Source organism: Corynebacterium sp. ACRPQ, assembly GCF_022347225.1.
Taxonomy (GTDB): domain Bacteria; phylum Actinomycetota; class Actinomycetes; order Mycobacteriales; family Mycobacteriaceae; genus Corynebacterium; species Corynebacterium tuberculostearicum_D.
In genome coordinates this window covers 1-57,671 of sequence record NZ_JAKRNF010000014.1, presented here as the reverse complement: position 1 = coordinate 57,671, position 57,671 = coordinate 1, and the positions used below count along the sequence as shown (strand labels likewise).

Here is a 57,671-nt window from a genome sequence, read left to right as displayed (position 1 = left end):
CCATGACCTCATCGATGGAGCGCAGCAGCACCTGCGCCAGCGGTGCGGCCACGAAGATGGCCAGGGTAATTACCGGCAGGATGAGGCTTTGGGCATCGCTTGCGCCGATGACCGGCACCCAGCCCAAGCCAAAGGAGAAAATCTGGATCAAAATGATGCCGATCCAGAAGGTGGGCAGGGAAACCATCACGGAAGGCAGGCTGCGGAAAAAGCTGCGCAGCCAAGAAAATGGGCCAAAGGTGGAGACAATAGCCACCAGGAAGGCCAGGACCACGCCTACAAGGAAGGCGAAGACCGCCAGCGCCAGCGTGGAGGGAAGGGCATCTGCCAGCATCTCCGATACGGCGGTACCGGTGGCGACGGAAAAGCCAAAATCACCGGTGAGGAATCCGCCGAGCGCGCTGAAGTAGCGGCTTAAGATCGGCTCATCGGCACCATAAACCTCGCGGATGGCGGCCAGCTGCTCGGCGTTGAGCCCCAAGTTGGGGTTGTCATAGCGGGTCGCGACGGCGTCACCAGGCAGTGCCGCCAAGAGGATGAAAGAAAGGGTAAAAGTTGCCCAGATAACGAGCACGGCTTGGCCGATGCGCAGGGCAATAGTTTTCAGGCTCATGGTTTAGTCCTCCCCTTCTGCGGGGTTGATGTCTACCGCATAGAACGATGGGCGGCCGATGGCCTCGGTGCTAAAGCCCTCGATATAGGGCTGGAAGCCATAGACCTGCGGCTCTTCAAACATGGGCAGGATATAGGCCTGTTCGGACAGATAGTCCTGCATGCGGCCGGTCATGGCTAGGCGATCCTTTTCACTGCTGAGGTCGAAGTAATCCTCCACCAGTTTCTGCAGTTTCTCATCACCAAAGCTATCGGTCTTCTCGTCGTAGTTGAGGAAAGAATTGCGCCCGGTGCCATCCAGCCACGTGGCCAAGGTGTCCACATTGGCACGGCCGGTCATGGTGTGGCGTACCTGCACGGTGTCTTGGTCCTTCATGGCCTTTTGCTGCGCAGAGCGGTCACCCGGGTTGAGGTTGGCCTCGATACCGACGTTCTTGAGCATCTCTTGAGCCTTGGTGAACATCTCTTTAGAGCGCGGCTGTGGGACGGCTTCATTGAAGGTCACGGACAGGCGCTTGCCGTCCTTTTCGCGAATGCCATCTTCACCTGGGCGCCAGCCGGCCTCATCGAGCAGGCGCTTGGATTCTTCCGGATCGAAGGCATAGTTCGCGGACTGATCCTTATAGCCAATAGCCGTCTTGGCCAGGATCGATGTTCCCTTGGGGTAGGAATCAGAAAAGAGGGTGTCCAGGATGTTATCGCGGTCAATGGCATGGATGATGGCCTGGCGCACGCGCTTGTCTTCCAAGAGTGGATGGCGGAAGTGGAAGTGGAAGCTATTGTTCACGCCACGAGTGGGGGCGGCAAAAATCTGCAGGTTTTGATCCTTCAGGTGCTTCTCATCGGGGGCTTCGATCTGGCGCGCGACATCGGACTGGCCGGCTACAAGAGAGCCCACACGCACGGAGTCTTCGGCCGCAAGCACGATATTGATGCCCTCGATATCGGCCGGGCCTTGGTGATCCTTTCGGGCCGGGGGCGCCCAGTCATAGTCCTCGCGCTTCTTGAGCACCAGCTTGGTGCCCAGCTCTTCTTCCTCAATGACGAAGGGACCAGAACCGGAAATCGCGGTGGCATTGCCCGGCGCGAAGCCGGTGTCATCCAAATCCAGGGTGGCATTAGAAAGCAGGCCCTGGTTCATCACGGAGGTGGACTGCGGGAAGCCCGGGGAAGGCTCGCTGAAGTAGAACTTCACCGTGTAGTCGTCGATGACCTCGGATTTTTCATAATTGGGCAGCTGCTCCGATGGAGTGAGCATGCGATCTTCGTCGCCCAGGGCATAAAGGTCATAGTTCTTCTTCACGTTCGCGGCATCCAGGCGGGAACCATCGGAGTAGGTCACGCCCTTGCGAATCTTGAAGGTGAACTCAGTATTGTCCTTGTTTGCCTTGGGCATCTCCTCCGCAATCCACGGGTGCAGCTCGAGGGTATCCGGGTCCTGCCAGAGCAGGCGGTCCGTGATGTTATTGAGCACACCACCGTTGGGGTAATAGCCGCCGGAGGGCGGATAGAGGTTGTTGAACATATTGGGCTCGACATAGGTGACCATGCCATCTTCCGCGGCGTGGGAAGTAGAGGCGCACGAGGTAAGCGAGAGAGCTAGCGCGCCGCTGGCCAGGACCGCGGCCACGGGCCGCAGGAGCCGAGAAAGTTGCTTCATAAAAGCTCGAGTTCCTTTAAGTCTTAAGTAGTACTCGCCCATTAGACCACACTCATACCCCCAATTACAAGACTGGACGGTCTACCGCATTACCTGCCAAAACGGCGCCATGACAAGAATACCGTAGACCGACTAGTCTATTTTATTCTAACTGCCAGGTCCGATGATCCTGAAAGGGCCTGAATGTGGCACGATAGGAGGTATGTCTACTCCAGCAATCGCGATCGTCGGCATGGGCCCACGCGGCATTTCCATCTTGGAACGCCTCTCCGCCCGCATGGACGATTCCAGCGACCCCATTACCGTCCACCTCATCGATGATGCCCAACACGGCGCCGGCCGCATCTGGGAAACGGATCAAACCAAGACTCTGTGCATGAATACTCGCGCCGGCGCAGTCACCCTCTTTACCGAGCCCGGCTCCACCGTTGATGCCCCGGTGCTCGAGGGACCCATCCAGTACGAATGGATTCAGCTCCTGCGCGGCGATGGTGAGAATATCTCCGCCGCCAAGCGCGAGCTTTTTGAGCAGCACCCTCCGGCCGCACATATTGCCCAGGACTACCGCGAAGAGCTCGCGGCAACCCGCCCCGAGTCCAACCCTTCGCGCGCACTGTATGGCGAGTACCTGCGCTGGGTCTATGACGTGGTCATTGCGCGCCTGCCCAAGAGCATTTCCACCGTGAATCACTTCAGCCGGTTGGAGACCATCGCCGAGGACGGTCACCAAGACGTCCTCCACCTGGCTGATGGCTCCGAGGTGCGCGCCGATGCCACGGTACTGGCCTATGGCTGGATGATTCCGGAATACACCGAACAAGAAAAGCAGTTGGCCGCTTCCGGTTTGAACTGGATCGCCCCTAATAACCCGGTAGAGCAGGACTACGCCGCCATTCCGGGCGGCGAGGACGTGCTGGTGCGCGGTCTGGGCATGGGCTTTTATGACATCATGGCGCTGACCACCATCGAGCGCGGCGGCACATTCGTAGAGGATCCTTCCGCGCGTTCCGGCCTGCGCTATGAGCCTTGCGGCCAGGAGCCCAACTTCATCATTTCCTCCGGCCGCGGCTACCCCTACCACCCCAAGTCCGAGTACGGTGAGCTGCCGCCTACCATGCCGCGCCGCCGCCTGAAGAATGTCATTGCGGAGCTCAGTGGCACCCAGGACATCGACTTTGACGCCCAGGTTTGGCCCGCCATCGCGCGCGATAGCTACGAGGCCTATATCACCACCTTGGAACGCGTGCGCCCGGATTCCCTCCTGCGCCCGCGCGCGGAAATCCTCGAGGTCATCGATGCCACCGCCCCCGATGAGCTGGGCGCAGCCATTGCGCCCATGGTCACCGAGCCATGGGACATGAACGATCTCATGTACCAGATTGCCGGGTTTACCGGGGACATCGCTGAGCTCACCGAGCACATTGCCCAATCCATGGAAGGCGATATTCGGGAGGCCGCCGCCGGCCACGACTCCCCCATCAAAGCCGCGCTGTGGTCGCTTTCGCAATCGCGCAAGCCGGCCTCCATCCTCGGCGCAGAGGGCCGCTACACCCGCGAGTCTCGCACCGGCCGCTACGGCCAGGTCATGTCCTTTGGCCAGATGATCGGCTCCGGCCCGCCGCTCTTCCGCGTGCGCCAGTTGCTCGCGCTTGTCGATGCCGGCCTGGCCCACTTCCTAGGCGATCACCCCACCGTGTCCATCGAGGCTGATCACTTCACCTTGACCTCCGGCCCGCGCTCGGCTTCGGCGCCCACGCTTGTCGACGCCTTTATGCACCGCCCCGACATCCGCACCGCCGGCGATGCCATGACGCGCTGCTTGGTGGATTCCGGCCGCGTGCGCCCCTTCCCCGATCACGGCCAGCCCACCGGTTCGCCGGAAACGGATGGGGCCACCCGCCGCACCGTCCACCCAGACGGCGAGTTGGATGCACGCCTGCATATCGTGGGCATCCCCACCTATTCCCAGTGGCCGGACACCACCATTTCCCCCATGCCGGGCACGGACCCGCTCATGCTGCAGGAAACCGACAAGGCCGCCGGTTCCCTCCTTGCCGTGGTGCGCTCCTAGCCACCGCACCTGCGCTATGGGCCCAGTGCCGCGGCCTATAGAGCGTCGAGGGCCTGCTCCAAGTCCGCGAGCAGGTCATCGATGTCTTCGATACCGATGGAGATACGCACCAGATCCTCCGGCGGCACCAGCTCGGACCCTTCCGCGGATACGTGCGTCATATTCTTTGGGTGCTCGATGAGCGATTCCACCCCGCCCAGCGATTCTGCCAGGCAGATAAGCCGCGTATTGAGGCAGATCTGCTTGGCATGCTCCGCGCTGTGGAAGCGCACGGACATCATGCCGCCGAAGCCACGCATCTGTTGTGCCGCCAATTCATGCCCCGGGTGCCCCTTGAGCCCCGGGTAGAGCACCTGCTTGACCTCGGGTCGCGCCTGCAAGAATTCCGCTACTCGCTGCGCATTCGCGCAGTGGCGGTCCATGCGCACGGACAGCGTCTTAATACCGCGGGCGGTTAAGTAGGCGTCGAAAGGCGAGCTCACCGCGCCCACATTGCCCTGGAAGTAGAGCAGGCGCTCGTCCACGTGGGCGTCATTAGTAACTACCGCGCCACCGAGCACATCGGAATGGCCGCCTAAGTACTTGGTGGTCGAGTGCAGCACGTGGTCGGCGCCGAGTTCCAGCGGGTTCTGCAGGTAGGGCGTAGCAAAAGTATTGTCCACCAGTACCTGCGCGTTGCCCTTAATCTTGGCCACCGCGGCAATATCGGTGATATTTAGCGCCGGATTAGTGGGCGTTTCTAGCCAGATGAGCTTGGTATTTTCTTGAACCGCGGCCGCAACCGCTGCGGTATCGCTGGTGTTCACGATGGACATCTCCACGCCCCACTCGGTGAAATCATTGAGCAGGCGGTAGGAACCACCGTAGGCGTCATTGCCCAAAATGACGTGATCTCCTGGGCGCACTAGGATGCGGATCAGCGTATCGGCGGCGGCCATGCCGGAAGAAAACACGCGTGCATACTCCGCGCCTTCCAGTGCCGCTAGAGTGCGCTCCAGCGAGCGCACGGTCGGATTGGCCACTCGGCCGTATTCGAATCCGCCGCGCAGCTGCGCCAAACCGTCTTGCGCAAACGTGGTCGAGGCATAGATGGGCACGTTGATAGAGCCCATGTGCGGATCCGGGTGATAGCCGCCGTGGATGGAACGGGACGTAAAGCCTTGAGCGAGGTTCTGCGTGCTGCCTTCTATCATAGCCACACAGTCTAGACCAAGCTGTTCATTTCCTACGGGCAGATGAGTATTTATTTTCACAAACCTTAGCCTGGGGCCCGTCGAACTTTCAGGAGCAACCCCTACAATGGGCGTGGTTCCCATTGTCCACGACTAAGAAAGAATGATGAATACGCAATTCTTAGCCTCAGCCGCTTCCACCACGGACTCGGCCGTCGAGTCCGTGTCCAATTTTTGGAATGACGAGAAGGTGCAAAGCTGGCTTATCGAGCGCCCGGTTCGCATCGCCATCATCCTTATCCTGGCCATTATCACCCACTGGCTCCTCCGCCGAGTTATCAACAAAGTGGCCGAAAATAGCATTAAATCCTCCGGACTAGATAAGCAGCGCCTGCGCGGGAAATTCAAGGACCGCGCCAATCGCCCCGAGCTCAGCCAACAAGAAGAGGCCATGCGCCAAACCCGCGAGACCCGGCGCGCCTCCCGCATCAAGACACTTGCCGGCGTAGCCCGTTCTGCCGCCGCCATCTTCGTCTGGGTGTGGGCGATTATCGCCATCCTGGATGAGTTAGAGGTCAACGTAGCACCGCTTATCGCCTCCGCCGGTGTCATTGGCGTTGCCCTCGGCTTTGGCGCACAGGCGCTGGTGAAGGACTTCCTTTCCGGCATCTTCATGCTCATTGAGGACCAGTACGGCATTGGTGACGTGGTTGATTTGGGCAATGGCGTCTTTGGCGATGTCGAGTCCATCTCCCTGCGCATCACCACGGTCCGCGATATCGATGGCGCCCTGTGGTACGTGCGGAATGGTGAAATTCTCCAGGTGGCCAACCACTCTGATGAGTACTCCGTTGCCCGCATCCAGATTCCGGTAGGTCTTTCTAATGACCCAGAGGTTGCTGGCGAAGTCATTGAGAAGGCAGTGAAAGAAGCCGCACAGGACGATAAGGTGCGCAAGCTCATCCTCAGCACGCCACGTGTGGACGGCATGTCTGGCTTTGAGCCGGATTATGTATCCTTCCGCGTCTCGACCAAGACCTTGCCAGGCAAGCAGTGGGACGTTCAGCGTTTCCTGCAGTCCCGCGTGCTCAATGTCATGCACACTAAAGGTATTACTACCCCCTACCCTCACGGCATCGGCATTCCCGATCCCCGCAAGGAAGAAGAAGAGTAAATGGATTCTGTTTATGAGGCCATTGGCGGCATGAAAACCTTTGAGCGCCTCGTCCACGGCTTTTATTCCCAAGTCAAAGAGGACGATGTCATCGGCCCAATGTACCCCGATAATGACTGGGAAGGCGCCGAGCAGCGCCTTACCTGGTTCTTGGCACAGTATTGGGGTGGCCCGCAGCTCTTCTCTGAAAACCGCGGCCACCCGCGCCTGCGCATGCGCCACGCCCCTTACCCCATCGATATAACCGCGCATGACCGGTGGTTAGAGCTTATGGGTAACTCCCTCGCCAAGATCGACGAGGAAACCATCCCACCGGCCTACCGCGAGATGATCTGGGATCATATGCAGCGCGTAGCAGCCATGATGATCAACAAAGCGCCCTAGCCGCCCGTTGTCGCCCGCGCACAACATGAGCCCGGCCCCCTTTGACGGAGAGCCGGGCTCATGGTTTATCTAGCGCGCGGGATGCAACGCGGTGCTTAGTCGTCCCAGTCAAAAGCCTTACGCACAGGCTCGGACACCAGACGACCGCCTCGGGTCATCACACCGCCTTCTAGGCCTGGGAAGCGCTTGATGGCGGCATCCAAGTTGTCCTTGGCTACCGCGCGGATATACGGCAACGTCGCAGACGATAGCGCGCGGGTCGAGGTATTAGCCACCGCGCCTGGCATATTAGCCACGCAGTAGAACAAGGTGTCGTGCACCTTAAAGGTGGGATCATCGTGGGAGGTCTTCTTCGAGTTTTCGAAGCAACCGCCCTGGTCGATGGCCACGTCCACGAGAACAGCGCCCTTCTTCATCTTCTTCACGGTCTCCTCGCGCACCAGTTTCGGCGCAGCGGAACCTGGAATGAGCACGGCACCGATGACAAGGTCAGCTTCCTGTAGCTCCTTTTCGATGGTGGCCGGATCCGAGATCAGAGTGCGCACGCCACCGGCGTACTGGTCATCGAAGCGCTGCAAGACGTGTGGATCAAGGTCCAGCACGGTGACTTCGGCGCGCAGGCCGTGGGCCATCGCAACGGCGGAGGCGCCAACTTGGCCGCCGCCGATCACGACGACACGTGCCGGCTGGGTGCCCGGAACGCCAGAGACCAGCAAACCGCGACCGCCCTGGGTGGACAGCAGGTGGTGGGTGCCTTCGATAACGGCAAGGCGACCAGCCACCTGGGACATTGGAGTCAGCAGAGGCAAAGTACCGTGGCGATCGGTGACCGTTTCATAGGCAATCGAGGTGGTATCGGCCTCCACCAGTGCCTCCGCCAGCGGGCGGTCCGCAGCGAGGTGAAGGTAGGTAAAGACGGTAAGGTCCGAGCGCAGGTACTTGTACTCGGACTCGAGTGGCTCCTTGACTTTGAGCAGCAGTTCCGCTTGCGACCACGTCTCTTCCGCTGAGTCCACAATTGTGGTACCGGCATCCTTGTAGGCAGAATCGGGGAAGGATGCGCCTTCACCGGCACCGGTTTCAACGTACACTTCATGGCCATCAGCAACGAGGGTTTGCGCTCCCATAGGAGTGAGAGCCACGCGGTTCTCGTTATTCATGATTTCTTTTGGTACCGCAATACGCATTACACCGTCTCCTTGTAGGTGCAGGAAATTACTTTTACAGTTCCAGAGTAACGCAGCACACGTTTAGCTGGATGTCTAATCTAAAACTCACATAGCCGAAAAAGCACGAACCTATATGACTACCGTTATTGTCCTGCTAGACGAGGGTTTTGCGAGATAAGCACCACTCCTCACCCTCCCAAAGGTGGACCGCTTTTGGGGGTCCATGTTCTCCGAGGAGGAGGCCCTCGCCGAGTCTTGCGGTAGATGGATGGGCTTAAAACAGCGAGAGTCGGGTGGACCGATAAATGCTGCCGAAGGGGGCGTCGAGACGCACCCAGCGGCCCAGCTGAGCCACGCGCAAGTGGCGCGGCACGTCCATCGGGGCGGAAAATCCAGGGATAAGGCCCAGATTGGTACACGCAAAGATCATGCGCATAGGGATTTCCACCGTGGCGCCATCGTCTTCTACAGTAACGACGGTTTGATTCAAGAGGCTGGACGGCGGGCCCATGGGCCCAGAAAATTGTCGCGTCAGTTGTTGGCCTTTATCGGAGAGCTCGCGCACCACAGTGACCGGCAATGTATCGACCACGCTATAACCAGTGGCCGGCGGCAAGGCTCCCGGCCAGGATGGATCGCGGGCGGGACCCAAATCTAACATGCCGCTAGATTCATGCTCTTTGAGCTGCTCGGCGAGCGTGGCCGCGGAAACCACAGCTCCATCGCGGGACGCAACGCCTTGCACGCGGCGGGAGGCAACCACCTCGAAGGGGGTGGTGACAAAGACATCGACGACGTCGTCAGTTAGCTGGCGCAGCCGCACCGAAGCGCCCGCGTCCAAGCCAACCGCGCGCGTGACAAGGGCCCGAAGGCCAGGTCCACCGCTTCCAATTTCTAGAGTCTCGGTGACCATGCCTACGGGCCCTGCCTTTCTAATCTGTGCTCTGCTCCGCTGCTAGTTAGCGGCGGTATTGCGCAGAATATCCTTTTCCTGATCCGTCAATGCACGCGGGGTCTGCTGCTGACGGTCAATGACTACCTGCACGCAATCCACGGTTGCCGCGACCTCGCCCTGGGCGTTCTTCACCTGCTGAGTGGTGGTAAACGAGGTGGTACCAATCTGCGAAATGGTAGTTTCCACCTCCACCGTAGTGGTGTCCTTAAACTCCATCGGACGCTGGAAGTCCACATCGAGGTGGCGCACGAACGCAATGAAGTCGAGGCCCTTGGAATAGATATGTTCCTTCGCAAAGGCCAGGCGCGCTTCCTGGGCAAGCTCGATGTAGTTTGCGTTCATCATGTGGCCGTACATATCAAAGTCCGACCAGCGGGTCTGAATACGGTGCGTGTGCACGCTTGGGGTTGCCATCATTCTCCTCAGTTAAGGCGTTAGCTACTTAGCGGGTCAGCTTGCGGTGGGTCACGCGGGAAGGACGGGCTGCCTCTTCACCGAGGCGATCGACCTTATTCTTCTCGTAATCGCCGAAGTTACCCTCAAACCAGAACCACTGGCCTTCTTCCACATTGCCCTCCCAGGCCAAGATGTGGGTACAGGTGCGGTCCAAGAACCAGCGGTCGTGGGAAATGACTACGGCGCAGCCCGGGAACTTCTCCAACGCGTTTTCCAGCGAGCCGAGGGTTTCCACGTCCAAGTCGTTGGTCGGCTCGTCAAGGAGGATCAGGTTGCCGCCCTCCTTCAGGGTCAGCGCCAGGTTCAGGCGGTTGCGCTCACCACCGGAAAGCACCTTGGATGGCTTCTGCTGATCCGGGCCCTTGAAGCCGAAGGCGGACAGGTAAGCACGCGAAGGCATCTCGTTTTGGCCAACGTGAATGTAGTCCAGGCCGCCGGAGACAACCTCCCAAACGGTTGCCTCGGGGTCGATGTTTTCACGGTTCTGGTCCACGTAGGACAGCTTGACGGTATCGCCCACCTCGACGGAACCGGCATCCGGCTGCTCCAGGCCAACGATGGTCTTAAACAGGGTGGTCTTACCCACACCGTTCGGGCCGATAACGCCCACGATGCCGTTGCGCGGCAGGGTAAAGGAGAGGTCCTTAATCAGGACGCGGTCATCGAAGCCCTTCTGCAGGTCCTTGACTTCCACGACCTTATTGCCCAAGCGCGGCGGGGTAGGAATCTGGATCTCTTCGAAGTCGAGCTTCTTGTATTTCTCGGCCTCGGCTGCCATCTCCTCGTAGCGCTCCAGACGAGCCTTGTTCTTGGCCTGGCGGGCCTTTGCACCGGAGCGTACCCACTCCAGCTCGTCCTTCAGGCGCTTGCGCAGCTTCGCGTCCTTCTTGCCAGCAACCTCGAGGCGCTCCTGCTTCTTATCCAGGTAGGTGGAGTAGTTGCCCTCGTACGGGTAGAGCTTGCCGCGGTCAACCTCACAGATCCAGCCCGCGACGTGGTCAAGGAAGTAGCGATCGTGGGTCACGGCCAAGACAGCACCCGGGTAATCGGCCAAGTGCTTCTCCAGCCACTGCACGGACTCGGCGTCCAGGTGGTTCGTAGGCTCGTCGAGCAGCAGCAGGTCCGGCTCGGTGAGCAGGAGCTTAGCCAGCGCTACACGACGGCGCTCGCCACCAGAAAGGTTGGTCACCGGGGCGTCGGAAGGCGGGCAGCGCAAAGCTTCCATGGCCTGCTCGATCTTGGAATCAACCTCCCAAGCATCGGCGGCGTCCAGCTCTTCTTGCAGCTTGCCCATCTCTTCCATGAGCTCATCGCTGTAGTTGGTGGCCATTTCCTCGGCGATCTGCTCGAAGCGCTGCTTCTTTTCAAAGATATCGCCCAAGCCCTCTTCGACGTTGCCGCGCACGGTCTTCTCGTCATTGAGCGGCGGCTCCTGCTGCAGGATGCCCACGGTGGCACCTGGATCCAGGAAAGCCTCGCCGTTGGAAGGCTGGTCCAGGCCGGCCATAATCTTCAGAATGGAGGACTTACCGGCACCGTTAGGGCCGACCACACCAATCTTGGCACCTGGGTAGAACGCCATTGTTACATCGTCAAGGATGACTTTATCGCCAATTGCCTTGCGCACGTTTTTCATCGTGTAGATGAATTCGCCCACTTTTACCCCTTTGCAAAAATTTGGGAGACGTATTTATCTACACAAACACTACATCAGAACCACCGCCCAAGTGCCTCGGGTCAGGTACACCCGAGGCGATCAAGCCGGTGGGGAAACGCTTAAGCGTTCACTGGGGTGGATTCTGCCTCGGCAGCCTCCTCTTCCACCTCGGCGTCGTCGAAGGAATCCTCTTCCCCACCACGTGCGGCTGCGGCGCGCTCGGCTAGATAGCGGTCCGCCGCGGTATCGGCCGCGGTATCTCCCTGCGCTGCCTGCTGCGGCGGCAGGCTGTGGTCCACGTCCGGTTCGATGGCGTTGTCCCCCAGTTCTGGGACCGCAATATTTTCCTGGTTGTACTGCGGAGCGAGACGCTTGGTACCGATAACGTGGCGGTTCAGGTCCAGGCCCACATACTGTGCCTTAATGAACGTGCGGAAGTGATCGGTGCCCTGGTCATCGCGCCATTGTTCGGTAACTAAGGAGCCCACGATGACCAAAGGCATGCCCTTGGCTAGGGATTTGCGCACATTGATGGCGAATTGATTCCACATTTCGACGTCGATGTAGAGGTGGTCCACATCGCGCCACTGCGGGGCCTTGGGGTTGTTTCCTTCCGGGTCATTAGCGCCGGCATCGACCTGACGGTCCGGAATTCGGCGGGAGGAGGCGACGCGCAGCTTAGCCTTATAGGCCCCAGTTGAGGTCTTGGTCAGGATGGGATCGCGAGTAAGGCGACCGGTCAAAGTAATTGGGTATTGGGACATGGTGCTAGAAAATCCTTTGCTGGATAGTTGGATAGGCGAGTTCGGTTTTCCTCGCTCGCTTCCATATCCTGATGCCGGCGCGCAACCTGCACCATGCCGGCAACCCCTACCCTGTGAATAACTTGTTGTACCCGTCAACAAAACTCGGGTTTGGGGGTGATTTTTAACCGGTTATCCACAGGCTAGCGCCCGCGGAAGCTCGATTCATCGCCGTGACCCATATCCTGGAGCATCGCGTTATAGCGTTCCAATTCGGCATCATCGTCCGCATCCGCCTGCATATCGTGGCGGCGAGCCGTAGCGCGATCATCACTGAGCCAATCCAGGAAGAGTTTGCCAAAGACGATAACCAGCGGGAACTGGCCAAAGCCCCACGCGATGCCGCCACCTACGCGTTGGTCTTGGAGCAGATCCTGATCCCAAGGCAGCTCCAAATACTGGTAGAAGTCTGCACCCAACACACTTTGCAGCTGCATCAGGTACACGCCGGCAAAGAGGTGAAATGGCATGGAAAGGAACAGCACGGCCAATCGGAACGGGGTGGAGTGGCGCTTGGGAAGTGGATCCGGCCCGATGATTTCCCAGAAATAGAAGCAGCCGGAGATGATGAACGTGAAGTTCATAATGAGGTGGCCCGCGTGCTCGGAGATGGCGAATTGATATAGGCCCGGGAACAAATACAGCACGTAGAGGAAGAATAAGTACTGCAGGAGGTTGACGAACGGATTCGTAATAAAAGCGACGATCTTGGACTGGGTGGCCGCCAGTGCATAGTCGTGCAGGCTGGGCTTCCCCTTCGGTCCTGCCTCAAAGGCCTCCATAAGCAGGGTCAGTGGCGCACCCAGTACGAGCAGGAGCGGGACCGCCATCGACAAAATCATGTGCACCAACATGTGCATGGAGTACATCGCCGGCATGTACAGGCCTAGACCGGTAGACATCACGAGGGTCAGGCCCAGCGCACCGCACATAAACCATGCGGTGCGCCCCTTGCTCCAGGTCAGGCCGCGCTTGTGTACGCGGTAAACGCAGTAGCCATAGGCCGCAGCCAAAAGCAGGCCAATGGTGCCAAACATGATGTCAAAGCGGAACATGGTCCACACGTTGAGCACCGTGGGCTTTTCAAACAGCTCATAGCCCATCAGAATCTGCATCGAGTTGAGGTTGGGATCCCGCGGTGCGGGCGGCACGGTGCGGCCCAGCGTGATGGCTACGCCAATGGTGGCGGCCATGACCGCTACTTCCACGATGGCGATGCGAATAAAAAGGCGCGGGTTCTTGCCCAGCTGCGGGATGGTGAGTTCGCGGTGAGCGAGGCCGAAAATGCCCAGCAAAATCGTCAGCACGAACTTGGTAATCAGAATGATTCCGTACGCAGAATCCACCAGATCGGAAATATTCATGCGGATGAGCGTGTTAATCAAGCCCGAAACAGCAAGCACCACAATGGCCATAAAGGCGATGCCGGAGTAGCGCTTCACCGCAAAGGCGAGATTGGGGCCGAGGCGCCGACCATGGGCGATAAGCGCCATAAGCCCGCCTACCCAAAGCATGACAAAGACCAAGTGCCACAGGAGCGAATTGGTGCCGTAATCATGGTCGCCGCCTGCCGCGGAATGGCCTTCCATGCCAATGGGTACGACCTGCATTATGGACAAGAAAAGCAGGACCGGCTGCATGGACCAGCCACGGCCCACGAGCCCGAGAATGCCCACTACCAGGGCAATGAGCACGGAGATTGCCCACACAATGGTGGTGGAAATTTCCGTCAGCGCCATTTTCATGATGGAAGGCTCGAATACCTGGGAAAAGGGCGCGCCGGTGAGGTCGGACATAATGAGCGGGATTTCCACGAGCCCCACGGCCGCCATGCCAAAGGAAGCCCACGTACCGGTGCGCGCGGCGATGTGGCCGTCGACGGACAAGGGGGCATCGATAAGCGTGGCATTGTCACCGCGCGGAGCGATGAGGAAGGACGAGGCCAAGAATGAGCCCACGGACAAAGCCATGAGAATCCACGCCACACCTCGAAAGAGCGGCAGGCCAAAGGTGGTTATGCGGCCGGGGTCCGGGATGCCCAGGGCCGCCAGGGAATCGGCCAGGAGGAACAGGGAAATAAAACCGGCGATCAGGCCGGCAATTAGCATCGCTGCGATATAAATTCCCCAGGAAGGGCGGGGCTTCTTACCCGCCGCGTTCACACTGTTAACCTGCTCATTTGCCATAGTGCGCATTGTATAGCGCGACCTAGTTTCTCACCTAACACACATTTTGTCTTTACATGTGCCATTATGGAGCTTATGGACACCCGTCAACTTCTTTATTTTCGCGCCGTTGTAGACAATGGCTCCTTCACGCACGCTGCCGAATCTCTCGATATGACCCAGCCATCTCTGAGCCTTTCCATCCGGAAGCTAGAAAAGGAGCTAAACGCCCAGCTGCTTTCGCGCGGTCGCTCCGGTGTCTCCACCACTGACGCTGGCGATTATGTCTACGAAACGGCCGTCAAGGTTGATGCGCTGCTCAGCGAAACCCAGCGCCATATCAGCGAAATCACCGGCGACAAGGCCAGCACCGTATCCCTCGCCTCCGGCGCCATCTTGAACTGGGAATTTACCCCTGCCGCCCTGGCTGAGCTCAAGCGGATTTACCCCACCGCCAATATCTCGCTGGACGACGCCGAGCCGGCTTCCGCTATCAAACACCTACTGGATGGCCAGGTGGACCTAGCGCTCTTGCCGACGTCCGATCCGAAGGCCTTCATTCGCCGCTACTCCCCCGAACTCACCGTCCACCAGGTGGCCACGTTCGATTACTCCGTCGCCCTTCCCCAGCGCCTCGCCGAGTTGGAATCCCCCGTCTCCCTCGCCGAACTGAAGAAGGAAACATGGCTTGTCCCACCGCGCAGCCGCGAACTTCCAGAACTGGCCGAGTTCTATCACGACCTCTGGAATAGCCGGCCGGGCCTCAAGCCGGAAAAGACCCAGGAGGTCGCCAGCCTTAATGGCGCGATTCCTATGGTCTCCAGTGGCCTCGGCGTCAGCATCGTGCCCAATTGCGCACCTACTGTGCAGCCACACGGCATCATCACCCGCCCCATTGCTGATGACCTGCCGCGCTACTACGCCATCGTGGCCTACCGCACGGATCGCGAGCTGACCGCAGCTGCCCAAGACTTGGTGGACATCCTGCGCTCGCCGCAGCGCACCCTGGCTTAGGTTTCTCCGCCCTAGTGGGCTACTATGAGTGCGTTGTAAGCCCCCATAGCTCAGTGGATTAGAGCAGTGGGTTTCTACCCCATGTGTCGCGGGTTCGAATCCTGCTGGGGGCACCGTTGTCATGAGTCGCGACATGTTTGACAGATGAGTCGCGACATCGTTAACAAACCGGCATTCCAGTTGCTTTTTGTTCTGGGGTGCCGGTTTCTTCGATCAGGCGAGCAGTGCCAGGGCGCATCGTTCCAAGCAGCAGTACCAAGACGCCGTAAGAACACCTACGTCTGACGGGCGGAGCCCTTTCCCTCTTGGGCTCTAGAAGGTGCCTTAGGCCCTGAATGGCCGCACTCTATTTCGACGCCACCGGATTGGCGTACAGCTTTAACGATGGCCATATTGCGGTTAGGACTGTTCATAGTGTCAAACATGTCCCGACTCACCAGTCAAGCATCACCCGACACGGTAAGGTAGCCCTAAGCGTCAAATATGTCGCGGCTGATCTGTCAAGCATCACGACGGTTCCCTCAGGCACAGACTGTCAAATATGTCATGAACTCAGACACTGCTGGGGGCACCGCGCGAAAGCCTTGAGGCGCCGAGTTTCTCGCCGCTTCAAGGCTTTTTGTTTACGCTAGGACTCACCATGCCCCCACTCCGGAAAGGCTTAACCATGTCACTTCCCGCCCCTTCCCGAACGTCCTACGCCCTCGTTACAGGCGCCAGCCAAGGCATTGGCAAGGCCATGGCGCAGGATTTCGCAGCCCTGGGCTATAACGTCATCCTTGTGGCCCGCCGCCGCGAGGTCTTGGAGTCCATCGCCGCCGAGCTCGAGCAGCGCCATAATATCGAGGCCATTGCTCTACCGGCGGATCTAGCGGTAGCTGACGACGTCGCTCGTGTGGCCGAGACCATCGCCACCCGCGAGGTATCGATTTTGGTCAACTCCGCCGGCATCGCCAGCTTCGGCCCCTTCATGGACCAGGACTGGTCATACGAGACGACTCAGTTCGAGCTCAACGGAACTGCCGTCCACCACCTCACGCGAGCCGCCTTGGAACAGATGCTGCCTCGCCGCAGCGGCGCTATCTGTAATGTCGGCTCTGCCGCGGGCAATATCCCCATCCCTAATAACGCCACCTACGTTTTCACCAAGGCGGGCGTCAATGCGTTTACGGAGGCCCTACACTACGAGCTGAAGGGCTCCGGCGTCTCGTGCACCCTGCTCGCCCCCGGCCCCGTGCGCGAGGCCACCATCGCAGAGGAAGACCAGTCGATCGTGGACAAGGTGGTGCCGGACTTTTTGTGGACCACCTACGAGTCATGCTCCCAAGAAACCATCGAGGCCATGCGCCGCAATCAGCGCCGCGTGGTGCCCGGCCCGCTATCTAAGGCGATGAATACCCTCAGCCAGGTGCTGCCCACCCCGGTGATTGCACCGCTGGTAGGCAGCTTCTACGCCAAGATGGGCTAGGCCCCGGCGCCTTCTAAGTCCTTGTCTTTGTCTTTGAGCACGCTGCCCTCGCCGCGTGCTCGTTTGCGCTCTACCCAGAAGTCCGCATTCTTAATGCCCAAAGCTTCTGGGTCGAACTGCGGATCCTTGCCGGCCTTCTTCTGCTTTTCGTAGTCCTTGAGTGCCTTAAGCGCAGGGACCTGCAGGAAGAGGATGGCGATGATATTAAGCCATGCCGTCGTGCCGACACCGATATCGCCCAGCGCCCACGCCGCACCCGGAGTGGTGGTGGCGCCAACCACGACGGAAACAATAATCAGCGCGCGCAGCACCCAAATCAGGCCACGGCGGGCCGTGCGGGAGCGGACCCAACGGTTGAAGTAGGTCAGGTTGACTTCGGACATGTAGTAGTACGCCAGGACCGTGGTAAAGGCGAAGAAGGCAATGGAGACGGCGATGAAGGTTGGGCCCCAACCGGCAAAGACGCTATCGAGGCCGGACTGCACGTAGCCAGGGCCAACCTCGACGCCATCAGGAAGCGAGCCGTTGTAGACCACCTCACCGTCCTCGGAGCTGCCGCGGAAAACGGTGTACATGTCCGTAGAAATAATCATGAACGCGGTGGCCGAGCAGACAAAGAGCGTATCGACGTACACCGCGAAGGACTGCACAAAGCCCTGCTTAGCGGGGTGGGAGACCTCGGCGGCTGCAGCGGACTGCGGGCCGGTACCCTGGCCGGCCTCATTGGAGTAGATGCCGCGCTTAACACCCCACATGATGGCCGCGCCCAGCATGCCGGAGAATCCGGCTTCCATATTGAATGCGGACCTGAAGATGAGCCCGAAGACCTCCGGAATCTGCGAGAAGTTCATACACATGACCACCACGGAAATCACGATATAAATGACCGCCATGAATGGCACGACAATGGTGGCGAAGGTCGCAATGCGCTTCACGCCGCCAATAATGATGATGGCCAGAATGCCCGCCAAGACGACGGCTGCCCAGGTGGAGTTGATGCCCCAGGCGGTATCGGCCGCGGCGGCCACCGCATTGGCCTGGATGGCAGGCAAGAAGTAGCTGGTAGCCAAGATCATGGCGACGGCAAACACGATGCCGTAGACCACCATGAACGGCGCCGCCTTAGTGTGCTTGTAGGCCTTTTCGATGTAATAGGCGGGCCCGCCGCGGTACTCACCGGTGTCCTGGTCCTTCTCCTTGTAAATCTGCGCCAACGTACTTTCGATGAACGAGGTGGACGAGCCCAACAGCGCCACTGCCCACATCCAGAACACGGCGCCAGGCCCACCGAAGGCGATGGCTGTGGCCACGCCGGCGATATTGCCCACGCCCACGCGGCCGGAGAGCGAAACCATCAAGGATTGGAAGGAAGACACGCCATCGGCGGACCTTTCTCCGTTAACGATCTGCTTGAGCATGTCCGGTATGCAGCGCACCTGCAGGCCGCGTGTCACCACGGTGAAATAAATACCCGCGCCGAGGCATAAAAACACCAAGACGGGGGACCAAATTACGGTATTGAGGGCATCGAGGAAGTTTGCCATCTGGTCTCTCCTAAGTCTGTCGCACCTCCCGAATGAAGAGCGATTAACCAGAGTATGCCCTAACTCACATCTGCGAGTGAGGCAAATCACCGATTAATTTCATGCAGTACGGTGCCACACTTTCTAAAAGGTTGCGCTGCCCAGTAGTAATCGCCCCTCCTGAGCACCCCAGCTCGTACCCCATACAGGGGTAAAAGCACGCGGGCGTAGAATGGACTGCATGCCACATTCCGAGATAGCCGCAAAACACGACCGCCTCGTCTGGATCGATTTGGAGATGACCGGCCTCGACCCCGAGCGCCACGTCATCGTTGAGGTCGCCGCCGTCATCACCGATGGCAACCTCAACATCCTGGGCGAAGGCATCGACCTCGTCGTCCACGCCACCGAGGATGAGCTGGCACAGATGGATTCCTTTGTCACGCAGATGCACGCTAAGTCCGGGCTGGATAAGGAAATCCGCGAGTCCACCACCTCCATCGGAGAAGCCGAGGATGCCGTACTCGCGCTCATCAATGAACATTGCGATCCCGAGCACCCCGCTCCCCTGGCCGGCAATTCCATCGCCACGGATCGCACCTTCATCCGCACTTATATGCCGCGGCTCGATAGCGCCCTGCACTACCGCATGATCGACGTCTCCACCATCAAGGAGCTTGCCCGCCGGTGGCACCCGCGTGCTTACTTCAACCAGCCCGATAAGGGCATGGCCCACCGCGCACTGCAGGACATCATCGAATCCATCCGCGAGTTGGACTTCTACCGCCGCAGCGTCTTCCGCACCGACGAGGGCCCCACCTCCCCCGAGGCGGAGGAGATCAAGGCCGAAACCACCGCAGATTACCAGGCGTTTTTGTAATTTAGGCGGCGTGAGTTAACCTATATCTCGTTGCTTTCACGCAGCGATGGTGGCTGTAGTTCAGCTGGTAGAGCACCAGGTTGTGATCCTGGGTGTCGCGGGTTCGAGTCCCGTCAGCCACCCCAAGTGCCCGAGCCTTGCGCTCGGGCTTTTTCAGTTTTCCGCCTGCAGGCTCGCCAGCAGCTCCTCCGAGCGCGCCCGACCGGCCACATCTGGCATATCTCCGGTCACCACAAACTCACTCACGCCCAGCCGCTTGCCGACGCCCCTTAGTTCCTCCCCCACCTCCTCTACCGTTCCCCACACGTCATGGGCCAGGGCCTCCTCAATGCGCCGGCGCTGCTGCCCCGTCAGCGCATCCATATCCAGCTCTCCTGCAGGCCGCAGGGCCGCGAACTCGCCGTTGGATTGCGCGAGTACCTTGGCATAGGCCTCCGGTAACAACAGATCACGGGCGGCCGCGGACGTATCGGCAACGGCGATATTGAGCGAGGAGATGATAGGTGGGGCGTCGGCAAGCGCATGCTCCCGATACACCCGCGCGGCCGCCTCCTGCGTGGCCACCGGACCACCCAAGATGACGCCGAGCCCCATCTTGGCCGCAACCATGGCCGATCGAAAGCCCGCCAACACGTAAATAGGCGTGCCCGCATACTCCGGCCGCACCGTCACCGCTTCCTCGCCGCGCAGGTAGCGCAGCAGCGTCGCCAGCTCCGTTTCAAAGCGCTGCTTCACCTCGGCCGGGTCGCCCTGGCGCAGTGCGCGCCGCACCGGGCCGGTAAAGCCGACAGAGGAACCAATCCCAATATCGATGCGCCCGGGATACAACGTCTCAAGGAGGTTTATCTGCTCGGCCACCAGAAACGGCGGGTGATTTAACAGCATGATGCCGGCCGTGCCCACCCGAATGCGCTGCGTGCGCGCCGCCACGTGGGCTGCCAACATCCCCGGCTGCCCCGCCGGAATGCCCGGCACGCCATGATGCTCGGCCACCAGAAATCGCTGGAAACCAAGCCGCTCCACATGCCGGGCGTGCTCAGCCACCTGGTCCAACGGCCCTGCCGCCCCGCGGTCTAAAACAGAAAAGCGCATGGCCACCACTGTAGCCATGCGCTCATCGCCTGCGCCGCGATTAGGCGCTACTGATTGGCATCCGCGTTGCCCTTGGACCACTCGTCCCAGGACATATTCCAGTCACCCAGGCCGTCCATCGCATTAAGCGTTTCACCGTAGGTATTGAATACGCGCACCACGTCGCCGCGCTTCATCGTCTCCTGGAACCACTGGGCAGCCTCCGGTGTCACGTTGATGCAGCCATGGGAAGTATTGGTATTGCCCTGCGCCCATACGGACCACGGAGCGGAGTGGACATAGATGCCGGAATAGGACATCTGGGTAGCCCAGTCCACGGTCGTGCGGTAGCCGCCTGCCTCATGGGCTAGGCCAAAGGTCTCGGAGTCCATCAGCAGCTGCGGGTGCTCATCGCCAATGATGTAGCGCCCGTTTGGCGTATCGTACTGATAATCGCGGCCGAGCGAGACCGGGATGGCGCGCAAGAACTTCTTATTCTTGAAGACCTTCATGGTCTTGGTGGCGTTATCGATAATCGCCACGGTGCGGTCACCGATGGTGAAATTGGTCTTGGCGTTCTCGCCGCCATAGATTCCGCCGCCTAGGGCCTTGCCGTACTGGTCCACCTTCACCTCAACCTTGGTGCCCGGCTCCCAGTATTCCTTTGGACGCCAGCGCACCTCTTGGTTGTTGACCCAGTAGAAAGCGCCCTTAACCTCAGGGTTGGTGGTCACAGTAATGGTCTTCTCGGCCGCCTTGCGGTCCGTAATCGGCACGCCGAAGTTCACGCCAATGACCTGGCCTACGCCGACCTCAGAGTCCGGGATCGGGGTAAGCGAGACCTCGGCAACGCCCGCTGCTTGCGGAGTGGAAAAACTGAGTTTCTTCTTGTTGCCATCCACATCGGAGGCCACGATGGAATAGGTGTGGTTATAGCCCAAGTCCTCCGCAGTAGACCACGTCTTGGCGTCCTTGGAGAGCTTTTCTTTGACTTCCACGCCCATTTCATTGGTCATGGTGACGCTCTTGAGCTTGCCGGTGGTCTTCACGGTGACGGGCTGGGACGGATCCACGTTCTTCGCCCCGTCTTTCACGGAAACCTTCAGGCCATCCTTTTTCTTTTCGGACTCTTTGCCCTCTTTGCCGCTGCCCTTCTCCCCGTCCGCGCTTGCGGCGGTGGATTCTTGGTCAGCGGCCTGATTCTCGGCAGAGGAATCGGAGGAGCAGGAGGCGGCGGCTAGGGAAATGCACGCAACGCCCGCGGCCGCGATGAGGCGGCGCGCAATAGGGAGGGAATGTTTCACTGAGTTGCCCTTAGACACGTATTTGCTGCTTTCAAAGACCAATTTAGATTAGCGTCTCGATCCAGCAATTACCAGAAGCCACTTCAGGCATTAACCAATTCGTTATACACTCCTAAAAATATGCGATGACCAGGCGATTTTACACTTTTCAAGAATGGCTGCTAGAGTATCTACTCGTTGCACAGAGAGCCACACGGCAGGAAGTCAACAATGCGCCATTAGCTCAATTGGCAGAGCAACTGACTCTTAATCAGTGGGTTCGGGGTTCGATTCCCTGATGGCGCACCACTTAAAAATTTAAACAAAAAATTAGGCCGGGCAATCGCCCGGCCTTTTTGTTATCTTACCCGCAGCGGGGCAATGAGCGGAGCGCCGCCATGCTGGACGACGTCCGCCTCTACCCCATACACGCCTTCCACGAGCTCCCCCGTGAGAACGTCCGACGGCGCGCCCTGAGCGCGAATATGGCCCTTCTTAAGCACCACCAGCTGGTCGCACATGCGCGCAGCCAGGTTGATGTCGTGGATGGCCACTAGGCCTAGGCTGCCGTCGCGCTTCGCCTTCGCACGCACCTCATCCAATACAAAGATCTGGTGGTGCAGGTCGAGGGCGGACGTAGGTTCGTCGAGAAGCATCAGGCCTGGGTTGCCCACCAACATCTGCGCCACCGCCACCAGCTGGCGCTGGCCGCCGGAAAGCTCATTGAGGTAGCGCGAGGCAATCGCGTCTAGGCCCAGCGAGTGCAGCACCTCACCGGTGCGCGTAATCGGGTCCTCGCAGGCCTCACGGCGCGCAGAGATCAGCACGGCCTCAAATGCCCGCAGCGCGGCTGTGCTCGTGAGATCCTGCGGCACGTAGCCGATGAGCTGCCGGCGACGCTTGCCGCGCGGGGCCGTGCCATCGACGCGGAAATCCACCTCACCATCGCAGCCGCGGTGCACGCCGGCCAGGGACTTGATAAGCGTGGTCTTGCCGGAGGCATTCGGACCCAACAGGCCCACCAACTGCCCGCCGTGGAGTTTTTCCACATCCACGGACTCCAGCACGCGGTGCTTGCCATAGGCCGCACTCAGCCCGGAAATAGTCAGTTCTACGTCCACAATGCCCTCCTTCGGGTCATAACGATGGCAATGAAGAATGGCACGCCCAGAAGCGAGGTAACAATGCCAATGGGAATAGCCAGGCCCGGCTTAATCATCAGGCTCACCGCATGCGCGGCACACATCACGGCCGCGCCCGCCGCCATGGAGGCCGGCAGGAAGTAACGCTGATCCTCACCCACCAACATGCGGGCGATGTGCGGGCCCACCAAGCCAATGAAGCCGATGATGCCCGCGAAGGCCACGGTAGTCGCCGCAACGAGCGAGACCACGATGAGCACCACAACGCGCAGGCGGGAGGTATTGATGCCCATGGCGGTAGCGCGGGCGTCACCAAGCCGCAAGGCAGTAAGGCGCCAGCCCAGCGCCCACAAAATGGGCAGGGCGATAATCAGCACGGCCGCCAGCACGCCGTTGGCCGCCCAATTGGCGCGGGTAAGAGAACCCATGGACCAAAAGACGATCTGCTGCAGCGCCTCGGCCGAGGACTGGTATTGAATAAGCGCCAGCATGGCTTGGAAGAAGAACACCAAGCCAATGCCCAGCAGCACCATGGTCTCCGCCTTCGCGCCGCGGATAACGGCCGCGATAACAATAATGGCCGTAGCCACCGCGGCCGCAAGCCACGCCACCAGCGCCAAGTTAAACTGCGGCTGCGCAATCAGCTGCCACTTGAGCACGATGGAGCTGGCGCCGCCAAACGCGGCGGCCGCAGAAATGCCGAGGGTAAACGGCTCGGCTAGCGGGTTATTGAGGATGGTCTGCATCTCCGCGCCGGCCAAGGACAAGGCCATACCGATAAGCACGGCCATCACGGCCATAGGCAGGCGCAGTTGCCACAGCACCGTGCGCGTCTGGTCCTCCAGACCCGCGGGATTCACGATGCCCTTCATGACCTCGCCCGGGCTGATATCAATCGCGCCCACAAAGTTGCTGATGATAAAAGCCACGGCCGCAATCAGCGTCAGGCCCGCCACAATACCGATGCGTTGCCACGTTAACTTCTTATGCTGCCGCGCTAGCGCGGCTACCTCTGCGCCCTCCATTAGTTGGTGCTAAAGAAGGTTCCCTCGCCAGAGACCGGCGAGTACTTTTCTTGCGCGTCCATCCACTGCTTGGCGACGTCCATATCGGCATACGCCTCCGGATCAATCCACTCGGCGACCTGCAGCAGCGCCAGGTAATTAAACGGCGAATCATAGAACTGGTGCCACATGCTGTGGAAGTGGCGCTCCTTGACCGCACGCAGCTTATCGAAGCCGGCCTGCTTGCCCGGCAGCTTAGCCACACTGCCCTTGGCTTCCTTTTCATCGATGCCATAACCGACGGCCGCATAGCCGACTGGGTGACCCTCATCGTCCTTCATATCGGACCAATCGCCACCGGTAGCAATGATCATGTCCGGGTCGGCTTCTAGGACCTTTTCCGGGGTGATTGTGCCGGACTCGCCCGGGATGATTTCATCGGCAATATTCTCGCCGCCGGCCGCGTTGACCAGCTGGGAGATATTGGAATCGTTCCACGAACCGCAGCAATCGGAAACGCCGGCCGCACGCCAGACGAAGGTCCGCGGCTTATCCTTAACCTTCTCCGCGCGTTCCTCCACCAAGTCCACGGTCTTTTGCCAATCCGCGTTGAATTCCTCCGCGCGGTCCTCTTGGCCGAAGATTTCGCCGAAGATGTCCATGGTCTTAGGGGTATTCTCCAGCGGGTCGCGACGGAAGTCGGTCACCGCGTACTTCAGGCCGGCCTGCTCCATCTTGTCGGTCAGGCCCGCTTCGCGGGAGGCATCGTATTGATCCAGCGACAGCACGATGAGATCCGGATCCAAGCTCACAAGCTTCTCCACGGTGACATCGCCTTTGGTGAAGCCGCCAATCTCCGGAACCTCGTTAACGGAGGGCAGCTCCTTTTCCAGCGCGTTGTAGTAATCCGGCACGTTTTGCTTCAAGTCCGTGCCAATGCCGACGACCTTATCCAGCGGATTATCGGTATTGAGCACGCCGGTGGCAAAAATCGATCGACCCTCCCCCAAAATCACGCGATCGGGAGCCTTATCCAGTTCCACATCACGGCCGGTGATATCGGTGAAGGAGAACTCAGCATCGCCGCTGGAGCCGCCAGCTACTTCCTCAGCCGCGCCGCAGCCGACGAGCGCGGTTGCCGACGCCGCCACAACCGCCATCACCTTGAAGGGGGTATGAGCCATTTTTAGTCCTTGGTTGTTGGATGCCCTCGCGGCAGCCGCGAGGAGCCTTACATAGGACATCCTAACCTGACTAAGTAAGGTAACCCAAACCTAAACGGGTTCACCGTTGATCGTGTAGTCTTCCGGCTCTCCCTTGGGCACCTCGGTGCCGTCCGACATGGTGCGATCTTCCAGCTCCCCATCCGGATCCACGATGGCAATATCGAAGCCAGACTCGCGAATTCGGCGCAGCCCCTCCTTCAGCATGCGTCGGCCCATGCGGTTCGTGCCCGTAATATGCGATAGCTCGAGCACCACCGTGCCCTCGCCAAAATCCGACTCCATCAACTCGTACAAGATAGTCTCGGCCGCGTTGAAGTTGATCAGGCCCTGCAGGTAGATCACGGTCAGCTCCGCGTCCTGCTCCACCTTGCGCACCGGGTTCACGCCATAGCGCTCGTCCGTAGACATCAGGTGCAGGCCCATGTCCTTCGACAACAGCTTGAACGCATCCACCCCGCGCACCGAGTTGCCTTCCTTGTTCAGTCGCGGCGAGAATGTCGCCACGCCCAGCTGGCCCGGCAGCGTGCCCAGCAGGCCGCCCGAAACACCCGACTTCGCCGGGATACCCACCTCGGCCATCCACCGGCCGGCGCCGTCGTACATGCCGGCCGAGCTCATTACCGATAGCGTCAACCGGCACACGTCCGCATCGAGAATCTTGTCCCCCGTCACCGGCTGCACGCCACCATTCGCCAACGTTGCCGACATCACGGCCAAATCCCGCACCGTCACCACAATCGAGCACTGCTCAATATAGGTCGACACCGCATCGTGCGCCTCGTCCTGGATGATGTCGTAGTTGCGCAACATGTGCGCCAGCGAGAGGTTGCGTTCGCTGACTTCCAGCTCGGAGGAACGCATGGCGTCGTCGATAAGCAAATCGCGCCCCGCCAGCCGCGAAAAATAGGTGCGCAGGCGCTCCACGCGCGCGGCAGGCTCCGAATCCACGCCATTAATCAGCTGCGTGACCGCAATCGCGCCCGCATTAATCATCGGGTTGACCGGCCGATGGTCATCTCGGTTGAGCGAAAGCTCGTTGAAGGCCTCGCCCGAAGGCTCCATACCCACAATCTCGCGCACCGCGGAAAGACCAAGCTCCTGGAGAGCCAGCGCATAAACAAAAGGCTTGGACAAGGACTGAAGGGTAAATTCCACCTCATCATCGCCCGCAGAATAAACGTGGCCGGTGGTGGTGCACATCGCGGCGCCGAGGTATTCAGGCTCCGCCTTAGCCAGCTCCGGAATATAGTCCGCCACGGCGCCGTCGCGATTATCGCGCACCTTGGTGAGGATTTCCTGCAAATAAAAAGGGATTGGTGTCTTCATCCCAACCCAGCCTACGAAAAAGTCCCCGCGGTGTGCGGGGACTTCACAATTAGTGGCGCTCGGACAGCAGGCGCTGCAGCTCCTTCAGGTCGCTCTTGCGGCGGCGAGAGCGGAAGACCGAGAAAGCAATCAGGCCAACCACAGCGGCGCCGACGCCACCCAGGGCCATCTGCACGTTGCGGTCCTGCAGCTTATCGGTGGCCGCGGTCTTAGCCTCGTTGGCAAAGTTCTGCGGCTTGCTGCGCTGTGCCAGCTCGTCCAAGGTGCCGGCCAGCTGGCGGCGGGTGCGCTCGATATCGCGCTGAATGTCTTCAATATTGCGTGCCACGAAGTTCTCCTCTTAACTTAGGTTCGCTCTTAACGGGGTCATTCTACCCCGCCGCCCCAAAAGCGTGCAGCCCGGGCGGTAAGTAAGGTGGAAACCATGACTGAAAACCGTTTGAATGTTGGAGATACCGCCCCTGCTTTTGCGCTTGCCGACGACGCCGGAAACACCGTTTCCCTCGCCGATTACGCAGGCCAGCACGTATTGGTCTACTTCTACCCCCGCGCCAATACCCCGGGCTGCACCAAGGAAGCCTGCGATTTCCGCGATTCCCTGGAACAGCTCAATGATCTCAATATTGCCGTCGTAGGCATCTCGCCAGATAAGCCGGAGGCGCTGGCGAAGTTCCGCGCGGACCACGAGCTGAACTTCCCGCTGCTGTCGGATCCTGATAAGTCTGTCATGACCGCCTACGGCGCGTTTGGGGAAAAGAAGAACTACGGCAAGGTCGTCCAGGGCGTTATCCGCTCCACCTTCCTGGTCGAGCCGGATGGCACCATCGGCCAGACGCACTACAACGTCAAGGCCACCGGCCACGTCGCCCGCGTGATGAAGGGGCTTAGCTAGCGCGTGGGAGAGATTCTGCTACCGCGGCGTCGGCCAGCGCAGGCGCGCAGTCGCGAGCGCTTCGAGCGCATTCTGCAGGCCGCCCGCGCCGTGCTTGTCGACGTCGGCTTTGAATCCTTCACCGTCGACGAAGTCGCCCACCGCGCCGGGGTGCCCATCGGCACGCTGTATCAGTTCTTTGCCAATAAATACGTGCTCGTCTGCGAGCTCGACCGCCAAGACACGGCCGCCAGCCGGGCCGAAATCGAGCGCTTCTCCCGCCGTGCCCCGGACGTGCAGTGGCCCGATGTGCTGGATGAAACCATCGATCACCTGGCGCGCATGTGGCGCGACGATCCCTCCCGGCGCGCCGTGTGGCATGCCGTGCAATCCACCCCCGCCACCCGCGCGACGGCCGCAGATACCGAGCGTCAGCTGCTTTGCCCCTTGTCAGAAATCCTCTCCCCGCTCGCGCCGTCCATGAGCGATGACCAACGCATTGACCTGGCCGGCTTCCTTATCCACAGCGTGGTCTCGCAGCTCAATTACGCAACTGCGGGCGACCCAGGCGACTTTGACGCCGTGGTCGTAGAGATTAAGCGCATGCTCGTTTCGTATCTATTTGCCATTGCGGCCCACTGGGGCAGTTGACGCTTAAACAAGTTATCCACAGCTGCGGACGTCTTCGCCTCGGCTCACCCGCCGGCTCTGCTTAAAGTTGCAGCCATGAGCGCACTTAAGGCCTATGCCACCCATATTGCCTCGGCGATGGACATCCTCGCCGAGGCCCACGGCATGTCTGAGTGCGCCCTTCTCGATCTGGGCTTGCCGGATGTCGAGGCCCGCGACCTCCGCGCCCTGGCCGCGGTCTACTTCGGCCCGACCGGCTTCAGCCGCAAGCAACGTCACGCAGCCGCGGCCGCCCGCCACCACGATCTCGTAACGCTCAAGCTGATTGAAAAGTACGCCTCCCGGGTGCGCACTAAGCGTGAGGCGTGGAACCTACGCGTGGAGCTGTGCCGCCTGCGTGGTCCGGCTTCTGAAATTGCCCGCCGCGCCAAGCAGCGCCTGCGCGAACTTCGCCCGCGCCGCATGCCACCCCGCGAAGGCGTCCAACTCCTTCGCCGCCCTAACGGACCGTGGACCATGCGGATTACCGCACCCTCGGCCTTCCTTGCTGAATTCGACGCCGCGCTCGACCCCGACCGCCCACTCGATTCCCTCCGCGACCTCCTTCGCGGCACCGGCGCGCCTTCCGCGCGCACCACCACCAACGTCATCATCCCGCTCAACGCTCTAGACCAAATCCTGGACGGCGACGGCGAGGAAGTCACGCTGCGCCTTAGCAATGGCGCCACCATTTCCGGCGCCGAACTCGTCGAGCGCACCTTCACCGAGCACGGCCTCGCGACGCTTATCCACCCCGTCAAGGGCCCAGTCAACCTGTATCGCACATCGCGTTACGCCACCGAGAAACAGCGGCAGATGGCCGCGGCCGAAAATCCCACCTGCCCATGGCCGCCGTGCAACCATCCGGCGGACAAGGCCCAGATCCATCACCTCAAGGCGTGGAAACACGGCGGGTTGACCAATATGGAGAACCTGACGGTATGCTGCCCCTACCACAACGGGGTCAACCAAGATGATCCAAATGCCCCGCCGCTGCGCGGGCGCCTTGCCCGGGTCAATGGCAAGGTCCGCTGGGTCCGTTAGCGCTGCCTCTGCGAGGTAGCGCTACTCGGCGTGTCATCGGCCATAAGAATGTCGTGGACAAGGTCGCGCGCGGCGCTTAACGCATCACGGCCAGAGTCAGGATGGCCGTCGGTGGCGAAGACCTGACACTCGTGATCGGGGATCACCTCCGCGCGGCGGGTTATGCCACGCTGCGCGGTATAGGCATCAAAGAGGTTATCGATGCTCAGGGCTACTCCTCGTTTTTTAGTTGCTCGCGCAGCTGCTGGAAATACTCGCGGGCAGCCTGGGGCTGCGCAGTGGAGTGCGGGCCCTGCTGCGGCTGCGGCTCTGCCTGCTGGTGCTCGGAGCGTTGCTGCTCAGCGTGCTGGGAAGCGGCGATGGCTTCGCGCTTGGCGCGTTCGGCCTGACGCTTGGATTCGCGCTCGATTTCTTCGGCGCGGGAAGGTTTCTTAGGCTGCAGGCGACGGCGCTGCGACGGCTCCTCGGCAGAGTCGAGGGCGCGATTGGCCATGAGGACATCGCGCATACCGCTGAAAAGATCGCCCATCCCCTGCGGGTTAGAGGGCATGTAAAGAACGGACGCCTGGCCGTTGTGGGAGACGTCGACCATTGCGTCGAGGTACTGGGAAACCAGCATGAGGGCTTCGGGGGATTCTTCCACGCCGGCGTCGCGAAGCATCTCGTACTGCTGGGCAATGCCCTCGACGATTTCCTTACGCTGGTCGGCGACGCCGCGGCCCTGCAGCTTCTTCGCCTCGGCTGCACCCTCAGCTTCCTTGACCACGCGGATCTTTTCAGCCTCCGCCTGGGCGACGGCCGCCTCGCGCTCGCGCTGCGCCGCGTTAATGGAGTTCATGGACTCGCGCACCCGGGAATCGGGGCGAATATCGGTGACCAAGGTGTTGACAAAATTCCAGCCATACTCGGCCATGTTGTCGCGCAGGGAGGCCGCAACATTGCGGGCGATGGTGTCCTTGGAGGAGAAGGAATCATCTAGGTTCATATTCGCTACGGAGGAACGAACATTGTCCTGGACGTAGGCCACAATCTGCTGCTCGTGATTGGAGAGCATGTAGTACGCCTCGCGCTCGCGCCCCTGGACTACCTCGTACTGCACGGCAACAGGGATTTGGACGAAGACATTGTCCTTCGTCTTGGTCTCCACCATCACATCCAGCTGGCGCACCTGCAGCGAAATCTTATCGCGTACACGGTCCACCCACGGCATCTTAAAGTGCAGGCCAGCATGCGCCACCTTTTGGAATTTGCCCAAACGCTCCAAAATGGCAGCTTCGCGAGTGCGAACGATGAAATAGCCATCGAAAAGCGTTCCCAAGATAATCAGCAGGATAAAAACTATTACTATGGTGGCAATCATTGAATCTCCCTAAATGTCGTGATGATCACTAATATTTTCGCATAGGAAATAGCGAAATGCTAGTGATCGTCAATAAGCGAAAAGAGCTTCCCCAAGATGGTCGCACCATCCTCGCGGATGCCGTTGTGCTGGAATTCATTGTTAATCCACGGCCGCAGGTCTCCCAGGTGCGCGGCCGTAGCCAAGGACTCCTCGAGCGGGACGAAAATATCATCAACGTAGATGGCCGCGGCCGTGGTGGGCACCTCGCCCAACGCATAGGGCGGGGAGAATTCGTGGCGGGCAAGACCATGGGCGGCGTCGGCAAACGCTTGCAAGGCTGGGTCCTCGTCGAACTGCCAGGGGAAAATGTGCTCGCCGGTCAGCCAGGTGCCGCCCTCAGCAAACTCCGGAAATTCCTCGCGCACGCGGTGCGCCGCCCAGTTCGTAGCGGCCTGGCCACCGGCGCCGCCATAAATCGACTCATGGATTGCGGCGTACAACGGAGCGTCTGCAAAGCTCACGCGCTGGCCGACGTCCGCCAGGAAATCACCCCGCAACCGCTTCTCCCCCGCCTCGGTGCGGAAGGGCTCCTCCAGCAGATAGGCCAGCGAATCAAAGCCGGTGCCACGGCCGAGCTCAATGCCGATGGTACGAAAGCGCAGCGCGGACAGGCGCTCACCGGTAGGAAGCCGCTCATCTGAATTGTCCAGGTGGGAAATGATCTCCTCGATCCGGCCTTGTGCCCACGGGAATTCGCGGTAGAAACGCTGCTGGCGGGCCTTGAGTTTGCTGAAGGTAGCGCGGTAGAGCTCGTCCGCGCCCTTCAGCGTGGGGATGCCGCCGGTGAAGAAAGCATGCTCGACGCGCTCGGGTGCCTGGGATAGGTAGGCGGTGATGCAAAAACCGCCGAAAGACTGCCCGAACAGCGACCATTTCTCGATTCCGAGGTGCTCGCGCAGGCGCTCGGCATCGCGGACGATATTGTCTTGGCGCAGCAACGCCAAGTGCTCTGCAGTGCGCTCTGCGGCCGGGCTAAGCGCATCAATGCGGTGCGAGCGGCCGGTGCCGCGCTGATCCATGAGGATAACGCGGTAGCGCTCCAGTGCCTTGCCAATCAGCCCCGTAGGCGCCAATGGCCGAGGCGCCGGGAAACCAGGACCGCCCTGCAGGTAGAGCAATGCGGGCAGGCCCTCGCCGCCGGGCGGGATTATTTCGCGGGCGTAAAGCCCAAAAGTCCCGTGGGGATTGGAATAATCCCACGGGACTTCTAGGTGGTGCTCTTTAATTGTGTGGCCGAAGCGGCGATAGGAGGTCATGTCCTCCCAGGCTAGTAGACTTCCAAGCCCTTCGAGCGGAAGACGTCGCGGATTTTCTCCACATCCTCCGGCTTTGGTGGCTTCGTGTCAGCTAGCTGGTAGTTCATGCCCAAGCTATCCCACTTGTCCTTGCCCATATTGTGGAAAGGCAGGACCTCAACGCGCTCAACGTTGGATTTCCAACGCGCCACGATATTGGCCACATTTTCCACGTTCTCTGGCGAGTCCGTGAGGTCTGGCACCACCACGAAGCGGATCCACACCGACTTGCCCATCTTGTTTAGCCTGTCGCCGAAGTCCAGCGTGGGCTGGAGTTCGCGCTGAGTGACCTTGCGATAGGTTTCCTCGTCGCCCGACTTGACGTCGAGAAGCACGAGGTCGATATTGTCCAGGTCCTCGTCACGCAAACGCGCACCGAGGTAACCGGCAGTATCGATGGTGGTGTGAATGCCCGCATCGTGAACTTCCTTGAGCACGCGGCGCGTGAAAGAAAGTTGGAAGAGGGGTTCACCACCGGAGATGGTGAGACCGCCACCGGAAGCGTTGAAGATTGGCTTATAACGCTTAATGCGCTTGACCACATCCTCGACCCGCTCCAGCGTGCCGGTCTTCATCTCCCAGGTGTCTGGGTTATGGCAGTACTGGCAGCGCAGTGGGCAGCCGGACATGAACATCGTCATGCGGGTACCCGGGCCATCGACGGCGGTCACGAGCTCCCAAGAGTGCACGAGGGCAATATCGCCGGTACGGCGCGCCTCCATGAGTTCGGGGCGGGTAATGTCATCGAATTGAGCGTCATTTCCCAGGCCCGCGGCCGCGCCGCGGACTCGCTCTCCTTCTTCAGGAGAGAGGGTAACGACACCAGTAACGCCATCTGCCATGATTAGGAACCCTGGTGGAAGGTGCGGGAGATAACGTCGAGCTGCTGCTCCTTGGTCAGCTTGACAAAGTTGACAGCGTAGCCAGAGACGCGAACGGTGAGGTTCGGGTACTTCTCTGGGTGCTCAACGGCGTCCTCGAGGGTGGACTTGTCCAGCACGTTGATGTTTGCGTGGTACAGACCAGAGTTCATCTGGTGTGCATCGCGGTTTGCCTTCATTGCTGACATGCGGTCTTCGAAAGTTGGGGTTGCCATGATTTTCTCCTTTTCGAGATGGTTGAGGGTTGGTGGTTTTTACTTCTCCATGATGAAGCCGGCATCCAGAACGCCCACCAAGTTATTGATGCGCTCTTCTGGGGTGCGGCCCAATCCGGAAGGAGTAATGGTGTTGGTCAGCGAGATGCCGTCCAAGGCGTCCTTGTAATCCAGCTTGCCGACGGACAGCATGGAAGCAACCATGCCGTGGCTGTCAGCACCGTTTTCAGGGTTAGCGCCTGGGGAGAACGGCGTGCCGGCCTTGTGGCCCGACGGGAAGGCGCCTGTTGCCTTGCCGTAGACCACGTTCGAGGTAATGGTCAGCACGGACTGGGTTGGGATGGCATTGCGGTACATCGGGATGGCCTTAATCTTTTCCATCACGGTGTGGACAATGGTAGCGGCGATATCATCGGCGCGGTCGTCATCGTTGCCGTAGAACGGGAACTCACCTTCGGTGATGTAGTCCGTAATCAGGCCGGTCTCGTCGCGTACCGGGGTGACCTTAGCGTACTTGATAGCAGCCAGGGAGTCGGCGACGATGGACAGGCCGGCGATGCCGCAGCCCATGGAGCGGACGATATTGGAATCGTGCAGCGCCATCTCGACTGCCTCGTAGGCGTACTTGTCGTGGGAGTAGTGGATGATGTTTAGGGCCTCAACGTAGGTGCCAACAACCCAGTCCAGCATCTCCTCGTACTTCTGCCAGACCTCGTCGAAGTCCAGCGGGCCGTCGCCCTTGATGGGCTCGTAGCCTTCGACAACCTGCTTGCCGGATACCTCATCGCGGCCGCCGTTGATGGCGTAGAGCAGAGCCTTTGCGGCGTTCACACGAGCGCCGAAGAACTGCATCTGCTTGCCAACTTCCATCGGGGAGACACAGCAAGCAATTGCGGCGTCATCGCCCCACTGCTCACGAATCTGGCGGTCAGACTCGTACTGGATGGAGGAGGTCTCAATGGAGATGTGGGCGCAGAATTCCTTGTAGCCCTCTGGCAGCTTCGGATCCCAGAAGATGGTGATGTTCGGCTCAGGTGATGGGCCAAGGTTCACCAGGGTCTGCAGCAGACGGAAGGAGGTCTTGGTGACCATGTGGCGGCCGTCGTTGCCAAAGCCAGCGTCGGACCAGGTTGCCCAGTATGGGTCGCCAGAGAAGATCTGGTCGTAGTCGATGGTGCGCAGGAAGCGAACGATACGCAGCTTGAGAACCAGGGAGTCAATGATCTCCTGGGCGTCTTCCTCGGTGATGATGCCAGCGGCGAGGTCGCGCTCGAAGTAGCAATCGAAGAAGGCGGACAGGCGGCCGATGGACATTGCGGCGCCATCCTGGGACTTAATGGAAGCCAGGTAGCCGAAGTAGGTCCACTGCACTGCCTCGTGAGCGGTCTTGGCCGGCTGGGAGATGTCGAAGCCGTAGGACTCGGCCATCTTCTTGAGCTTCTTCAGGGCCTTGATCTGCTCGGAGTGCTCCTCGCGGAAGCGTGCCCAGTGCTCAGAGAAGCCAGCATCTGCGACGGAATCGCGGGAAGCCTGCTTTTCCTCGATCAGGTAATCCACACCATAAAGTGCGACACGGCGGTAGTCGCCGATGATGCGGCCACGGCCGTAAGCATCCGGCAGGCCGGTGATGATGTGTGATGAACGAGCAGCGCGGATGCGCGGGGTGTAGATATCGAAGACCGCATCGTTGTGGGTCTTGCGGTAACGGGTGAAGATCTTCTCCACCTCAGGATCTACTTCCTTGCCCGCTTCGGCGATAGCCTGCTTGACCATGCGCCAGCCACCGAACGGCATCATGGCGCGCTTCAGCGGGGTATCAGTCTGCAGACCGACGATAACGTCGTCGTCCTCTGAGATGTAGCCGGCCGGGAAGGCGTCGATGTCGGTCGGGGTGTGGGTGTCAACGTCGTAGACGCGCTGCTTGCGCTCGACGGACAGGTAATTCTTTTCCAGGGTGTCCCAGACACGCTTGGTCTTCTCGGTCGGGCCTGCCAGGAAGCTGGAGTCGCCGTCGTACGGCGTGTAGTTGCGCTGGATGAAGTCGCGGACGTTGATGCCCTCGGTCCATGGACCGGACTCAAATCCCTTCCAAGCTTCAAACTGTTGAGGCTGCGTTGCGGTAGTCATAATTCCCTTCTTTCGGGCGAATTTCTAGCAGGGGATAAATGCCGCTTTCTTCGAGCCACAGCACCAAGCCCCTCTGGCCTCAATTGTTGACTAAATCCCTGGTAATAACAAGTCTCGCAAACGTTTGAAAGCCAAGTAATAAACCGGTCGTGTTGTTTAGCTGGTTAGTGGTTTCATGCAGAACGCACGTACGTCTTTTATCGGGGGTGAACTAGCCCCGAACGTGTTCCTCATCACCGCTAGATTTTGGTCGCTACCTGCACGAACCTCTACTGTTAATCCCGTTCAGCTTCGCTTCCGCACAAAGGAGGACTTCGTGGCTTCCCAGCCCAAGCATCCAGTAGATATCGTCCCACCCACACCCAAACTAGCTGCCTTGGGTTTACAGCATGTGCTGGCGTTTTATGCCGGCGCAGTCATCGTCCCGCTGCTTATTGCCGGCTCGCTCAATCTGGATGCGGAAACCACCATCCACCTCATTAATGCGGACCTGTTGACCTGTGGCATTGCGACGATCATTCAGTCCCTGGGCGTCGGCAAGCGCATTGGCGTGCGCCTGCCCATCGTGCAAGGCGTGACTACTACGGCCGTCTCCCCGATTATTGCCATCGGCTTGGGCGCAACCGACGGCGCGGGTGGGGTGGCCTCGCTGCCTACCATCTATGGCGCCATTATTGTCGCCGGCCTTTTTACCTTCTTTGCGGCGCCGGTCTTTGGCAAGGTGCTGCGCTTCTTCCCGCCGGTGGTTACCGGTTCGGTCCTGCTGGTTATGGGTACGTCACTGTTGGGGGTGTCGGCCAATGACTTTGTCAATTACGCCGAGGGCGTGCCGGCCACCCGCGACTTGCTCTATGGCTTTGGCACGCTCGCGGTCATCATCTTGGTGCAGCGTTTTTCCTCGGGATTCCTGGGCACTCTGGCCGTGCTCATCGGCCTAGTCTTAGGCACTGGCGTGGCGCTCGTGCTTGGCGACGCCTCCTTTGACGAGGTCTCCTCCGCCCCCGCCCTCGGCATTACTACCCCGTTCTACTTCGGTATGCCGAAGTTTGACCTAGTAGCTATTTTCTCGCTCATCATCGTCATGATCATCACCATGGTGGAGACCACCGGTGACGTCTTTGCCACCGGCGAGATTGTAAAAAAGCGCATCCGCCGCGATGACGTCGTGCGTGCCATTCGCGCCGATGGTCTGTCCACCCTGGTGGGCGGCGTGATGAACTCCTTCCCCTATACCTGCTTTGCCCAAAACGTTGGCCTGGTGCGCCTGACCAGCGTGAAGTCGCGCTGGGTGGCCGTTGCCGCCGCCGGGTTCATGATGGTGCTGGGCATTCTGCCCAAGGCCGGCGCGGTCGTGGCCTCCATCCCCTCCCCGGTTCTCGGCGGCGCGTCTCTGGCACTTTTCGCCAACGTGGCGTGGGTGGGTCTGCAGACCATCGCCAAATCCGATCTTTCTGATGGCCGCAACTCCGTCATCGTCACCTCCGCGCTGGGCTTGGCCATGCTGGTGACCTTCAAGCCGGATATCGCCACCGCCTTCCCGGAGTGGGCACAAACCTTCGTCTCTTCTGGCATGTCCATCGGCGCCATTACCGCCATCGTGCTCAACCTTTTGTTCTTCCATACAGGGGGCAAGCAGGGAACGCAGGTGTCTCGGGCCGTCGGCAAGAGCGTGAGCTTGCAGCAGCTCAATGGCGCCTCCCGCGAGGAATTCGTCTCGGCGCTGCGCCCGCTGTTTAATAACGAGACCTGGCCGCTGGAGCTGGCGTGGGAGTCGCGGCCCTTCGGCGATGTTAATGAGCTGCGCGCGGCCATTCAGGTGGCCGTGCTGACCGCGGATGATTCCCGCCGCGCCGCCCTCATCCACGATTACCCGGCCATGGATGAGCTGCTGCTTGCCGACGCCGACGAGGCCGCCACCATCTCCGCCGACCGCGGCTCCCTGGGCCTGACCGACCTGGATGATGTGCAGACCGAGCGCATCACCGAGCTTTCCGCCGCCTACCGCGAGCGCTTTGACATGCCGTTTGTGGCCTATTTGGATACCAATGACACCGTCGACCGCGTCATTGATGCCGGCGTGCGCCGCCTAGCCAACTCCCCGGAGCAGGAGTACCGCACCGCACTGGGCGAAATCGTAGAAATTGCCAACGACCGCTTCGATATCCTGCTGGCCGATGCCAACCCGGTCCGCTCCTCGTGGGACCGCAAGTTCACCGAGGTGGACTAGTTAGCGAAAAGAAAAGTCCACCTCGGCCTCTGGGTCCACTCCGGAAATAATGCCGGTGTAGAACTGCTTGGCCTGGGATTGGAGGACATCGCGATTATCCGCGATGTCCTCTTTCTTTTTATCCTCATTGAGGATTTTGGTGATGGTTTCCGCCTTATCGATATCCGGGGTAATCCAGCTCAACGCGCCGTTGTCCTCCACCGCGGTTTCGAAATTCTCATCCGAGTGCCCGATGAAAATGAACTCTGGGATCTGCACGCGGAAGTGGTGCGGGGATTCTTCTTCCACCTGAACCTGCGAACCTTCGATGCCGAGCTTCGCGCGGTAGGAGTACTTGATGTACTGGGTGCGCTCGCTGCCCGGGACCTGCCAATTCCACAGCTTGCTGTTGGCGGATTCCTCCGATAGGCCCTCGATACCCAGCGAGACGAGCACCACCTGCTCTTCACGCTCCACGGCCTTGATGACCTTGGTATTACTCGATTCGGTCTCCACCTCCACCGGTTCCCGCACCTGCCAAATGAACACCGCGGCGGCAGCCACGGCGGCAATGAGAATGACGGCGACTAGGGTGGAAAGCAGCTTTTTCATGATGACCATCTTAGGGCGACTATGCGGGCGGTGATATGCGAAAGCGCCGCCAGCTTCGAGAGCCAGCGGCGCCGATAGTGCGCCCGGTGAGACTTGAACTCACACGTCATAAGACACTAGAACCTAAATCTAGCGCGTCTGCCAATTCCGCCACGGGCGCGGGGGACTTGCCATAGTGTACACGGCACGCCGTCAATCCAGAAACCAGGGGTGTTCTGTTTTCCGGCCGCTGGTGGGTAGGGTGGAACGCGTGAGCACTCAAGAGGAAAAGAAGAACAAGCGCATGCAGGTGCGGTGGTGGCACATCCTCCTCATCGCGTTTTTCGTCGTGCTCTTCCTATTCCTGGCCTATTGGCAATGGACGCGCTTCCGCTCCGGCTCGGGCACCTTCCAAAACTTGGGCTATGCCTTCCAGTGGCCACTGTTCGCCGTGTTCGTGGTCTATGCCTATCGCACCACGCTGCGCTATGAAAACGAGCGCCTTGCGGCCGAGGAAGAAGCCCGCGACATGGATAGCACCGTCACTGAGGCCCCGGCTGAGTCTCCCGCACAGCCGCAGGCAGATACCAAAATCGATGAGGATTTCCTGCCCCAGCGGCCGCAGATAGATGTGGAAACGTTCAACGCCATGAATACCCCGCGCCGCCGGCGCGGCGAGAATGAAGAAAGCTGATTATGACCAATAAAGTTCACCCCGCCCGCCAGGCCCGCATCCGCGGACCTTTGAAGTTTTTCTCCATCGCGGCCACCGTGACCGGTGTCTTCCTGATTATCCTGGTCATCCGCATGGTCTGCCAGTACCTCATCGGCATGGAGATCCCAGAGTGGGCCACCTATATCGCGATCGTGCACGGCATCGCGTACATGACCTACCTGCTGTCCATCCTCATCCTCGGCCCGCGCGCGCTGTGGCCGGTGGGCAAGCTCTTTACCACCGCCCTTGCCGGCGTGGTGCCCTTCCTGTCCTTCTGGATGGAGCACAAGCGCCGCAAGGAGATTAAGGAGGAGTTCCAGCTTTAGGAACTACGAACCAGCTCCGCGATGGCGGGGACTAGTTGACTTAGAGCGCGGCCGCGATGCGAGACCGCGTTCTTTTCTTCTGAGACCATCTCCGCGGCCGACCGGGACTCGCCTTCTGGCTGAAAGAGCGGGTCATAGCCAAAGCCGTTGTCCCCGCGCGGCTCGCGCAGGAAGCGGCCTTCCCAGCGGCCCTCGGCCACGTGCTCGGTGCCATCGGGAGTCACGAGCGCGCAGACGGAGACAAAGGCGGCGGCGCGGCGCTCATCGGGGACATCGGCCATCTGTGCCAAGACCAGGTCATTATTGGCCTGGTCATTGCCGTGCTGGCCGGACCAGCGGGCGGAAAGCACGCCGGGCATGCCGTTGAGCTCTTCGATGGCCAGGCCGGAATCATCCGCGATGGTGGCAAAGCCGGTCGCGGCCGCGCCGGCGCGGGCCTTGATGAGCGCGTTATCGGCAAAGGTGCGGCCGTCTTCCACCGGCTCTGGGTAGGGCTCCACGGCGGATAGCGGGCGCAGCTCGACGCCCTCGATGCCGGCGTCGGCCAGGATGCGCTCCAGCTCCGCGAGCTTCTTCGGGTTATTGGACGCGACGAGAATTACCACCCCAGCGCCGCCTTCTGTGCGGCAATGAGCTCGCGGCAGCCCTTCTGGGCTACGTCTAGCATCTCGTTGAGCTCCTCGCGGCCAAAGAGGCCATGCTCGCCGGTGCCCTGGATTTCCACGAAGTCACCGGATTCCTGCATCACCACGTTGAGGTCGACCTCGGCGCGGGAGTCTTCCTCATAGGGCAGGTCGAGGCAGATTTCGCCATCAATGATGCCGACCGAGACCGCTGCGATGGGATCGAGCAGCGGCTCGCCGGGGACGACGCCCTCGGCCTTGAGGTGTGCGATGGCGTCGGCAAGCGCAACATAGGCGCCGGTGATAGACGCAGTGCGGGTGCCGCCATCAGCCTGGAGGACGTCGCAGTCGAGCTGGATGGTGTTCTCGCCCAGCTCCTCCAAGTCCACCGCGGCGCGCAGGGAGCGGCCGACGAGGCGGGAAATCTCATGGGTGCGGCCCTTGACCTTGCCCTTCATGGATTCGCGCGGCATGCGGTCATGGGTGGCAGAAGGCAGCATGGCGTACTCGGCGGTAAGCCAGCCTTCGCCCGAATCACGCTTGAAGCGCGGCACGCCATATTCCACAGATGCAGTGCACATGACGCGGGTATTGCCAAACTCCACCAGCACCGAGCCGGCCGGGTTGGTGGTGAAATTGCGGGTAATGCGGACGCTGCGCATCTGGTCGAGCGCGCGCCCATCGGCACGAGTAAATTCAGTCATGCCGCCCAGCGTATCTTAGAACTCCATCCCCGCGGCGCCGAGGACAATCTCGCCGTCGAATTCGGAGCGGGCGGCCTCCAAAGTAGCTTGCGCATCGCCCCACGGCTGAATGTGGATGAGCACGAGCTTGCTCACACCCGCCTCGCGCGCCGCCCTACCGGCTTCCGCGCCCGACATATGCATGTCCGGCGCCTTGCCCTCAGAGGTCTCGCCCCAGGCCGCCTCGCAGAGGAAGATGTCGGCACCACGGGCGGCTTCGACAAGCGCGGGCGTATACGAAGAGTCACCGGAATAGGTAATAATCTGGCCCGTCTTCGTATGCTCCACGCGCAAGGCATAGGCCTCTACCGGGTGGTTTACCGCGAAGGGGGTGATATAGACATCATCTACCAGCTGGCGCTCGCCCGGCTCCCAGGCACTAAAGGCGAAGGTATCGGACATGTCATCGATGCCATCGACCTCATCGGAGGACAGGCGGCCCAGGTGCGTGGGCGTAGCCTTCGGCCCGAAGCACATATTGCGCGAAGCCGCCGGCGCCGTGGGATGGAAGCGGCGCCACACCATCAGGGAAGGAAAATCCAGGCAGTGATCGGCATGCAAATGGCTAAAGGCCACGTGCGCATCACAAGGATCCTGCTGCTGTTCCAGCTGCGCCAAGGTGCCAGGGCCCATATCGAGGACGATGGACGGCGCATTATCGAAGGACAGCAAGTAGCCTGAGGCGGGATTCTGGGCGGTGGGGACGCTACCGGAGCAGCCTAGGATGGTCAGCTTCATGGGCTCAATAGTTCCATGAAATCACCCCGCATGCGTACTCAACGTGCAAACGGGGGAGAAATTGCACTTCCTTATGCAATCTGGGGGCCGAGAAAGCGCGTGGCAAGGCGGGCAAAGGCCTCTGGGTCGCCGGTAGATTCAAAAGTGTGGACCGGCTGATTATCTGCGGGGGCCAACATATCCGTTTCCGTGAGAATCCGCATCACATCCTTGGTGGTCTCCTCTGAGGAGGTCACCAGCGAAACATTATCGCCCATCGCCAGCTGGATAATGCCGGTCAACAGCGGATAATGCGTGCAGCCCAACACCAGCGTGTCTACCCCTTGCGCTTGCAGCGGGGCCAGGTAGCCCTCTGCGACGCCGAGAATCTGGCGGCCGGCGGTAATGCCCCGCTCGACAAAGGGAACAAAGTCCGGGCAGGCGGTGGCAAAGGCCTGCACCTTGGGGTTGAGTGCGAATAAGTCTTGATAGGCGCCAGACTTGATGGTGCCTTCAGTGCCGATGACGCCGATTTTTCCATTGCGCGTGGTGGACATGGCACGGCGCACCGCGGGCCGGATGACCTCCACGATGGGGATATCGTAGCGCTCGCGCGCATCGTGTAGGAAGGCGGCGGTGGCGGTATTGCACGCGATGACCAGCATTTTGCAGCCTCGTTCCACCAGCCGATCGGCCACGTCTTGGGAAAAGGCGCGGACTTCAGAGATGGGCCGCGGGCCATAAGGGCTGTGGGCGGTATCGCCGGTATAGATGACGGATTCGTGCGGCAGCTGTTCCATCACCGCGCGGGCCACGGTGAGCCCGCCCACGCCGGAATCAAAGATGCCGATGGGAGAGGTCGCAGTTGGCATTAGCGCTTCACTGCCTTAACCGGGTCGTCCGAGGTAATGGTCATACCGGCGAGGATTCCGCCGATGGCACCGAAGAGGTGGCCCTGCCAGCTCACGCCCTCGTAGACGGGCAACACGCCCCATACCAAGCCGGAGTAGGCGAAGCCGAGCACGATGCCCAAGATGGTCTGGATGAGCGAGCGGTTAAAAATTCCGCGCACAATCAGATATGCCAGCCAGCCATAGACCAAGCTGGAAGCACCGATATGGGAGGTACCGGGGCCGCCGATAAACCAGGTTCCAAGACCCGCGACCAGCGTGGTGATCAGCGTGACCTCCCACCAGGCCTTGCGGCCGGACAGACCGATGAGGAAGCAGAAGATGGCGCCGGGCACCGAGTTAGACATCAAGTGCTCAAAGTTGGCGTGGAGCAGCGGGGCGGTGACAATGCCCCAGATGCCATTGAAATCCAGCGGGCGAATGCCGTAGTTAGAAAGCTGGCCACCAAACAGGAAGGCGTTGATGATGTGGACCGCCCACTCCACCACGAGAAAGCCAATGGCTATAGAAAAGCCGGTGGTGATGCGGCCACTGCGGGTGTAGTTCTTGGAATCGCCGCGATTGACCTGGCCCGTGGGCGCCGGCTGGTAGTTAGATGTTCCACCTAAAGTCATAATGCGCCTTATCTTAGTCCAGCAGATCGCGGTACGCGCTCAAGCCTAGGCCGGGGTCGGCGGCGGTGACCGCGTTGACGATGGCTTCTTCCACGGCGTCGGCGGCCGCGGCGCACAGCTGGGTTATCACCTGCGTGCTCAGTTCGGCCGGGCGCTCGGCAGTGGACAAGGCGAAAATCGTGTCCCCATCCAGCGGCGAATGCGCAGGGCGTACAGCGCGGGCGATGCCGTCGTGGGCAGTCATGGCCAGGCGCTGGGCTTGGGCGGTGGTAACGGGGGCGTCGGTAAGCACGGCGCCAATGGTGGTATTGAGCTTGGACTCCGCTGGGTGCGGCAAGGCGCGGTAGGCGGCAGCATTGACCGGGGTGTGCCCCGGCGCGCCGTACAGCCGGCCGGACTGCGGCTCGATGACCTCGCCCACGGGGTTGGCAACCATCGCGGCGCTGACCTCGTAGTCACCCACCCGGCGCGTGGCCAGCCCGAAGCCGCCGCGCAGTTTGCCAGCAGTAGCACCCACGCCGGCTCCCACCGACCCCATGGATTCGTCGCTGCCCGTGAATGCGGCTCGCAGCGCGGCTGCGCCTTCCTCCGGACCGGGACGGGAAGGCCCGACCAGCAGATCAAAAATCACGGCGCCGGGAACGATAGGCACGCGCGGCCCAGGCTTGTCCTCCCCGAAGACGGGAAAGCCGATCCCTTGCTCTGCCAGCTCATTCATCACGCCGTCGGCAGCGGCCAAGCCAAAGGCGGAGCCGCCTGCTAACACCACGGCGTGGACGCGCTCGACCGTATTGTGCGGCTGTAAAAGGTCCGTTTCGCGGGTGCCTGGGCCGCCGCCGCGCACATCGACGCTGCCGAGCGCTCCGCCCGGCCCGCAGTAGAGCACTGTGACTCCGGTATCGGTGCCGCTATAGTGCCCGATGCTCATGCCGTCCGGCATTAGTCCATCAACACCTGCAGCAGCGAATCCTGGCAAAAAGCCAGCCACTCCACGAGGCTATCGCGGTCAGACATCAGGTTGTCATCGGCCACATCGCCCGCCGCGACAAAGAGGCGGAGGTCGTTGAGGCCAGCGACGAAGGCCTGGGCCTCTTGTTCGTTGATGGTGACCTCTACCCCACCGGTAGGTCCGAGGGCAGAGCCAATCACCTGCAGGTTTTCCAGCTTGGCGCGCGCAATGTCGTTTTCATGCAGGGAACGCAGCAATGATGCATCGCCTTCATATTCCTCATCGCCGGGCATTTCAAAGTCCGGGAAGAGACGGGCCAGCGAGGGATCATCCGGGGCCTCGGTATGGCCGGTGGGCATGTCCAGCATTTCCGCCAGCTCGTCCTTGGGCGCGGACTGGGCGCGCTTAATGATCGCCTCAGAGACGGTGGCGGTGAGATCGCCCAGGACCTCGCGCTCCATTGGTTCGAATACGGCCGTGATCTTCGGCGCGCGCATGAGGGACTTCTTTTTCTTCCACGGTTGCATCTATTTAACCTGCCTGCTGCATCGTTGCCCACAGACCGGCGATCTGGAGCTTTTTCACGTCCGCTTCAATCTTGTCGCGCTCGCCGCTGGACACGGCGGCTTTACCCTCGGTGTGGACCTGCATCATGAGTTCATTGGCCCGCTTCTTGTCATAGCCCAACACTGTTTGGAATACATAGGACACGTAGCTCATCAAGTTGACGGGGTCATCCCACACGATGCACATCCACGGCAGGTTCTCGCTCGTGGCTACGTCTACGTCGAGTTCTTCATCCAATTCGGGCGTAGCCATCGGAGAGCTCATCCGGACTACAGGAAATTGCGCCTTCATGCCCTCTAGCCTAACCATATTTGGGAATCTATTGTGGGCCCGCGCAATCTGGCTTCGCACATTCCGGCGCCAAAGAATCTAAACCCCTGAAAACCACCTAGTCAGTGGGTATTATCACTCCCGTGAATGACAAAGCTATCCCTAATGATCGCTCTACTGCACTGCTCACGGATAAATATGAGCTAACGATGCTCCAGGCCGCGCTGCGCGATGGCTCGGCAAACCGCCAGGTCACCTGCGAGGTATTCAGCCGCCGCCTGCCCAATGAGCGCCGCTATGGCGTAGTTGCCGGCACCGAACGCGTCCTGCGCGCAGTGGAGGATTTCCGCTTCTCGGCCAATCAGTTAGCGGAGATGGACTTCCTGGATGAGCAGACTAAGGAGTACCTGCGCCACTACCGCTTTTCCGGGCAGATTGACGGTTACCGCGAGGGCGAGCTTTATTTCCCCAACTCCCCCATCCTGACGGTGCGCGGCACCTTTGGGGAATGCTTGGTTCTTGAGACCGTCATCTTGTCCATCATGAACGCCGATTCCGCGGTGGCTTCGGCCGCCTCCCGCATGGTCACGGTAGCCGACGGCCGCCCCATTATCGAGATGGGCTCGCGCCGCACCCACGAGTATGCGGCGGTAACCTCCGCCCGCGCGGCCTACCTGGCCGGCTTCAATGCCACCTCCAACTTGGAGGCGGGCTACCGCTACGGCATTCCGGTCTCCGGCACTGCCGCCCACTCCTGGACCTTGGCGCATACCAACCCGGATGGTACCCCGAATGAAGAGGCCGCCTTCCGCTCCCAGATCGACACCCTTGGCGTAGACACCACGCTTTTGGTCGATACCTATGACATCACCAAGGGCGTCGAGACCGCAGTGAAGGTAGGTGGACCGAAGCTCGGCGGCGTTCGCATCGATTCCGGTGACCTGGGTGCGGTTACCCGCCGCGTGCGCAAGCAGCTGGATGATTTGGGCAATCACAACACCAATATCGTGGTATCTTCCGACCTTGACGAGTTCGCCATCGCCGGCCTGCGCGGCGATCCGGTAGACGTCTACGGCGTCGGCACGTCCGTAGTAACCGGCTCCGGTGCGCCCACCGCGGGCATGGTCTACAAGGTCGTAGAGGTAGACGGCATCCCAGTGGCGAAGCGCTCTTCCTCCAAGCAATCCGTCGGCGGTGCCAAGCGGGCGCTGCGCACCTACCGTTCCTCGGGTGTGGCGGTAGAAGAGATCGTCTACCCCTTCGACGCACCAGCGCCGGATACCGGCCAGCTCGATACCCGCGAGATGACCATTCCCCTCATGCGCGATGGCCACATCGTCGACGGGCTGCCTGATCTGCATGCCTCCCGCGAGTATTTAGATCAGGCCCGCAAGACCCTGCCATGGGAAGGCCTGGCGCTCTCCCGCGATGAAGCGGCCGTGCCCACGCGGATGGTGGGCTTTAAAAAGTAGGCCGCTAGACTGTGTGGGGTGAGTGAGCACGCAGATGAGCCCCTAAACCTCGACACGGAAACGCTGCTGGGAAAGGCCGTTGATGCGCTGGGCGGCAGCCGGCGCGAAGGCCAGGTGCGCATGGCCACGGCCGTCTCGGCCGCGCTCGAAAAGGAGCGCCACCTAGCTGTGCAGGCCGGTACCGGTACCGGTAAATCCCTGGCCTACTTGGTCCCGGCTATCCGGCATGCGATGAACTCGGGGTCCACCGTCATCGTCTCCACCGCGACCCTAGCCTTGCAGCGCCAGCTGGTGGAGCGCGATCTGCCGCGGCTTACTAAGGCCCTCGCCCCTGTGATGGAGCGTACGCCCACCTTCGCCATCATGAAGGGCCGCAATAACTACCTGTGCATGAATAAGATTGCGGCTACCCCGGATGACCCGGAAGCTCTTATCGACGAATCCGAGATCTCCCACCGCGGCAAAGCCGTGCGCCGCATCCACGAGTGGGCGCAGGAAACCGACACCGGTGACCGCGATGACCTAGAGCCTGGCGTACCGGACTTGGTATGGCGGGCGGTATCGGTCACCTCCAACGAGTGCTTGGGCGCGTCGCGCTGCCCGCACGGGCCGGATTGCTTTGCGGAAGAGGCTCGCAGGGCGGCTGCCGACGTCGACATCGTGGTCACCAACCACGCCATGCTCGCCATCGACGCGGTTTCTGAGGCAAATATCTTGCCGGAGCACGACGTCGCCATTATCGATGAGGCTCATGAGCTCGACGGCCGCATCACCTCTGTATCCACCGCGGAGATTACTACCCGCGCCATCAAGATGGCCGCCAACCGCGCGAAGTCGCTGGGCAATGCCGGTAGCCTCTCGGACTTGGCCGAGGAATTTGATGACCTGATGAAAATCCAAGAGCCCGGCCGTTGGACCGACTTGGATGAAACTTCCCAGGGCCACCTGCGCGCGCTTGCCGACGAATTCCTGCGCGTTAAGTCCCTCATTTCTCGCGCACCAGAAGGCGAAGCGACCGACGACCCAGAGAAAAACGCCGAGCGCCAAAACTTGAGCAACCACCTCTCCGACCTCGCGCAGGCCGTGGCGCGCATGCTGGAGGTTTTCGCCACCGATGACCCGGCCAAGCAAGACGACGTCGTCTGGCTCGAGCGCGATCCGCGCAGCGACGCCGAGACCCTCGCCGTGGCGCCCCTCTCCATCGCCCACATGCTACGCGAGAACCTCTTTGGGGAGCAGACGGTGGTGCTGACCTCGGCCACCCTCGCCCTCGGCGGCCGCTTCGATGCCATGGCCGCGCAGTGGGGCATGCCGAGCGGCACCTACGACACCTTGGATGCGGGCACGCCCTTCGACCCAGCCAAATCCGGCATCCTGTATACCGCCAAGCACCTGCCCGCGCCGGGCCGCGATGGCCTGCCCAAAGAAACCATCGATGAGATCTACGAGCTCATTATGGCCGCCGGCGGGCGCACGCTTGGTCTGTTCTCCTCCCGCCGCGCCGCGGAAGAGGCGGCCACCGCCCTCAAGCCGCGCATCCCCTTTGACCTCTTCGTACAAGGCGAGGATTCCATCGGCGCGCTGGTAGAGAAATTCTCTCAGAAGGAAAACTCCTGCCTCTTCGGCACGCTTACCCTGTGGCAAGGCGTGGACGTGCCGGGGCCGGCCTGTTCGCTGGTCATCATCGACCGCATTCCGTTTCCTCGGCCGGATGATCCCCTGATGCAGGCGCGCGCCCAAGCGGCCGATGCTGCGGGCCGCTCCGGATTCATGGAGGTCTCCGCCAACCACGCCGCCTTGCTCATGGCACAGGGCGCAGGCCGCCTGCTGCGCCACGTGACCGACCGCGGCGTGGTGGCCGTGCTCGATAACCGCTTGGAGTATAAGCGCTACGGCAGCTTCCTCAAGGCCTCCATGCCACGCTTTTGGCAGACCACCGACGCGGATACGGTGCGCGGCGCGCTTAAGCGATTGGTCGCCGCAGGGCGCACACGGTAGCCGAGTCCGGCGCAATCTCCGTGAACCCGGCGTCCACGATGACCACGGCGCCATCCTGCGCGCAGGCCGTGCGAAAATCTTCGCCGGACACCTCGCGCACCGAAAGCTCAAAACCCGTGTCGGCCCAGGCACGAGCCTCCTCCACCGACATCGCCGCGGCGAGCATCATCGAACCGTGGCCCACCTGCGCTGCGGCCTTGCCGGCAGACATGTCGAGGCTGCGGTCGACGTAGATGACGGGGGCGTCGCCAAGCGGGGCTCCCGGCTCATCATAGGGCAAGTCGGTGTGACCGATTTGCAGCTTGCCGATGAGCGGATCCACCTCCCCCACGGCCGAGGGCGCGAAGGCCCGGGCACGGTCCGCCACAGTCACGCCCGGCAGGCTCTGCACATCGCGCCAGGCCTTATTGCGCGCCCGACGGGCGATCTTGCGGATGCGGTGGCCATACCACTGTCCCAGGGCGTGGGCGAAGGCCCCGTCCTCCCCCGCGCGCTCGTCCAAGCACACGGCCACAACGGCGCTGGCGGCCGCCTCCAGCACCTCCGTGCGCGCCGGCGGCTCCTGCTTTGGCAGGTTAAGCACAATCTGCATCGCTTGGATGGTGGCGGGCTCGTCGGGGTTTTCTGGGTCATCGCGCCACGAACGCGAATCACATGCCTCCACCAAACGCTGGTGGGCTACTTCAAACTTATCCACGAACAACCTCCTCGGCCGGAATTCCCAAAATCTGTAGTACCTCATCCAACCGCCGGTGATTTACCGAGGTATCCGCCACCTCTTGCAGCGCCGGCTTAGCGTTAAAGGCGATGCCCAGCCCCGCGGCGGTAATCATATCGATGTCATTGGCGCCATCGCCCACGGCGACCGTCTGGCGCATGCTCACGCCGGAATCCGCGGCGAACTCCCGCAGGAATTCCTCCTTGGCCTTGCGGTCAACCACCTTGCCGGTTACGCGGCCGGTGAGCTTGCCATCGGCGATCTCCAAGGTATTGGCGCGGACGTAATCTAAGTGCATTTCTGCGGCTAGGCCCTCTAGAACTTGGATGAACCCACCGGAGACCACAGCGGTGCGATAACCGATGTGGTTGAGCGTGGCAATGGTCTCGCGGGCACCGGAGGTCAGCTGAATCTCGCGGGCTACCTCATCAATGATGGAAGCATCCAGGCCGGCCAGAACGGCCACGCGCTCGCGTAGGGACTCCTCAAAATCCAACTCGCCGCGCATAGCCCGGGCCGTAATGGCGGCAACCTCTTCCTCTTTGCCGGCGTGCGCAGCCAGCATCTCGATGACCTCGCCTTGGATGAGGGTACTATCGCAGTCGAAACAGACGAGGCGCTTGGAGCGCCGGCCCAGACCCGCAGGTTCAATGGCAATGTCGATACCAATCTGCTGTGCGAGCTCTGCCAGCGCTTGGCGCACAGGTGCCGCGGAACCATCGAGGGACAAGAAAAGCTCCAGGCCGGTGAGCGGGGAGGTCGACAGCCCGCGGATGCGGTCGATATTGGTATCGAAGTTGGCCAGTACGCGGGCGACCTCCTCTACGTGGTGGGCGGTGACTTCCGTTCCCATGAGAACCACCACATGCGTGGAGCGAGCTCGCGCGGTGGATTCCTCCTCCCGCACGTCCACGGATACCTGTTGCCCGTAGATGCTCAGGGTATTGCGCAAACCTTGTTCAATCTGCTCGGCGCGCGTACGGGGAATGCGGGTATGGGCAGCAAGGGTGATGCGGCCGGAAAAGATGGCCTGTTCGACGTCGACAAGCGCGGCGTTATAAGACGCTAACACGCGGAAGAAGGCCGCCGAGACCCCAGGCTTGTCCGGCCCGGTGGTGGTAATAACGGCATAGGTATCAGCTTGGGTACTCACGCCGCCCATTATCGCACGTAGGGCAAATAAGATACGCCAAAGCCGCCTCCCACGGCCCTTGGCGGGCTGGGAGGCGGCTTAAGTCAGGAGTGCTTTAGCGAGTTATATCGCTTTAGTGGCTACCCACGTGTGCTTCTTCGCGCATGCGCTGAACCATGTGCGGGTAGTGCAGCTCGAAGGCCGGACGCTCGGAGCGGATACGCGGCAGCGACACGAAGTTGTGGCGCGGCGGCGGGCAGGAGGTTGCCCACTCGAGGGAGTTGCCGTAGCCCCATGGGTCATCCACGGTGACGATCTCGCCGTAGCGCCAGGACTTGAATACGTTCCAGACCAGCGGGATAACGGAAGCGCCGAGGACGAAGGAGAAGATGGTGGAAATCTGGTTGAAGACCGTGAAGCCATCGGACTCCAGGTAGTCAGCGTAACGACGCGGCATACCCATGTTGCCGACCCAGTGCTGAACCAGGAAAGTGCCGTGGAAGCCGATGAAGGTCAGCCAGAAGTGAATCTTGCCCAGACGCTCGTCCAGCATGCGGCCGGTCATCTTCGGGAACCAGAAGTACAGGCCGGCGAAGGCGGAGAACACAACCGTACCGAACAGGGTGTAGTGGAAGTGTGCAATCAAGAAGTAGGACTCAGCCAGGTGGAAGTCCAGTGCCGGGGATGCCAGCATAACGCCGGTCATGCCGCCGAAGAGGAAGGTTGCCATGAAGCCCATGGCGAAGATCATCGGGGTATCCCAAGTGATGTGGCCCTTCCACATGGTGCCGACCCAGTTGAAGAACTTAACGCCGGTTGGAACCGCAATCAGGAACGTCATGAAGGAGAAGAATGGCAGCAGGATAGCGCCGGTGACGAACATGTGGTGTGCCCACACAGCCATGGACAGGGAGCCGATGGCCAGCAGTGCGAAGACCAGGCCGATGTAGCCGAAGACCGGCTTGCGGGAGAAGACCGGAACGACCTCAGACACAACGCCGAAGAACGGCAGCGCGAGGACGTAAACCTCAGGGTGGCCAAAGAACCAGAACAGGTGCTGCCACAGGATGCCGCCACCATTAGCGGAATCGTAGATGTGGCCGCCCAGCTTGCGGTCATACAGAACGCCCAGTGCCGCAGCGGTCAGCAGCGGGAAGATCATCAGCACGATGGCGGACGCGGTAAACACAGCCCAGCTGAAGACCGGTAGACGGAACATCGTCATGCCCGGTGCGCGCAGGGTCAGGATGGTCGTAATCATGTTGACAGCGGAGGCAATGGTACCGACACCGGTAGCGCCCACGCCGACGATCCACATATCAGCGCCGATGCCCGGGGTGTGGACACCATCAGCCAGCGGCATGTACATGGTCCAGCCGAAGTCAGCCGCACCACCTGGGGTAACGAAGCCCAGCAGCATCACGGTGCCGCCCAGCAGGGTAACCCAGAAGCCGAAGGCGTTCAGACGCGGGAAGGCCACGTCCGGCGCACCAATCTGCAGCGGCAGGATGTAGTTACCAAAGCCCCACACGACTGGGGTCGCAAACAGCAGCAGCATCACGGTGCCGTGCATGGTGAACAGCTGGTTAAACTGCTCATTGGACAAGAACTGGAGACCCGGGGTGAACAGCTCCGCGCGGATCAACAGTGCCATAAAGCCACCGAGGAAGAAGAAGCTGAAGGACATGATCAAGTACATGATGCCCAGCTGCTTGTGGTCGGTGGTGGTTAGAAATACCCAAGCCTTTGAACCGGTCTTCGCGTTACCGGTTGGCTCTGGACGTGTGGGGGCGACGTAATCGTCGACCCGTGGCGCCACAGCGGTCATAAAATCCTCCTGAATAACAAAGTGTCTGTGGACAGACTCCACCTACACCTAGGTTTACTCGCCTTATATTAGGCCATTTTCTCCTGTTCTTTCCAGCTTCCCCCAATACTTCGCCACAAGGCCAAGCCTCACCACTGACCACATCTGCCACATTGCCCCTGCACGTGGCGCGGCCACTATTTCCACCGACGGTTTTCGCCAAAGATCTAGCGTGCTATATGTCACAGCCGCGCCGAATTGTGCGGGCCCAAAACGCAAAAACACACCCCCGCTCGTTATCAACCTTTCGGTTGAGTTCGAGCAGAAGGTGTGCCGCTAGACCACGCTGATCAGCGGGAATGCTTAGAAGTCCCAGTCATCATCCGTGGTGTCCTCAGCCTTGCCGATGACATAGGACGAACCCGAACCAGAGAAGAAGTCATGGTTCTCGTCGGCATTTGGCGACAACGAGGACAAGATAGCCGGGGAAACGCGGGTCTCATCGGCTGGGAAGAGCCCCTCAAAGCCCAAGTTATTCAGTGCCTTATTGGCGTTGTACCGCAGGAAGCGCTTAACGTCCTCGGTCCAGCCCAGGTCATCGTAGAGATCCTCGGTGTAGTCGATCTCATTGTCGTAGAGGTCATAGAGCAAGTCGAAGGTGTATTCCTTCAGCTCCGCCTGGCGCTCTTCATCCAGCTGCTTATACGCCTGCTGGAACTTATAACCAATGTAGTAGCCATGCACAGCCTCATCGCGGATAATCAGGCGGATGATATCGGCGGTGTTGGTGAGCTTCGCGCGGGAGGAGAAGTACATCGGCAGGTAGAAGCCGGAGTAGAACAGGAAGGACTCCAGCAGCGTGGAGGCCACCTTCTTCTTCAGCGGATCATCGCCCTTGTAGTAGGACAAAATGATCTTGGCCTTCTTCTGCAGGTTCTCGTTTTCTTCGGACCAGCGGAAGGCATCGTTGATCATCGGCGTGGACGCCAGGGTCATAAAGATATTGGAATAGGACTTGGCGTGCACGGACTCCATGAAGGCGATATTGGTGTAGACCGCTTCCTCATGCAGAGTCTGGGAATCCGGAAGGAGGGAAATCGCACCCACCGTGCCCTGGATGGTATCCAGCAGCGTCAGGCCGGTAAAGACCCGCATGGTGGTTTCCTTTTCCTTCTCCGTCAGCGTCTTCCAGCTGGGCAGGTCATTGGAGACGGGGACCTTTTCTGGCAGCCAGAAATTACCGGTGAGGCGATCCCAAACCTCGAGGTCCTTTTCATCCGGGATGCTATTCCAGTTAATGGCCTTAACTGGCTTTTCATGACTAGAAACGTAGTCATCGTACTCGTGCGACACGCGGCGTCACTCCAATACATAATACGGACACTTTTAGCTCCCCAGCATACCCAATTCGCCCGCCCTCTAAATCATTGTGGTGGATGCCTCATGCCTATACTGATCCCAGCTATACCGAGTGCCCGCACAGAGAGGATTCACCCACGATGAGCGCCACCCCTCCCCTACTCGGCTCCGTGGTGGATCAACTCGGCGCGGATATAGTAAGCGGAGACCTCGCAGAGGGTGAGCGGTTCCGGCTGGGGGACGTCGAAAAGCGCTTTGGCATCTCCCGCACCGTAGCCCGCGAGGCCATGCGCGCCTTGGAGCACCTCGGCATGATCAGCTCTGGGCGCCGCGTGGGAATCACGGTGCTGCCGATGGAAAAGTGGGCGGTCTATGACCCGGCGGTCATTGGCTGGCGCTTAGACAACGATAAAACGCGCGGGCAGCAAGTGGCCCGACTCAACGAGCTGCGGCTTGGCATCGAACCGGTGGCCGCGCGTCTGGCTGCAGGCAATGCCACCGCCCGGCAGCGAGCTGAATTGCTGGGCCTCGCCGCGCGCTTGGCCGAGCTGGAATCCACCCCGTCTCCGCGCGTAGGCGAAGAATTAGAAACCGATCTGCGCTTCCACACCCTCATCCTGCGGGCCTCCGGCAATGAGATGCTGGCCGCGCTCGCCCCTTCCCTAGTAGCGATGCTCAAGGGCAAGTCTGTCTTTGGGTCCCGCAAGCGCGACCCCATCGGCGGCACCACACAGCTACACATGGAGCTGGCCCGCGCCATTAATGCCGGGCTTGCCGACGCCGCCGAAGAGACCTCCCGCACCATTCTCGACCGCACCCGGGCAGAAAACGGCTAAGCGCCTCGCTGCACGTCCTTCCCCACGACGTGCAGCGAGGCGCTTTACCTGCGGTTTAGAGCATGCAGGATACGCAGCCCTCGACCTCGGTGCCCTCCAGCGCCATCTGGCGCAGGCGGATATAGTACAAGGTCTTAATGCCCTTACGCCACGCATAAATCTGCGCGCGGTTGACATCGCGGGTGGTCGCGGTGTCCTTGAAGAAGAGCGTGAGCGATAGGCCCTGGTCCACATACTTGGTGGCTACGGCATAAGTATCAACGATCTTCTCGTAGCCAATCTCATAGGAGTCCTTGAAGTACTCCAGGTTGTCATTATCCATGTGCGGCGCCGGGTAGTAGACGCGGCCGATCTTGCCCTCCTTGCGGATCTCAATCTTGGAGGCAATCGGGTGGATGGACGAGGTGGAGTTATTGATATAGGAAATCGAGCCCGTCGGCGGCACCGCCTGCAGGTTGCGGTTGTACAGGCCATGCTTGGCCACATCCTGCTTCAAGTCCTCCCAGTCCTGGGCGGACGGGGTGTGGATCGAAGAGGCGTCGAAAAGCTCCTGCACCTTCTTGGTCTTCGGCTTGAACTCTTCCGGATCGTAGCGGTCGAAGAATTCGCCGGAGGCATACTCGGACTGCGGGAACTCCGTGAAGTACTCGCCGCGCTCGCGGGCAATCTTATTGGAGGCGCGCAGCGCCGCATACAGCACGGCCGCAAAGTAGGCGTTGGTGAAGTCCAACCCCTCTTCCGAGCCATACTCGATGTGCTCGCGACCCAAGTAACCGTGCAGGTTCATCTGGCCCAAGCCGATGGCGTGGGACTCGTCATTACCACGGCGCACGGACGGCACGGAATCAATGGAAGTCTTATCCGCCACGGCGGTCAAGCCGCGGATGGCGGTTTCCACCGTATTGGCGAAGTCCGGCGAATCCATGGTCATCGCGATATTCAGGGAACCCAAGTTGCAGGAAATATCGCTGCCCAGCTCCTCATAAGTCAGGTCCGCGTTGAATTCGGAGGCGGAGTTGACCTGCAGGATTTCCGAGCACAGGTTGGACATGTTGATCCACGAGGTCTTCACCGGATTCGCGCGATTTACGGTGTCCTCGAACATGATGTACGGGTAACCGGACTCGAACTGCAGCTCGGCCACGGTCTGGAAGAAGTGGCGGGCGTTAATCTTCTTCTTGCGGATGCGTGGGTCTTCCACCATCTCCTCATAGTGCTCGGTGACGGAGATGTCACCGAAGGCCTTGCCATAAACGCGCTCGACGTCATACGGCGAGAAGAGGTACATATCATCATTGCGCTTAGCCAACTCAAAGGTGATATCCGGCACGACAATGCCCAGCGAGAGGGTCTTAATGCGAATCTTCTCATCCGCATTCTCGCGCTTGGTATCCAGGAAGTTCATGATGTCCGGGTGGTGCGCGTTGAGGTAGACCGCACCGGCACCCTGGCGGGCACCGAGCTGATTGGCGTAGGAGAAGGAATCCTCCAGCAGCTTCATCACGGGGATGACGCCGGAAGACTGGTTCTCAATGTGCTTAATCGGGGCACCGGACTCGCGGATATTAGACAGCAGCAGGGCCACGCCGCCGCCGCGCTTGGAAAGCTGCAGCGCGGAGTTGATGGAGCGGCCGATGGACTCCATATTGTCCTCGATGCGCAGCAGGAAGCAGGAGACGAGCTCACCGCGCTGGGCCTTGCCGGCGTTGAGGAAGGTCGGGGTTGCCGGCTGGAAGCGGCCGGTCATGATCTCGTCTACGAGGTGCTCGGCCAGGCCTGCGTCGCCGTCCGCCAAGAACAGGGCAGTCATGGACACGCGGTCCTCAAAGCGCTCGAGGTAGCGGCGGCCATCGAAGGTCTTCAGCGTGTAGCTGGTGTAGTACTTATACGCGCCCAGGAAGGACTTGAAGCGGAACTTATAGGAATAAGCGCGCTTGAATAGCTCCTTAATAAAGGAGAAATCATACTGCTCGATGACCTGCGGGTCGTAGTACTTGTTATTAATCAGGTAATCGATCTTTTCTTCCAGATCATGGAAGTAGACCGTGTTTTGATTAACGTGCTGCAGGAAGAATTGGTTAGCGGCCTCGCGGTCTTTATCAAACTGAATCTTGCCGTTTGCATCGTAGAGATTCAGCATCGCGTTCAGAGCGTGGTAGTCCAACTGCTCTTCTGGCTTTACTGGCTCGGCGACGGTCTTCCCCAATTGCGTACTCACAGCTGACAAGGCCTTTCTTAAAAAATCAGGATCTTTATTTAAGTCGTAGTGGGCGCTAGGCCGCGGCCTCGAGCCCAAGCTCGGCGGCGTTAGCCAATAAGCCTTCACGACAAATTTTTATATCGTCTTCGTTTCCCAGCAACTCGAAACGATATACATAGGGCACTTTACATTTGGCGCTGATGACGTCACCAGCCTTGCCATAGTCGGCACCAAAATTGCTATTGCCGCCCGCGATTACCGCGCGAATGAAACTACGGTTGTGCTCATCGTTCAGGAACTTAATTACCTGTGTGGGCACGGGCCGGGAGTTCTGGTGGCTAATGGACGCACCCCCGCCATAGGTGGGGCACACCAAAACATAGGGTTCGTTGACCTTGAGGGGCTCGTCCGTGCGGCGCAGCGGGATGCGCGCGCTAGGAAAGCCCAGTTTCTGCACGAACCGGTGCGTATTTTCCGTCGCGGAGGAAAAATACACGACCAACATCGCTACTGGCCTCCCCTATTCTCTTAAGCAGAGGCCGCTACGGAAGCCAAGCCCTTGATACGGTCAGGGCGGAAACCAGACCAGTGCTCGCCATTAGCCTCAACCACTGGGGCCTGAACGTAGCCCAGTGCCATAACGTAATCGCGGGCCTCTTCATCGGCCGAGATATCGACGAGGTCATACTCAAGGCCGGCACGGTCGAGGGCCTTCTTGGTGGCATTGCACTGGACGCATGCTGGCTTGGTGTAAACGGTGATAGACATATAGATCCTTAAAGCTCCTGCATTGAAAAATTCGTCAGAGCGGGGCGCGTTTTCCCGCCTATGCGGGCGCTTCCTGCGCCGCTCTGAGCAACATCAACGACACTATACTTTGGGGGAAATGCCCGCAACTAACACAATATGTAGTAGTTACAGCCGTGGTATTCCCAGGATGGCACACCCCCAGGCCCCACATGTTGTCCACACCTACGAACAGTCATGAAACTACACCAATGGTATTCCTGCAGGTTTACCTGGAGTTCACCATTTTGTGTGCCAAAGTTCACATTTTAGGGCTGGTACGTCACCTTAAGAGCCGACTACCGAAGGCTCGCCAGAGGCACAGGTCGCCGGGTCCGGACCCTCCCCAGGGGCGCGCTTTAGCCCAAAAATGACCTGACTCAACACCGTCGGGTCGGTCGGCAGCTTGTCGTGCCGAGGAGCCACGCCACAGACTTCGCTTAAGTCAAGGTTGACCACATCGGCGCCGTCGCCAAGCGCCAGCTGCGAAGAGCTATTCGGAGTCACCGTCGTATCCCCCGGCGAGTAAATGGAGGTATAAAGCACGCCTGGCGCGGTATCTGGCAGCGCATTGAGCCGTTTAATAAACTCCGACCCCACCACTTGCTGAATGCCGGCCGTACTTGCCACAAAAGCGGCGAGGTGCGGCGCAAAGGCAATGATTTTAGAGAGCGCCTCCCCCTGCCCGTTAAGCGTGGTGCCGTGGAAGTTGCCGCCCAGCGCTACCGCATGGGAGACGTGATCCGCGCCATTGTGCATCTGGGTATAGGTCTTGATGTGCATGCCACCCTGGGAATGGCCCACCAAGTTCACCTTGTCCGACCCAGTGACCTCGCGGACATAGTCCACCTGATCCGCAATTTCCGCGGCCGAATCATCCAGGTCCGCGATGGCTTTGACGCTTGGAATCATATTCTGCAAGGTCACATCATCGGCGCCGTAATCAAAGGCCCACACGCACGCCCCCTGATCTTGCAAGAGGTGGACCAAGTTTCCCCACACGGAAGCATTATTCGAGGTTCCATGCAGCAACACAACGGGCTCAGTGATGTCCCCTGAAGGCACGCAGGACGGGTCATTGATGCCAAAGGATTCCGGCGCAGAGGATTCCCACTGTGGCTCTGCAGCATGCGCCACTGGGGCGGACAATCCGAGGGCGGCGGCAGTGAGCGCGGCAACGATTCGCTGGGACATAATTCTTCTTTCTCACGGCATGGATAGACAAATTAATTATATTCATACATTTGTCTTTATGTTCACTTGGATTTAAAAGAATTTATCCTTTGTGCCGGGGCGGATTCTAGGGGTCGTTGCAACGATGATGGTTAGTTTGGTTTGATGCTACCGGTTTGTGTGAGGGCGTTGGTCATGACTTCGGCTGGGGTGCGCCAGTTGAGTGCTTTGCGTGGTTT

Annotated in this window: 52 protein-coding genes, 4 tRNA genes and 1 pseudogene (1 of these 57 running past the window's edge); 18 read left to right on the top strand and 39 right to left on the bottom strand. The window is 60.2% G+C overall.

All coding sequences use genetic code 11. The features are described 5' to 3' along the window. A protein-coding gene (locus MHY24_RS09110; protein ID WP_204611128.1) for an ABC transporter permease crosses the window boundary here: on the bottom strand, positions 1–613 show its 5' portion. 389 nt of this gene lie to the left of the window's left edge; the window shows 613 of its 1,002 coding nt (coding positions 1–613); its start codon is at positions 611–613; its stop codon lies off the left edge, out of view. Positions 614–616: 3 nt separating this feature from the next. After that, positions 617–2,272, bottom strand: coding sequence for a TIGR04028 family ABC transporter substrate-binding protein (locus MHY24_RS09105; RefSeq protein WP_040425170.1), 1,656 nt, complete (start codon positions 2,270–2,272; stop codon positions 617–619). A gap of 202 nt (positions 2,273–2,474) precedes the next feature. Between MHY24_RS09105 and MHY24_RS09100 the strand changes: the two genes are divergently transcribed. After that, positions 2,475–4,343, top strand: coding sequence for an FAD/NAD(P)-binding protein (locus MHY24_RS09100; protein ID WP_239230033.1), 1,869 nt, complete (start codon positions 2,475–2,477; stop codon positions 4,341–4,343). Between the two features lie 35 nt (positions 4,344–4,378). On the opposite strand, the gene MHY24_RS09095 is transcribed toward MHY24_RS09100, so the two are convergent. After that, a complete protein-coding gene (locus tag MHY24_RS09095; RefSeq protein ID WP_239230031.1) occupies positions 4,379–5,536 on the bottom strand; it encodes a cystathionine gamma-synthase in 1,158 nt (385 codons plus the stop codon). Positions 5,537–5,678: 142 nt separating this feature from the next. Between MHY24_RS09095 and MHY24_RS09090 the strand changes: the two genes are divergently transcribed. Continuing rightward, the gene (locus MHY24_RS09090; protein ID WP_239230029.1) at positions 5,679–6,689 is read left to right on the top strand and encodes a mechanosensitive ion channel family protein; all 1,011 of its coding nucleotides are present in this window, start codon (positions 5,679–5,681) and stop codon (positions 6,687–6,689) included. Next, positions 6,690–7,073 carry a globin gene (locus tag MHY24_RS09085; RefSeq protein WP_239192278.1) on the top strand — a complete coding sequence of 128 codons (384 nt, stop codon included), beginning with the start codon at positions 6,690–6,692 and terminating at the stop codon, positions 7,071–7,073. A gap of 95 nt (positions 7,074–7,168) precedes the next feature. Here MHY24_RS09085 and ald read toward each other — a convergent pair whose 3' ends face one another. The 6 genes from ald to MHY24_RS09055 all read right to left on the bottom strand — a co-directional run bounded on the left by ald (position 7,169) and on the right by MHY24_RS09055 (position 14,308). Further along, entirely contained in the window at positions 7,169–8,260 is a 1,092-nt protein-coding gene (ald, locus tag MHY24_RS09080; protein WP_204611120.1) for an alanine dehydrogenase, read from the bottom strand. 256 nt (positions 8,261–8,516) lie between these two features. Further along, positions 8,517–9,155 (bottom strand): hypothetical protein, encoded by a 639-nt coding sequence (locus MHY24_RS09075; RefSeq protein WP_239230027.1) that lies wholly within the window; start codon positions 9,153–9,155, stop codon positions 8,517–8,519. A gap of 42 nt (positions 9,156–9,197) precedes the next feature. Continuing rightward, complete coding sequence (locus MHY24_RS09070; RefSeq protein ID WP_239230025.1) at positions 9,198–9,614, bottom strand: thioesterase family protein; 417 nt, start codon at positions 9,612–9,614, stop codon at positions 9,198–9,200. Positions 9,615–9,639: 25 nt separating this feature from the next. Then, positions 9,640–11,310: an energy-dependent translational throttle protein EttA gene (gene ettA / locus MHY24_RS09065; RefSeq protein ID WP_204611117.1), complete on the bottom strand. Its 1,671-nt coding sequence runs from the start codon at positions 11,308–11,310 to the stop codon at positions 9,640–9,642. Positions 11,311–11,429: 119 nt separating this feature from the next. After that, positions 11,430–12,074, bottom strand: coding sequence for a single-stranded DNA-binding protein (locus MHY24_RS09060; RefSeq protein ID WP_239230023.1), 645 nt, complete (start codon positions 12,072–12,074; stop codon positions 11,430–11,432). Positions 12,075–12,256: 182 nt separating this feature from the next. Beyond that, positions 12,257–14,308, bottom strand: coding sequence for a cytochrome c oxidase assembly protein (locus MHY24_RS09055; RefSeq protein ID WP_239230021.1), 2,052 nt, complete (start codon positions 14,306–14,308; stop codon positions 12,257–12,259). A gap of 66 nt (positions 14,309–14,374) precedes the next feature. Between MHY24_RS09055 and MHY24_RS09050 the strand changes: the two genes are divergently transcribed. The 3 genes from MHY24_RS09050 to cmrA all read left to right on the top strand — a co-directional run bounded on the left by MHY24_RS09050 (position 14,375) and on the right by cmrA (position 16,760). Continuing rightward, positions 14,375–15,292: a LysR family transcriptional regulator gene (locus MHY24_RS09050; RefSeq protein ID WP_239230019.1), complete on the top strand. Its 918-nt coding sequence runs from the start codon at positions 14,375–14,377 to the stop codon at positions 15,290–15,292. A 39-nt stretch (positions 15,293–15,331) separates the two neighbouring features. After that, positions 15,332–15,405, top strand: a tRNA-Arg gene (locus MHY24_RS09045). A 554-nt stretch (positions 15,406–15,959) separates the two neighbouring features. Next, positions 15,960–16,760: a mycolate reductase gene (gene cmrA, locus MHY24_RS09040; RefSeq protein WP_005327278.1), complete on the top strand. Its 801-nt coding sequence runs from the start codon at positions 15,960–15,962 to the stop codon at positions 16,758–16,760. Here the strand turns inward: cmrA and MHY24_RS09035 are convergent. Next, positions 16,757–18,304 (bottom strand): sodium:alanine symporter family protein, encoded by a 1,548-nt coding sequence (locus MHY24_RS09035; protein ID WP_204611108.1) that lies wholly within the window; start codon positions 18,302–18,304, stop codon positions 16,757–16,759. The genes cmrA and MHY24_RS09035 overlap by 4 nt on opposite strands. A 211-nt stretch (positions 18,305–18,515) precedes the next feature. Here MHY24_RS09035 and orn point away from each other — a divergent pair, with 211 nt between their 5' ends. Both orn and MHY24_RS09025 read left to right on the top strand, forming a co-directional pair. Continuing rightward, positions 18,516–19,163 carry an oligoribonuclease gene (orn, locus tag MHY24_RS09030; protein ID WP_239230017.1) on the top strand — a complete coding sequence of 216 codons (648 nt, stop codon included), beginning with the start codon at positions 18,516–18,518 and terminating at the stop codon, positions 19,161–19,163. Between the two features lie 49 nt (positions 19,164–19,212). Beyond that, a tRNA-His gene (locus tag MHY24_RS09025) sits at positions 19,213–19,288 on the top strand. Positions 19,289–19,316: 28 nt separating this feature from the next. Here MHY24_RS09025 and MHY24_RS09020 read toward each other — a convergent pair. Both MHY24_RS09020 and MHY24_RS09015 read right to left on the bottom strand, forming a co-directional pair. Beyond that, positions 19,317–20,273 (bottom strand): MsnO8 family LLM class oxidoreductase, encoded by a 957-nt coding sequence (locus tag MHY24_RS09020; RefSeq protein WP_204611107.1) that lies wholly within the window; start codon positions 20,271–20,273, stop codon positions 19,317–19,319. 29 nt (positions 20,274–20,302) lie between these two features. Then, on the bottom strand, positions 20,303–21,538 hold the full coding sequence (locus MHY24_RS09015) for an Ig-like domain-containing protein (RefSeq protein WP_239230015.1): 1,236 nt from the start codon (positions 21,536–21,538) through the stop codon (positions 20,303–20,305). A gap of 212 nt (positions 21,539–21,750) precedes the next feature. Here MHY24_RS09015 and MHY24_RS09010 point away from each other — a divergent pair. Further along, positions 21,751–21,826: transfer RNA gene (locus MHY24_RS09010), tRNA-Lys, on the top strand. Positions 21,827–21,876: 50 nt separating this feature from the next. Here the strand turns inward: MHY24_RS09010 and MHY24_RS09005 are convergent. The 5 genes from MHY24_RS09005 to MHY24_RS08985 form a co-directional block, all read right to left on the bottom strand. After that, positions 21,877–22,638, bottom strand: a complete 762-nt coding sequence (locus MHY24_RS09005) for an ABC transporter ATP-binding protein (protein WP_204611104.1) — start codon at positions 22,636–22,638, stop codon at positions 21,877–21,879. Beyond that, entirely contained in the window at positions 22,629–23,684 is a 1,056-nt protein-coding gene (locus MHY24_RS09000) for an iron ABC transporter permease (protein ID WP_204611103.1), read from the bottom strand. The genes MHY24_RS09005 and MHY24_RS09000 overlap by 10 nt, the downstream gene beginning before the upstream one ends. Further along, positions 23,684–24,847 (bottom strand): ABC transporter substrate-binding protein, encoded by a 1,164-nt coding sequence (locus MHY24_RS08995; protein WP_239230013.1) that lies wholly within the window; start codon positions 24,845–24,847, stop codon positions 23,684–23,686. The genes MHY24_RS09000 and MHY24_RS08995 overlap by 1 nt, the downstream gene beginning before the upstream one ends. Positions 24,848–24,937: 90 nt before the next feature. Beyond that, positions 24,938–26,215: a glutaminase gene (locus MHY24_RS08990; RefSeq protein WP_204611101.1), complete on the bottom strand. Its 1,278-nt coding sequence runs from the start codon at positions 26,213–26,215 to the stop codon at positions 24,938–24,940. Positions 26,216–26,264: 49 nt separating this feature from the next. Further along, on the bottom strand, positions 26,265–26,543 hold the full coding sequence (locus tag MHY24_RS08985) for a DUF3618 domain-containing protein (RefSeq protein WP_005323988.1): 279 nt from the start codon (positions 26,541–26,543) through the stop codon (positions 26,265–26,267). A gap of 96 nt (positions 26,544–26,639) precedes the next feature. Here MHY24_RS08985 and bcp point away from each other — a divergent pair, with 96 nt between their 5' ends. The 3 genes from bcp (at position 26,640) to MHY24_RS08970 (ending at position 28,799) form a co-directional block, all read left to right on the top strand. Further along, on the top strand, positions 26,640–27,107 hold the full coding sequence (bcp, locus tag MHY24_RS08980; protein ID WP_239230002.1) for a thioredoxin-dependent thiol peroxidase: 468 nt from the start codon (positions 26,640–26,642) through the stop codon (positions 27,105–27,107). Between the two features lie 3 nt (positions 27,108–27,110). Continuing rightward, positions 27,111–27,737, top strand: coding sequence for a TetR/AcrR family transcriptional regulator (locus tag MHY24_RS08975; protein ID WP_204611100.1), 627 nt, complete (start codon positions 27,111–27,113; stop codon positions 27,735–27,737). A gap of 75 nt (positions 27,738–27,812) precedes the next feature. Next, positions 27,813–28,799, top strand: a complete 987-nt coding sequence (locus MHY24_RS08970; protein ID WP_239229988.1) for an HNH endonuclease signature motif containing protein — start codon at positions 27,813–27,815, stop codon at positions 28,797–28,799. A gap of 211 nt (positions 28,800–29,010) precedes the next feature. Here the strand turns inward: MHY24_RS08970 and MHY24_RS08965 are convergent, their stop codons facing one another. From MHY24_RS08965 to pflB, 4 genes and pseudogenes are all read right to left on the bottom strand, one after another. Then, positions 29,011–30,159 carry an SPFH domain-containing protein gene (locus MHY24_RS08965; RefSeq protein WP_239229987.1) on the bottom strand — a complete coding sequence of 383 codons (1,149 nt, stop codon included), beginning with the start codon at positions 30,157–30,159 and terminating at the stop codon, positions 29,011–29,013. A gap of 59 nt (positions 30,160–30,218) precedes the next feature. Beyond that, positions 30,219–31,457: an alpha/beta fold hydrolase gene (locus MHY24_RS08960; protein WP_239229978.1), complete on the bottom strand. Its 1,239-nt coding sequence runs from the start codon at positions 31,455–31,457 to the stop codon at positions 30,219–30,221. Positions 31,458–31,468: 11 nt separating this feature from the next. Then, on the bottom strand, positions 31,469–32,338 hold the full coding sequence (pflA, locus tag MHY24_RS08955; protein WP_204611092.1) for a pyruvate formate-lyase-activating protein: 870 nt from the start codon (positions 32,336–32,338) through the stop codon (positions 31,469–31,471). A 2-nt stretch (positions 32,339–32,340) separates the two neighbouring features. Next, positions 32,341–34,719 (bottom strand): annotated as a pseudogene (gene pflB / locus MHY24_RS08950) (formate C-acetyltransferase). A 316-nt stretch (positions 34,720–35,035) separates the two neighbouring features. Between pflB and MHY24_RS08945 the strand changes: the two are divergent. Beyond that, positions 35,036–36,946, top strand: a complete 1,911-nt coding sequence (locus tag MHY24_RS08945; RefSeq protein ID WP_239229975.1) for a solute carrier family 23 protein — start codon at positions 35,036–35,038, stop codon at positions 36,944–36,946. Here the strand turns inward: MHY24_RS08945 and MHY24_RS08940 are convergent, their stop codons facing one another. Together MHY24_RS08940 and MHY24_RS08935 are read right to left on the bottom strand one after the other, a co-directional pair. Next, positions 36,947–37,537, bottom strand: coding sequence for a hypothetical protein (locus MHY24_RS08940; RefSeq protein ID WP_239192218.1), 591 nt, complete (start codon positions 37,535–37,537; stop codon positions 36,947–36,949). It abuts the gene before it with no gap. A 78-nt stretch (positions 37,538–37,615) separates the two neighbouring features. Then, positions 37,616–37,697, bottom strand: a tRNA-Leu gene (locus MHY24_RS08935). Between the two features lie 123 nt (positions 37,698–37,820). On the opposite strand from MHY24_RS08935, the gene MHY24_RS08930 reads away from it, so the two are divergent. Together MHY24_RS08930 and MHY24_RS08925 are read left to right on the top strand one after the other, a co-directional pair. Next, positions 37,821–38,210 (top strand): hypothetical protein, encoded by a 390-nt coding sequence (locus MHY24_RS08930; RefSeq protein ID WP_204611410.1) that lies wholly within the window; start codon positions 37,821–37,823, stop codon positions 38,208–38,210. A gap of 2 nt (positions 38,211–38,212) precedes the next feature. Further along, positions 38,213–38,557 carry a DUF3817 domain-containing protein gene (locus MHY24_RS08925; RefSeq protein ID WP_204611086.1) on the top strand — a complete coding sequence of 115 codons (345 nt, stop codon included), beginning with the start codon at positions 38,213–38,215 and terminating at the stop codon, positions 38,555–38,557. Here the strand turns inward: MHY24_RS08925 and rdgB are convergent. The 8 genes from rdgB to clpS form a co-directional block, all read right to left on the bottom strand. Beyond that, positions 38,554–39,162 (bottom strand): RdgB/HAM1 family non-canonical purine NTP pyrophosphatase, encoded by a 609-nt coding sequence (rdgB, locus tag MHY24_RS08920; protein ID WP_204611085.1) that lies wholly within the window; start codon positions 39,160–39,162, stop codon positions 38,554–38,556. The two genes, MHY24_RS08925 and rdgB, sit on opposite strands and share 4 nt — an antisense overlap. Beyond that, positions 39,156–39,884, bottom strand: coding sequence for a ribonuclease PH (gene rph / locus MHY24_RS08915; RefSeq protein WP_005323955.1), 729 nt, complete (start codon positions 39,882–39,884; stop codon positions 39,156–39,158). Before rph ends, rdgB begins: the two co-directional genes overlap by 7 nt. A gap of 15 nt (positions 39,885–39,899) precedes the next feature. Beyond that, the gene (locus MHY24_RS08910) at positions 39,900–40,661 is read right to left on the bottom strand and encodes an MBL fold metallo-hydrolase (protein WP_204611084.1); all 762 of its coding nucleotides are present in this window, start codon (positions 40,659–40,661) and stop codon (positions 39,900–39,902) included. A gap of 71 nt (positions 40,662–40,732) precedes the next feature. Continuing rightward, positions 40,733–41,512: a glutamate racemase gene (gene murI / locus MHY24_RS08905; protein WP_204611083.1), complete on the bottom strand. Its 780-nt coding sequence runs from the start codon at positions 41,510–41,512 to the stop codon at positions 40,733–40,735. Then, entirely contained in the window at positions 41,512–42,165 is a 654-nt protein-coding gene (locus MHY24_RS08900; protein ID WP_204611082.1) for a rhomboid family intramembrane serine protease, read from the bottom strand. Before MHY24_RS08900 ends, murI begins: the two co-directional genes overlap by 1 nt. Positions 42,166–42,178: 13 nt before the next feature. After that, entirely contained in the window at positions 42,179–43,105 is a 927-nt protein-coding gene (locus MHY24_RS08895) for a P1 family peptidase (RefSeq protein WP_239230069.1), read from the bottom strand. Beyond that, entirely contained in the window at positions 43,105–43,641 is a 537-nt protein-coding gene (locus MHY24_RS08890; protein ID WP_005323949.1) for a DUF2017 domain-containing protein, read from the bottom strand. Before MHY24_RS08890 ends, MHY24_RS08895 begins: the two co-directional genes overlap by 1 nt. A 4-nt stretch (positions 43,642–43,645) precedes the next feature. Continuing rightward, positions 43,646–43,972 carry an ATP-dependent Clp protease adapter ClpS gene (clpS, locus tag MHY24_RS08885; protein WP_005323948.1) on the bottom strand — a complete coding sequence of 109 codons (327 nt, stop codon included), beginning with the start codon at positions 43,970–43,972 and terminating at the stop codon, positions 43,646–43,648. Positions 43,973–44,094: 122 nt separating this feature from the next. Between clpS and MHY24_RS08880 the strand changes: the two genes are divergently transcribed. Continuing rightward, positions 44,095–45,423: a nicotinate phosphoribosyltransferase gene (locus tag MHY24_RS08880; RefSeq protein ID WP_367398058.1), complete on the top strand. Its 1,329-nt coding sequence runs from the start codon at positions 44,095–44,097 to the stop codon at positions 45,421–45,423. An 18-nt stretch (positions 45,424–45,441) separates the two neighbouring features. After that, entirely contained in the window at positions 45,442–47,421 is a 1,980-nt protein-coding gene (locus MHY24_RS08875) for an ATP-dependent DNA helicase (protein ID WP_239229973.1), read from the top strand. On the opposite strand, the gene MHY24_RS08870 is transcribed toward MHY24_RS08875, so the two are convergent. From MHY24_RS08870 to nrdF, 4 genes are all read right to left on the bottom strand, one after another. After that, positions 47,387–48,118 carry an aminoacyl-tRNA hydrolase gene (locus MHY24_RS08870; RefSeq protein WP_239229971.1) on the bottom strand — a complete coding sequence of 244 codons (732 nt, stop codon included), beginning with the start codon at positions 48,116–48,118 and terminating at the stop codon, positions 47,387–47,389. The two genes, MHY24_RS08875 and MHY24_RS08870, sit on opposite strands and share 35 nt — an antisense overlap. Beyond that, positions 48,111–49,301, bottom strand: coding sequence for a phosphoserine phosphatase SerB (gene serB / locus MHY24_RS08865; RefSeq protein WP_239229969.1), 1,191 nt, complete (start codon positions 49,299–49,301; stop codon positions 48,111–48,113). The genes MHY24_RS08870 and serB overlap by 8 nt, the downstream gene beginning before the upstream one ends. A gap of 103 nt (positions 49,302–49,404) precedes the next feature. Beyond that, positions 49,405–51,099 (bottom strand): cytochrome c oxidase subunit I, encoded by a 1,695-nt coding sequence (ctaD, locus tag MHY24_RS08860; RefSeq protein WP_179386926.1) that lies wholly within the window; start codon positions 51,097–51,099, stop codon positions 49,405–49,407. 342 nt (positions 51,100–51,441) lie between these two features. Continuing rightward, complete coding sequence (gene nrdF, locus MHY24_RS08855; protein WP_204611074.1) at positions 51,442–52,431, bottom strand: class 1b ribonucleoside-diphosphate reductase subunit beta; 990 nt, start codon at positions 52,429–52,431, stop codon at positions 51,442–51,444. A 146-nt stretch (positions 52,432–52,577) separates the two neighbouring features. Here nrdF and MHY24_RS08850 point away from each other — a divergent pair, with 146 nt between their 5' ends. Continuing rightward, a complete protein-coding gene (locus MHY24_RS08850) occupies positions 52,578–53,273 on the top strand; it encodes a FadR/GntR family transcriptional regulator (protein ID WP_239229967.1) in 696 nt (231 codons plus the stop codon). 55 nt (positions 53,274–53,328) lie between these two features. Here MHY24_RS08850 and nrdE read toward each other — a convergent pair whose 3' ends face one another. The 4 genes from nrdE to MHY24_RS08830 all read right to left on the bottom strand — a co-directional run bounded on the left by nrdE (position 53,329) and on the right by MHY24_RS08830 (position 57,453). Beyond that, complete coding sequence (nrdE, locus tag MHY24_RS08845) at positions 53,329–55,491, bottom strand: class 1b ribonucleoside-diphosphate reductase subunit alpha (RefSeq protein ID WP_239194575.1); 2,163 nt, start codon at positions 55,489–55,491, stop codon at positions 53,329–53,331. Positions 55,492–55,546: 55 nt separating this feature from the next. Continuing rightward, entirely contained in the window at positions 55,547–55,978 is a 432-nt protein-coding gene (gene nrdI / locus MHY24_RS08840) for a class Ib ribonucleoside-diphosphate reductase assembly flavoprotein NrdI (RefSeq protein WP_239229965.1), read from the bottom strand. Positions 55,979–56,001: 23 nt separating this feature from the next. After that, positions 56,002–56,241, bottom strand: coding sequence for a glutaredoxin-like protein NrdH (gene nrdH / locus MHY24_RS08835; RefSeq protein WP_204611069.1), 240 nt, complete (start codon positions 56,239–56,241; stop codon positions 56,002–56,004). Between the two features lie 306 nt (positions 56,242–56,547). Further along, complete coding sequence (locus MHY24_RS08830) at positions 56,548–57,453, bottom strand: alpha/beta fold hydrolase (protein WP_239229956.1); 906 nt, start codon at positions 57,451–57,453, stop codon at positions 56,548–56,550. Positions 57,454–57,671 lie beyond the last annotated feature (218 nt).

Coding starts and splice junctions, on each gene's coding strand:
- MHY24_RS09105 (WP_040425170.1), bottom strand. CDS start 2,272: ATGAAGCAACTTTCTCGGCTCCTGCGGCCCGTGGCCGCGGTCCTGGCC.
- MHY24_RS09100 (WP_239230033.1), top strand. CDS start 2,475: ATGTCTACTCCAGCAATCGCGATCGTCGGCATGGGCCCACGCGGCATT.
- MHY24_RS09095 (WP_239230031.1), bottom strand. CDS start 5,536: ATGATAGAAGGCAGCACGCAGAACCTCGCTCAAGGCTTTACGTCCCGT.
- MHY24_RS09090 (WP_239230029.1), top strand. CDS start 5,679: ATGATGAATACGCAATTCTTAGCCTCAGCCGCTTCCACCACGGACTCG.
- MHY24_RS09085 (WP_239192278.1), top strand. CDS start 6,690: ATGGATTCTGTTTATGAGGCCATTGGCGGCATGAAAACCTTTGAGCGC.
- ald (WP_204611120.1), bottom strand. CDS start 8,260: ATGCGTATTGCGGTACCAAAAGAAATCATGAATAACGAGAACCGCGTG.
- MHY24_RS09075 (WP_239230027.1), bottom strand. CDS start 9,155: ATGGTCACCGAGACTCTAGAAATTGGAAGCGGTGGACCTGGCCTTCGG.
- MHY24_RS09070 (WP_239230025.1), bottom strand. CDS start 9,614: ATGATGGCAACCCCAAGCGTGCACACGCACCGTATTCAGACCCGCTGG.
- MHY24_RS09060 (WP_239230023.1), bottom strand. CDS start 12,074: ATGTCCCAATACCCAATTACTTTGACCGGTCGCCTTACTCGCGATCCC.
- MHY24_RS09055 (WP_239230021.1), bottom strand. CDS start 14,308: ATGCGCACTATGGCAAATGAGCAGGTTAACAGTGTGAACGCGGCGGGT.
- MHY24_RS09050 (WP_239230019.1), top strand. CDS start 14,375: ATGGACACCCGTCAACTTCTTTATTTTCGCGCCGTTGTAGACAATGGC.
- cmrA (WP_005327278.1), top strand. CDS start 15,960: ATGTCACTTCCCGCCCCTTCCCGAACGTCCTACGCCCTCGTTACAGGC.
- MHY24_RS09035 (WP_204611108.1), bottom strand. CDS start 18,304: ATGGCAAACTTCCTCGATGCCCTCAATACCGTAATTTGGTCCCCCGTC.
- orn (WP_239230017.1), top strand. CDS start 18,516: ATGGACTGCATGCCACATTCCGAGATAGCCGCAAAACACGACCGCCTC.
- MHY24_RS09020 (WP_204611107.1), bottom strand. CDS start 20,273: ATGGCTACAGTGGTGGCCATGCGCTTTTCTGTTTTAGACCGCGGGGCG.
- MHY24_RS09000 (WP_204611103.1), bottom strand. CDS start 23,684: ATGGAGGGCGCAGAGGTAGCCGCGCTAGCGCGGCAGCATAAGAAGTTA.
- MHY24_RS08995 (WP_239230013.1), bottom strand. CDS start 24,847: ATGGCTCATACCCCCTTCAAGGTGATGGCGGTTGTGGCGGCGTCGGCA.
- MHY24_RS08990 (WP_204611101.1), bottom strand. CDS start 26,215: ATGAAGACACCAATCCCTTTTTATTTGCAGGAAATCCTCACCAAGGTG.
- bcp (WP_239230002.1), top strand. CDS start 26,640: ATGACTGAAAACCGTTTGAATGTTGGAGATACCGCCCCTGCTTTTGCG.
- MHY24_RS08970 (WP_239229988.1), top strand. CDS start 27,813: ATGAGCGCACTTAAGGCCTATGCCACCCATATTGCCTCGGCGATGGAC.
- MHY24_RS08965 (WP_239229987.1), bottom strand. CDS start 30,159: ATGATTGCCACCATAGTAATAGTTTTTATCCTGCTGATTATCTTGGGA.
- MHY24_RS08960 (WP_239229978.1), bottom strand. CDS start 31,457: ATGACCTCCTATCGCCGCTTCGGCCACACAATTAAAGAGCACCACCTA.
- pflA (WP_204611092.1), bottom strand. CDS start 32,338: ATGGCAGATGGCGTTACTGGTGTCGTTACCCTCTCTCCTGAAGAAGGA.
- MHY24_RS08940 (WP_239192218.1), bottom strand. CDS start 37,537: ATGAAAAAGCTGCTTTCCACCCTAGTCGCCGTCATTCTCATTGCCGCC.
- MHY24_RS08930 (WP_204611410.1), top strand. CDS start 37,821: ATGCAGGTGCGGTGGTGGCACATCCTCCTCATCGCGTTTTTCGTCGTG.
- MHY24_RS08925 (WP_204611086.1), top strand. CDS start 38,213: ATGACCAATAAAGTTCACCCCGCCCGCCAGGCCCGCATCCGCGGACCT.
- rph (WP_005323955.1), bottom strand. CDS start 39,884: ATGACTGAATTTACTCGTGCCGATGGGCGCGCGCTCGACCAGATGCGC.
- MHY24_RS08910 (WP_204611084.1), bottom strand. CDS start 40,661: ATGAAGCTGACCATCCTAGGCTGCTCCGGTAGCGTCCCCACCGCCCAG.
- murI (WP_204611083.1), bottom strand. CDS start 41,512: ATGCCAACTGCGACCTCTCCCATCGGCATCTTTGATTCCGGCGTGGGC.
- MHY24_RS08900 (WP_204611082.1), bottom strand. CDS start 42,165: ATGACTTTAGGTGGAACATCTAACTACCAGCCGGCGCCCACGGGCCAG.
- MHY24_RS08895 (WP_239230069.1), bottom strand. CDS start 43,105: ATGCCGGACGGCATGAGCATCGGGCACTATAGCGGCACCGATACCGGA.
- MHY24_RS08890 (WP_005323949.1), bottom strand. CDS start 43,641: ATGCAACCGTGGAAGAAAAAGAAGTCCCTCATGCGCGCGCCGAAGATC.
- clpS (WP_005323948.1), bottom strand. CDS start 43,972: ATGAAGGCGCAATTTCCTGTAGTCCGGATGAGCTCTCCGATGGCTACG.
- serB (WP_239229969.1), bottom strand. CDS start 49,301: ATGGGCGGCGTGAGTACCCAAGCTGATACCTATGCCGTTATTACCACC.
- ctaD (WP_179386926.1), bottom strand. CDS start 51,099: ATGACCGCTGTGGCGCCACGGGTCGACGATTACGTCGCCCCCACACGT.
- MHY24_RS08850 (WP_239229967.1), top strand. CDS start 52,578: ATGAGCGCCACCCCTCCCCTACTCGGCTCCGTGGTGGATCAACTCGGC.
- nrdI (WP_239229965.1), bottom strand. CDS start 55,978: ATGTTGGTCGTGTATTTTTCCTCCGCGACGGAAAATACGCACCGGTTC.
- nrdH (WP_204611069.1), bottom strand. CDS start 56,241: ATGTCTATCACCGTTTACACCAAGCCAGCATGCGTCCAGTGCAATGCC.
- MHY24_RS08830 (WP_239229956.1), bottom strand. CDS start 57,453: ATGTCCCAGCGAATCGTTGCCGCGCTCACTGCCGCCGCCCTCGGATTG.